Below are 54,447 nucleotides of genomic sequence, written 5' to 3' on the forward strand. Positions count from 1 at the left end.
GGCCCGCCTAAGCCGTCGGCCCGCCTAAGCCGCGCGGGCACGCCTGAGCCCAGCGAGCTCAGGCGGCAGCCGAGGCAGGTGCGGGCAGTCGGTGCAGGGCGTCGACCAGCGGCGCCAGTTCGGGCAGGCGCTCGGCGTCGGCCAGCGTGCCCGCGAGCACATCGTCATGCGTGGGCCGGGCCTGGTCCAGCAGTTTCGACCCCTGTGGGGTCAGTTCGGTGTAGATGCCCCGGCGGTCGTCCTGGCACAGCACCCGGGTCAGCAGGCCTCGTTCCTCCAGTCGGTTCACCAGCCGCGTCGTGGCGCTGCTCGACAGCGCGGCCGCCCGGGACAGCTGCTGCATCCGCATGTGCCAGCCGTCCTGGCGCGACAGCGCGTCCAGCACGGTGAACTCGACCACCGACAGGTTGTGCCGGGTCTGCAGCGCCCGTTCCAGGGCCGTGTCGATGAGCCCGTGCAGTGCGGCGAGCGTACGCCAGCCCTGTGCGCGGATCTCGACGGCGTCATCGGCGATGCCCATGCCTCCGATGGTACCAGTGAGCAGGAGCACGCTTGCGCCGATATACGGCGCGTGCAACTATCTGCTTCATGCGCAAGATGCCTCTCGGCCTGCTCGCTCTCGCCATCGGCGGGTTCGGCATCGGCCTGACCGAGTTCGTGATCATGGGACTGCTGCCGGAGGTGGCCGCCGACTTCCAGGTGACCGAGTCGGTCGCGGGCTGGCTCATCTCCGGGTACGCCCTGGCGGTGGCGGTCGGGGCGATCGGGCTCACCGCCGCGGTCACCCGGCTCGGCCGCAAACAGGTCTTGATCGGCCTGATGGTGCTGTTCATCGCGGGCAACCTCACCTCGGCGCTGGCCGGGACGTACGAGGTGATGATGGCGGGCCGGGTGCTGGCCGCGCTCAGCCACGGCGCGTTCTTCGGCATCGGCTCGGTCGTCGCGGCGAGCCTGGTCGAGCCGGCCCGCCGGGCGGGCGCGATCGCGATGATGTTCACCGGGCTGACCGCCGCGAACGTCCTCGGCGTCCCGTTCGGCACGTTCCTCGGCCAGCAGCTCGGCTGGCGCGCCACCTTCTGGGCGATCACCGTCATCGGCGTCGCCGCCCTGATCGGCGTGGCGACCCTCGTCCCCGCGCAAGCCTCGACCGGCCCGTCCGCCGGCCTGCGGCACGAGCTGCGCGCCTTCACCGAACCGCAGGTGTGGTTCTCGCTGCTGATGACGATCCTCGGCTTCGGCGGCATGTTCGGCGCCTTCACCTACATCGCGTACACGCTGACGGCGGTCAGCGGTTTCGCCGCCGGCACGGTGCCGTGGCTGCTGGTGCTGTTCGGCGCCGGGCTGTTCGTCGGTAACACGCTGGGCGGTCGCGGCGCCGACCGGTCGATTCCGCGTACGCTCGCCGTCGTCCTGACCGGACTGACCGCGGTGATGGCCGTCTTCGCGTTGACGGCGTCGAGCCAGGTGCCGACCGTCATCGCCCTGTTCCTGATGGGGGCGTTCGGCTTCGCGACCGCGCCCGGCCTGCAGATGCGGATCATGAAGTACGCCGGCCAGGCCCCGACGCTCGCGTCCGGCTCCAACATCGCCGCCTTCAACGTCGGCAACGCGCTCGGGGCGTGGCTGGGCGGCGTGACGATCACCGCCGGCCTCGGGTACGCCTCGACGCTGTGGGCCGGCGCGGCGATGAGCTTCTCGGCGCTGCTCGTACTGGCCGCCGCCACCGCGCTGACCCGCCGCCGTCCGTCCACCTTCGACATCACCCGGCCCGACCCGGCTCAGCCGGCCGAGTACGCCGAGCCGGTTCCTGCCGGATCAGGGTTCCGGGTCGAATCTTGACCTAAGATCCGACCCGGAACCCTGATCCAGCGCATCAGCAAGGGCGCTAGGACGGCGGCAGCAGGGATTGATCGGCGGCACTACGATCGGCGTCCACAGTCACCTTTCGGAGGCCGCCGTGGACATCCCCACCCTCTCGACCCGTGTCGTGGAGACGCTCGCCCAGGAGAGGACTCGGCTCCAGTCCCGGGTGTCGGCCAAGCGGAAGGCGATCGCCCTGGCGACGCTGCATCGCGTGGTGGCCGACCGGCTACGGCGGTCACCGGCCGGCGCGGAGGCGGTCGCCCGGTTCGAGACCGAGTGGACGGATCCCGACGTCCGGCGGGCGGTGGCCGAGGGGCTGGCCGCCGAGGCCGCCCGGGACCCCCAGTACACGGTGGAGCTGCTGAACCGCTGGAAGGCGGCCACCAGCTCGCCCGGGTTGGGCTGGATCGTCGCCCTCGTCGTGGTGGGCGCGCCGGCGTTGTGCTGCTGCGGTTTCGCCGTCCTGCAACCCGATCGGGCCGCCGACACCGTCAAGGAGACGATGAACGCCGTCATGGACATCGTCAGCGGCATCGGCGACTTCATCGGCGGCCTGCTGTAAGACGCAGTTGATCACCCATAGGATGCGGTGGTGGACGGGCGGGAGATCATCGCGCGGCGACTGCGCAACCAACGGCTGACCGGCGAGCCGCTGCCGGACCCGGTCGCGGTCGTCCGGTGGCTCGGCGCCGTCCAGGCTCAGGAGTACGCCGTCGCCAAGTGGTCGGTGGCGCAGCGGAGTTCCGGTGTGGACGAAGCCGCGATGCAGGACGCCGTGGACTCCGGCCGCATCGTTCGAGTGCACGCGCTGCGCCCGACGTGGCACTTCGTCGCGGCCGAGGACCTGGTGTGGCTGCAAGCGGTGACCGCGCCACGGGTGCATCAGCTGAACGCGTACTACTATCGCCGGCTCGGCGTGGACGAGGCGACCACTGAAAAGACCCGGCCGCTGCTGCGGGACATCCTCGGCGGCGGCAACCACCTCACCCGCCCGGAGCTGGGCCGGGCGCTGGCCGCCGCGGGGATCCCCGATCCCACGGGCAACCGGCTGGCGTACCTGGTGATGGACGCGGAACTCGAAAGCCTCGTCTGCAACGGCCCGATGCGCGGCCGACAGCACACGTACGCGCTCGTCAGCGAACGCGTACGGGAGACGGCCGGGCGGTCTCCCGACGACGGGCTGACCGAGCTGACCCGGCGGTACTTCACCAGCCACGGCCCGGCGACCGCCAAGGACTTCGCCTGGTGGTCGAGCCTTCCGACGGCGCAGATCCGGCGTGGCATCGCGCTGGCCGGGGACGCCCTCACGACCGTCTCCCGCAACGGAACCACCTTCTGGTACGCGCCGGCCGACCCGCCCGAGCCCGTCCCCTCCCCCGACGCCCACGTCTTGCAGGGCTACGACGAGTACATCGTGGGGTACACAGAGAGCCGGACGCTGGCCAACCTGGACGGCGTCGATCTCGGCGTCACCAGCTTGAACCTGCTGATCCATCCGCTGATCATCGACGGGCAGCTGATCGGCTCCTGGCGGCGGACGAGCACCGCGAAACAGATCACGGCGTCGCTGTCCCTGGCGGTACGCCTCACCGCCGCGCAGCGCGACGCGGTCGACGCCGCCTTCGACCGGTACGCCGCCTACGCGGGAGTGCCGGTCGTCGTCGAGTGAGCTATCGTTGCTGACGGCGTTCGCGGTCCAGCGACGCCCCGGACGAGAGCCCGCCGTACCCGGCCCAGCGAAGACGGCGCGCAGACGCCATGACTCTTCTTGATTTCATCGAAATCGCCGGATCCCTCATGATCCTGGCCGCCTTCGCCGCCGCCCAATTGGGTCGGCTGGACCTCCGCTCGCGGACCTACCTCATCCTCAACCTCGCCGGTTCCGCCGTGCTCGCCGTGATCGCCCTCGACCAGCGGTCCTGGGGGTTCCTCCTGCTGGAGGGCACCTGGGCCATCGTCTCCGGGCTGTCGTTGCTCCGCGGATCACCAGCGGCCGAGCACTAACGGCTGTCGCGCTTGGCCTGCCGCCGTGCGCCCATCGCCCGGCTCGACGCGTGCTGCTTGCGGAGCACCGGCTGATCGGGCGAGGGCCGGCTGCGCTGGCTCGACGTGCCTCGCTTGGCCGGCGGCCGCCGCGTCCCGGGCGCGGCCGTGGACCTCGGGGAACGCGCCGCCCGCGCCATCGCGAGCCGTTCGGCCCGCAGCACGTTCGCACTGGCCCGCGCGGCGGCGGCGAGCGCCCGGCTGACCCGGGCCAGCGCGTCCTCGAACACCTCGGCCGTCTCGCGACTCCGGGTGTTCTTGGCGTGCGCTTTGCCCCGGCCACCGACGGTGGCGACCTTCGACGCCGCCTCCCGCCGATACAGGCCGACGTGCTTGTCCCGGGCGCGCCGGATCCGGGTGTGCAGCTCGACCAGGCCGTCCTCGTCGAGCAGCGCGAGGTTGTCGCGATCGGTCTCGCGCAGCAGATCCTGTTGCGCGCGGGTCAGCGAGTTCACCAAAGCCTTGGCTGCCATGCCTCCCACGCTATGACACCGATGACGCCGTTCGGGCCGGATTGCCCAGGGCCGCCTCGACGTTCGCCGCCATCGTCGCCAGCGACCGCACGGTCTGGTGGTATTGCTCGGGCGTCAGGTCGCCCAGCAGCGCGGCCCGCGCCCGCTCCACTCGCGCTGCCAGCTCCGCGTGCAGCTCGCGGCCGGTCTCGCTCAGGCCGATCGCGTCGCCGTCGACCCGCGTCCAGCCGCGGTCCGCGAGGTCGGCGAGCACCGCCTGGGGGTCCTCGGCCGCGCCGGACCAGAACGGTGCGAGCGCCTCGGCCAATTCCCCACTTGTACGCGAGCCGCGGCTGAGCGTGTTGAGCAGCTGCCACTGCCGGCGGCTGACCGACAGCCCGGAGAGGGTGCGCTCGAACTGCTCCTCGATGAGATTGTGAAGATGCATGAGCCAGTAGCCGATCGGCTTGGGTGTGTCCACGAGTCCTCCAAATACATGTACTATGACAAGTAGTTGTCTTCGAGTATGCATCGGAGAGCGCATGGCTGACAAGGTCACCCCAGACAAGATCACCCCGGACGAGCAGGTGGCGGCGATCGAGGGGGCGATGGTGGCGCTCCGCCGGACGCAGCGGCGCCGGGCACTGGCCCGGTTGTCCGAGCGCGCCGGGGAACGCGACAGTCCGACCGGGCAACTGCCGGACTCCGTGTTCGAGCTGCTCGACGCGGTCGCGGCGGCAGCCGGCCGCGGCGAGACGCTCACCGTGAGCGAGGCGGCCACGCTCCTGGACGTCGACCAGCCCCGGGCGAGCCGGCTGACCGCCCTCGCGCTGGAGGCGGCGCTCCTGCGGCGGCGCGCCGATCAGCGCGACGGACGCCGTTCTCTGCTCGTGCTGACGGAGGACGGCGAAGCGGCCCTGCGCGGCATCCAGCAGTTCCGCCGGGGAGTCGTCGCCACGGCCACCCGGGACTGGCCGGCGGCGGATCGGGCGGCGCTGGCGCGGCTGCTCCCCCGGCTCGTGGCGGACTTCGCGGCGGTCGCCGACGCCGGGCGGGACGAGGAATGACCCGTGGCCGCGCGGCCACGGGTCATTATCGATCGAGGTCGGGTCCGGTCCAGGTCAGGCGCTGACGAACTTGAGCACCTCGTAGACGAGGAACGCGGGCCACACGAGGGCCTTGAGCACGCCGACCACGCCCTCCCAGAAGCCGTCGGACTGCTGGATGTAGTAGATCGCCGCGCCGATGAAGCCGAGGAAGTATCCGCCGCCCGTGCCGCAGCCCCCGCCGCCGCCGCGCCAGCGGCGTCCCTGCCGATCGCTGTCGCCCATGCCGGTTCCCCTTTCGCCTACGATCCGGATCTGGCTGAAGCGCTTGCACTGTCCAGTATCGATGGCGTACGCAACGGGCGGGTCACATTCAGCGTCGCCGCCGCGCCCGGGACTCGGCGACGAACCGGTTGACCGCGTCGCGGGTGTCCTGGATCGCCGGTTGCGAGGTCTCGAAGGTGCGCTGGGCGACGCCCACGAAGATGCAGTCGACCACCAGCAGCTGGCTGATCCGGCTGGCCAGCGCGGCCGGGCGGAACGCCGTCTCCCGGCCCGCGGAGACCAGGGTCAGCGCGGCCGCGGCGGCCAGAGTGGAGCGCGGGTTGTTCGTGATGGCCACCGTGTACGCCCCGGCCGCGGCCGCCCGCCGGATCGGTTCGAGGACGTCCGGGGTCTCGCCGGAGGTGGACACCCCGACCGCCACGTCCCCGGTACGCAGCAGCGCGGAACTGGTCAACGCGAGATGGGCGTCGGAGAACGCATGGCTGAGGATGCCTATGCGCAGCAATTTCTGCGCCATGTCCGCCGCGACCAGGCCGGACGCGGCCACACCGTAGACGTCGACCCGGCGGGCCCGCGCGATCGCGTCGACGACCGGGGCCAGTTGCTCGGGCGTGAGCTGCCGGCCGGTGTCGGCCAGCGCCTCGGTCTCCGCCCGGGTCACCTTCGTGATCACGTCGGACAACGGATCGTCCGGCCCGAGATCGCCGGGGACGAGCCGATCGCCGTCCTCAGTGGTGGCCGCCGCGGCCGCCAGCGCCAATCGCAGCGGCGGATATCCGGCGAAGCCCAGCGATCGCGCCGTACGCACGATCGTCGCTTCGCTGACCCCCGAGACGGCGCTCAACTCCGTTATCGTGTGCGCGGCGACCATGGCCGGGTCGTGCAGGATCAGCTCCGCGATCCGGCGGCCCGACGGCGTCAGCGACGGCAGCACCGCGCGTACCGCGGCGACCAGATTCTCCGGCCGAACCGGTGTCGTCGTCACCGCGCCACCTCCCGTAACCGTGACTTCGTAACTGGTTAATGACGATTTCCTTCACCCACATTGACGGGGGCGGAGGTTTCTGCCAGCGTAGCGGTCCAGCACCGTTCAGTCATCTCCGTACATCCAAGCGGCACATCCACGCAGTACATCCAAGCAGCACATCCGTCAGTGCATCCGGCAACCGCCACCTGTCCAGGGAGGATGGAATGCAGAGAAGGATCATCGCAGCGGCGGTGGCGGCAGCCACATTGTTGGCCGCCGCGGCCTGTGGCAGCAAGGAGGACTCCGGCAGCGGGAAGGACGCCAAGGGCGACCTGACCGTCTGGCTCCAGGTCGACGCGCAGACCCTGTGGCCGAAGGCCGTCGAGACCGCCACCGCCGAGTTCAACAAGGAATACCCGAACGTCAAGGTGACCGTGGCCTACCAGGCCTGGGCGGACCACCTCACCAAGTTCGACGCCGCGGCGCAGGGTGGCACCTCGCCCGACGTGATCGAGCTGGGCACCACCGAGATGGGCCTGTACATGGGCAACGGCGCGTTCGCCGACCTGACCGCCGACAAGGCCGAGTTCGCCAACTCCGGCACCTGGGTCAAGGCGCTCCAGGACTCCGCGACGTACCAGGACAAGCTGTACGGCGTGCCCTACTACGGCGGTCTCCGCGCGGTGATCTACCGCAAGGACATCCTGGCCGACGCGGGCATCACCACCCCGCCGACCACCTGGGCCGAGCTGCAGACGGCCGTGCAGAAGCTGTCGGACAAGCACAAGGCCGACCCGACCTTCTCGGCGTTCTTCCTGCCCGGCCAGCACCAGTACGGCGCGATGCCGTTCATCTACGACGCCGGCGGCCAGGTCGCCAAGCAGGGCGCGGACGGCAAGTGGGACGCCACCTTCTCCTCCCCCGAGTCGGTGGCCGGTCTGAAGACCTGGAAGGCGCTGATGGACGCCGGTTACCACGGTGACCGCACCATCAACGACCTCACCGCGTTCAGCACCATGGTCGCGGGCAAGGCCGCCATGTTCTACGACACGAGCGGCCAGATGAAGAAGGTCTTCGGCAAGGACGGCGACGCGAAGCTCAAGGACCAGATCGGTTCGTTCGTCATGCCGAGCGCGACCAAGGCGGGCAGCCCGATGCCGGCCTTCATGGGCGGCTCCGACCTGGCGATCCCGGCCAAGGGCAAGCACAAGGACTGGTCGAAGGCCTGGATCAAGGCGTACACCTCGCCGGCCAGCCAGCAGATGTTCGTCGACGGCGGCTTCATGTCCAACACGACGACCATCGTGACCAGCGACCCGCTGATGAAGGGGTACGTCGACACCCTCTCCACCACCTGGACGCTGCCCGCCGCCAAGAACTGGGCCCAGGTCGAGAAGAACAAGACGGTACTGAACATGTTCGTGGACATCGCGACGAACAAGGGCACCATCGAGGACATCACGGCCGCCGCGGACAAGGCGATCGAGACTACCCTCAACGCCAGCTGACTCAGCTGAGCCCGACGGTCCGGGTGGGCGGAGTGCCGCCGTCCACCCGGATCGCCGTACGCACCGCCGCCGCTCGCCAGGAGGAGCCGTGTCCACACTCGACGAACCGGCCGTCGCGCGGCCGCTTCCGGCGCCGAGACCGAGCGCGGCCCGCGCCCGCCGGTCCCGCCCACGCCTGCCGTACCTGCTCATCCTGCCCGCGCTGGCGGTCTCGCTGGCGGTGATCGGCTACCCGCTGATCCGGGTGATCGTGCTGTCGTTCCAGCAGTGGGGCGTCGCCCAGATCTTCAGCGACGCCGGGCCGCCGTTCGTCGGGCTGCGGAACTACTCGCGCATCCTCGGCGATCCGGTGTTCTGGACCGTCGTCGTCCGGACCCTCGTGCTGACCGCCGTCATGGTCGGCCTGTCGATGGGCGTCGGGGTCGGCCTGGCCCTGCTCATGGAACGCGTGCACGCCTGGGTCCGCGGGGTGATGACGTTCTCGCTGATCATGGCGTGGGCGGTGCCCACCTTCGTGTCGACCCAGATCTTCGCCTGGATGACCGAGCAGAACTTCGGCGTCCTCAACTACGTCCTCGGGCTGGGCCAGCACAACTGGTACACCGACGCCAAACAGGGCCTGGCGGTCGCCACGCTCATCGTCGTCTGGGGCGCGGTCCCGTTCATCACGGTCACGACCTACGCCGCGCTCACCCAGGTGCCCGCGGAACTGGTCGAGGCGGCCCGGCTCGACGGCGCGGGCGGCCGGCAGGTGTTCTTCGGCATCACCCTTCCCTCGATCAAGCCGGTGCTCGTCATCGTCACCGCGCTGTCGATCATCTGGGACTTCAGCGTGTTCAACCAGATCTACATCCTGCGCAACGGCGCGCCCTCGCCGGACTATCAGACGCTGGCGATCTACGCGTACATGCAGGCCTATCAGGGTCACGAGTACGGGTACGCCTCGGCGGTGGCCGTGGTGACGGTGCTGCTGCTGCTCGTGGTGAGCGTCTTCTACATCCGCCAGCTGATCAAGACGGGAGAAGCCGAATGAGACGAGCGGTCCGCATCGGGTACTCCGCGGCCGGCTTGCTGATCGCAGTCGTCTGGGCGTTCCCGATCTACTGGATGGTGTCCACGGCGTTCAAGTCCGGCAAGGACATGTACTCCGCGACCCCGCAGTTCGTGCCGTTGCACCCGACCGGGGACAACTTCGCGGACGTCTTCGGCGACAGCACGTTCTGGCAGGCCGCCGCCAACAGCCTGATCGCCACCGTGCTCACCGTCGTGCTGGCGATGGCGGTCGCCTTCGCCGCCGCCGTGGCGGTCGCCCGGTTCCGGTTCTTCGGGCGGCGTACCTTCCTCATGTCGATCCTCATCATGAAGATGGTCCCGTCGATCGCCCTGGTCATCCCGATCTTCCTGACCCTCACGGAGATCCAGGACGCCTCGCTCGGCGCGCTGCAGCTCACCGACGCCGTGCCCGGCCTCGTCATCGCGTACCTGGCGTTCGCGCTGCCGTTCGCGGTCTGGGCGCTGCGCGGCTTCGTGCTCGGGGTGCCGTCGGAGCTGGAGGAGGCCGCGATGATCGACGGCTGCTCCCAGGTGCAGGCGTTCCGGCGGGTCACCCTGCCGCTCATCGTGCCCGGCCTGGTCGCGACGTCGATCTTCACGATGATCCTGGCCTGGAACGAGTACCTGCTGACCTACTTCCTCATCAGCAGCCCGGAGAAGTACACGCTGCCGCTGTGGCTGAGCCACTTCGTCACCACCGAGGGCACCTCGTTCGGGCCGCTGATGGCGGGGGCGACGATCATCGCGCTGCCGGTCGCGGTCTTCTTCATGTTCGTCCAGCGCAACCTCGCCCGCGGCCTCACCGCGGGAGCCGTACGCGGATGAGGGTCCTCGGGCTCAGCTCGGGGACCTCGTACGACGGGATCGACGCGGCCCTGGTCGAGTTCGAGCCCGACGGTGCGGTGCTGCGCGCACGGCTGCTCCGCACCGGCACGTTCCCCTACTCCGACCGTACGCGCGACGCCATCCGCGCCGCGCTGCCGCCGAACCAGGTCGACCTGGGCGCGGTGTGCCGGCTGGACACCTGGATCGGCCAGGAGTTCGCCGAGGCCGCTGCGTCCTATCAGGACGCCGAGCCGGAGCTGGTCTGCTCCCACGGACAGACCCTGTTCCACTGGGTGGAGGGCGGCGCCGCGCTCGGCACGCTCCAACTCGGCCAGCCCGCCTGGATCGCCGAACGCACCGGGCTGCCCGTCGTGGCCGACGTCCGGGCGCGTGACGTCGCAGCCGGCGGGCAGGGCGCTCCGCTGGCCGCCATCCTCGACACCCTGCTCCTGGCGGACCGCCCGGCGGCGGGCGCGCTCAACATCGGCGGCATCGCCAATCTCAGCGTCCCGAGCCGGCAGCTGGCGTACGACACGGGTCCGGGCAACGCCCTGATCGACGCGGCCATGCTCCGGCTCACCGGGCGCGCCTACGACGAGGACGGCGAGCTGGCCCGCAGCGGCCGGATCCTGCCCGGACTGCTGGGCGACCTGCTCCAGGACCCGTACTACGCCCGGCAGCCGCCCAAGTCGACCGGCAAGGAGCTGTTCCACGCTGGTTACCTGCCCACCGCCGACGCCGGCCCGGCCGACCTGCTCGCCACGCTGACCGAGCTGACCGCCGTCACGATCGCCACCGAGGTCGCCGAACACGGGCTCGCCTCGCTCGTCGTCTCCGGCGGCGGCGTACGCAACGCCTATCTGATGGAACGCCTCACCGAGCTGGTGGGACCGACCGTGGTGACGACGTCGGATGCGCTGGGCGTACCCGTTGATGCGAAGGAAGCGCTGCTGTTCGCGCTGATCGGCTGGCTGACCGCCCACGGGCTCGCGGCCACCCTGCCGGCGTGCACCGGGGCGCGGACCGCGAGCGTCCTGGGGTCGGTCACCGGGCCGCTGCCGCCGCGGACCGCGACCACCCCGGTACGCCTAGTCGTCGAGCCGTAGGACGACGAACCGCAGGTCCCCCTCGACCTCCAGGCCGACCCGCTCGAAGCCGCACTTCTCGGCCATGTGCAGCGACCCGGCGTTGCCCTCGTCGGTCTCGATGTACAGGGGACGGGACTGGTCGACGTCGGCGAGGAACTGCCGCAGGGCCGTGGTGCCGACGCCCTTGCCCCAGAAGTCCCGCCCGAGCCAGTAGCCGACGCAACGGCGCTCACGGAACGGGAAGGACACGATATTGCCCGCCAGTACGCCGTCGGCGGTGATCGCGCGGAGCAGCCCTTCCGGGTTGGGCAGCACCTTGGTCCGCCAATGGGTCCGGAACTCCTCCCACTCGCGCCCGGGGATCTTGGAGAGCCGGACCGCCTCCGGATCACGCTGCCACTCGAAGAACACCGGCAGATCCGCCTCGGTCACGGCCCGCAGCCGCACGTCGATCATCCGGCGAGTCTGCCACGCGTTCGGTACGCTCGTCTCGATGGACAGCGCACCGGCGAACTCAGCACGCCACGTCGTCGTGATGGGCGTTTCCGGCTGCGGCAAGTCGACCGTCGCCCGGCGCATCGCCGAGCGCACCGGTTTCCTCTTCGCCGACGCCGACGACTACCACTCCGAGGAGAACGTCGACCGCATGCGGCGCGGCGTGCCCCTCAACGACGCCGACCGCGTGCCCTGGTTGAACCGCCTGGCCTGGTGGCTCGCGCATCAGGACCGCCTCGGCGTCTCGACCGTGCTCGCCTGCTCCGCGCTGCGCCGCAGCTACCGCGACATCCTCCGCAGCGGCGCCCCGACGCTCGACTTCGTCCACCTGGCCGGGCCGATGCAGGTCATCCAGCTGCGGCTGGCCCACCGCGCCGGCCACTACATGCCGTCGAGCCTGCTGGAGTCCCAGTACGCCGCCCTCGAACCCCTCCAGGACGACGAGAACGGGATCGTCCTCGACCTCGCGGAGACCCCTGACGAACTGACGACCGACGCGATCGAGCGGCTCAAACTGCCCACCATCGCGGGCTGACCTGCCGTCACTCGTCCGGGCGGGCCGACGACTCGGGCGTATCCGGGCGTTCTTCGCGGGGCTATCTCCCGCGCCGGTTTCACGCCATACTTTCCCAGGCCGTTCCGCGCCCAGGAAACTTCGGCCGTACCATGATCCAGTTGTCACCGATCCAGTTTTCGCCGTCCGACGAGAGGGGCACCGATGACCGAGAACCGGCTGAAGGGTCGCGTCAAGGGTCTGTTCGCGCCCCCGCCGGCCGCCGACGAGCTGCCGCCGATCCCGGCCGGCCCGGCCGCCGCGGTGCCCGGTGGTACGCCGGCCGGTGCGCCGAGCGCCATGCCCCCCGCGGCCGAGGTCGACCTGGCCGCCCACGACTCCGACGCCGAAAGGCAGGCCCTCCAGGTGCTCGTCCTCGCCCGCCGCACCGCCGACGAACACCTCGCCAACGCCCAGCGGGAGGCCGACCGCATCCGGGCCGAGGCGCACGCCCAGGCCGAGGACATCCTCGGCGAGGCCCGAGCGGGAGCCAACGTGCTGCACCGGGACGCCGAGAAGGCGCTCGGCGACGCCCGCGGCGAGGCCGAGCGCATCGGGCGCGACGCCCGTTCGCACGCCGACGCGCTCCAGCGGGAGTCCGACAAGACGCTGTCCGACGCCCGGCTGGCCGCCGAGGAGATGGTCAACAGCGCCCAGGCGCAGGCCGACGACCTCGTCCGCGACGGGCAGCAGCGCTACGAGGAGATCGTGGGCAGCCTCGAAGCCAAGAGCACGGCGCTGCAGCAGGAGATCGACGGCCTGAAGCAGTTCGAGCGCAACTACCGCGACCGCCTGGTCACCTTCATGCAGGGACAGCTGCGCGTCCTCGGCGTCGGGGCGGACGCGCTGCCACCGTCGTCGCAGGCAGCCGGTGCCAAGCAGCCCCGGGGCAAGCAGTCGCCGACCGGCGCGCACCCCGTCGTGCCCGCCCAGGCCACCCCAGCCCAGGCCACCCCGGCCCAGGTCGGACGGGCCGCCGAGCCGGTGCCGGTCGCCCCGCGTACGCCGGACGGCCTGCTCGGACTGAACGACCTGGACTAGGTCAGACGACCCCGGCGTCGATCTCCGCGTTCGCCCGCGCCACTCGTTCGGCCACTGCCGCCGCCGCCGCCCCGAGCACCACCAGGTACGCGCCATGCAGCAACGGCGTGGGCAGCGACGGCAGCAGAACCAGCCCGCCCGACCGCCCGGCCAGCCACCCGATCAGCAGGTTGATCGCGGCGTTGAACACCGTGCCGAGCACCGGGATCAGAAACCACTGCCGCAGCCGCAGCGACGGAGCCGCGATCGCGGCGGCCAGGAACGCGGCGAGGAAAAGCGACAGCGTACGGGCGAAGTCGCTCATGCTCCCCGGAAGGAGCAGGTCGGCACCGCCCGCGGCGGCGAACGCGACCAAGCCGACCAACGCGCCCTTACCCATGACCCTGACCATGTCTGTCCCCCGTTGATCAAGCCGACGGCGGATCATTCTGGCCCGAGTTCCCGCTGTCCGGCAAGACCCGCGCGCTGCCTTCGGCGACGGCCGGTCAGCGCGGCGGGGCGGCCTCCGGAGACGGCTGGCCGCGTTCGGCCTCGGCCTGAATCTCGAAGCGCACGTGATGGGCGGTCGGCCGATAGATCTCGTCGACCGGGCCGAGCACGCCCCCGCCGAGTCCCCGGCGGCGCACGTACGCGGCGAACCAAACGAACCCGGCGAGGGTCACGCCGAACCCGCCGACGAGGATCGCCAGCGTCCCGATCTCACCCATGCGACGAGAGTAAGCCGCAGAGGCGCGTCTGGGTATGGGGTCTGGTCAGGGTGCGGCTTGGCGGGTGAGCCAGGCGTCGATGCGACGCAGGTGCGCGGGCGTCAGGCCGCTGGACGCGGGCGGGGAGATCACCAGGGCCCGGTCGCCCCAATGCTCGGTGTCCGCCTTCCGCAACTGGTACCGCGCGTCGTCGTCGGTCCACAGCAGCGACCCGTCGCGTTCCAGGATTCGCATCGCGGCGGGCAGTTTCCACCAGTGGCTGACTCGGCGCGTCAGCGGCACGGCGATGGCCGCCCTGCTCAGGGCGTACTCGGGGCAGGGTTCCACCGGCCAGTCCGGGAGGCCGAGGGCCGCGCCGACGTTGACCGCGTTGTGCTGCCAGGCGCTGTGCCAGCGGATGTCGGCGCGCCCCTGCTCGGTCACCTTGCGCAGGAAGTCCAGCACCGGGGCCGCCGCGATCAGCGGCCAGTCGAGATCCAGCGCGCTCGTCGCGCTCGTGCGGACCCATTGGTCGGCCGGCCACGTCCCGGTGGGCGGCGGGTCGTCCAGGGCGTTGACGACCCCGTCGATGTCGAGCAGCCAGACCGGCATGTTCACGAAGGGTACGCCGGAAGCGAAGGATGGGTGAACAGCCGGCCAAGTACTCGGGCGGGGTGCTGGCCGCGTTCTGAACCGCACTCCGGTGCTTTCGTGTGCGCCCTCGTGATGCGCTTTCGTGATCAGGGTCATTTCCATGTCGCTATGGCAGCGTGGAAATGACCCTGATCATGATCGCCCGCCACGTAACCCCGAAGGCGCCCGCTAGCCTGGACGGCGTGAGCACGCAACCGCGCCAGATCGGGGACGCCGCCGCCATCGTGGCGAACACGGATACAGCGGGCGCCATCTGGCGGGTCACGGACGAACCCCGCCAGCTCGACGCGAACATCATCCACCTGCCGGCCGGCGACCGCATCGCGTCCCATCAAGGTCCCGACCTCGACGTGCTCATCCACGTCCTCGCCGGCGGCGGCCACCTCGACAGCGGCGGCCAGTCGCTGGAACTCGCGCCCGGCGCGCTGATCTGGCTCCCCCGCGGGTCGCAGCGCGCCGTCGTCGCCGGGCCGGCCGGGCTCACCTACTTCAGCGTCCACCCGAAACGCCCGCCGCTCGGCATCACCGCGCCGTCCTGACGCCTTGGAGTGATCAGCGGAAGATTCGCGGTGTCATAGCCCCACCAGAACTCCGCTGATCATGAAGCGACCGAGGATTCGGTCAGTCCGGCACCGCGTGCACGTGCGTGAGATCCCGTCGCAGCGCCGCAGCCCCATGCAGGTAGACGTGGGTGATCTGGTCACGCGGCAGTTCGGTGTCGACGTGCGCCATCAGCCGGATCACCAGCGGCATCGCCCCGGCGATGTCGAGTTCCTGAGCGCAGATCAGCGGCACGTCCGACATGCCCATCAGGCGGGCGGCGTACGCCGGGAACTCGGAGTGGATGTCCGGGGTGGCCGTGAAGATCGCGCTGATCAGGTCCTCGGTGTTCAGCTCGTTGCTGTGCAGGACTTCCTTGACCAGTTCGGCGACCCGGTCCAGCAGATGCTCCCGCTCGTCGACGTCCAGCTGGGTCGCCCCGCGTACTGCCCGAATCGGCACTGTGCCTCCAAGTCAGCCGAGCACCGGATAAGACCGGCACAGGGCTCACTCTAGCGAGGTGATCGAGGCGGTGAGCAGCGCGTCGACGTCCGCTCCGGTGAGCGCGTCGGCCCAGAGCCGGTCGAGCGTGCGGGCGTACAGCGCGGTCGCGCCGTTGGAGAAGAAGATCTCGCCGCTGAACGTCTCGACCACGGTCACGGCGTCGTAGATCTGGAACCCGTTCTGCGGGGTGGTCGCGATCGGCCGATCCAGCGGGAGCACGCCGAACCGGACGTTGGGCAGGGCGAGGATCTGCCGGAGCGCCGTCAGCTGTTCCCGCAGCACGTCCTGCGGGCAGGTACGCCACCGCAGCACCGGCTCGGCGAGCAGGAACTCGAACCGTTTCGCCGGGTTGTACAGCTGCCGTCCCCGGGCCAGCCGCGTCTGGACGGCGGCCTCCTCGTCGTGGACTTCGAGCCGGTGCAGTTCGACCTGTTCACGGAACACCTGCCGGGCGTACGCGGCCGTCTGCACCAGTCCGGGAACCCAGGCGATCTCGAAGTGGCGTACGGTCGCCGACCGTTCGACGAGTTGGTTGTAGTCGGCCTGGACCGAGCTCTGCCCTTGCCGCATCCGCCGTCGCCAGTCCCGATGCTCGGCCTCGACCCGGCGGAGCAGTCCGGCCAGCTCGGCCGACTCGGACCGGCTCACCTGGCACAGGGCCGACCAGGCGTGCAGGTCGGAGGCGGTGGGGATCTGGCGGCCGTGCTCGATCCGGCTGACCCGGGAGGCGTGCCACCCGAGCTGGGCGGCGAAGTCCTTTCCGGACAACCCGGTGCGCTGGCGGAGGGCTCGCAGCGCCTCCGCCAGCATTCCGGTTTCCCGCTGCCGCTCGGTGAGGGTGGTCATCGTCTACTTCGTCAGCTCGGCGGACAAGGCACGAGAGAGCCGCCCCCCGCGCGCCGCCCCCTTGCGAATCACGACCCCTGAGGTGCCGCAGATTCACGGTAGGCAACAAAGTCTGGCCGATGCCCGCGTAGCGGTAAAGGCACCGTTTCGGGTTACGCCGTGTAGTCAGGCAACTTCACGGAGTCGATCAAGAACGTCGGCCGGAACGTACACCGCGTCTTCGTCGGCGGCCAGGTCGCGCAGGGCGGCGCGGGTGGCGTCGTCGAGCTTGACCCCTTGCACGACGTAGCCGCCGTCGGTGCGGTACAGGGCCGGGCAGCCGCCGCCGCCGGACCACACGGTCTTCCAGAGGTACTCGATCTTCATGGCAACTCCCAGGCTGTAGTGGGGTTAGTTGATTGTGGAGACACACTGACGTGGCGTCAGTCGGCCGTATGGAGCCGTTTGCGCGGTGTCGTGATCGGACACTCGCCACGTGGACGATGTCTCATCGGGGTCACCGTAGTCGCGAATCACCACAAAACCGCGCAACTTCCACGAATAGAACGGCCGCGTTTCGGTGCACGGCCGAAACGTTCGTCCGTAAGAGGGACGGTCCGTACGGTTCACCGCCATGACCTACGCGATCCAGCCGCTGAACCCGCCGATCCTCCCGGCGGCTACCGGCTCCTACACCCACGGCGCCCTCGTCACCGGCGTACGCCGGGCCGTCTTCGTCAGCGGCCAGGTGCCGTGGGACCGCGACGAGCCGATCCCGCCGGACTTCGCCGACCAATGCCGGTTGACCTGGCGCAACGTCCTCGCCGTGCTGGCCGAGGCGGACATGGGCGTCCGCAATCTCGCCAGCGTGCGGATCTTCCTCGCCGACCGGGCGTACCGAACAATCAACGGCCGTATTCGCGAAGAGGTATTGGGCGATCACCGTCCGGCGATCACGATCGTCATCGCGACCATCTATGCCGAGGAATGGCTGCTGGAGATCGAGGCCGTCGCGGTCGATTGATCATCCGATGTAGACGTCCAACAAGGACCAAGCCAGCGCGGTCGGCCGGTGCGACGCGTCGCGTCCCGATCTGGTCGTCATCACCAGCCCGGCACGACGCAACCCGGCGAGGTGCTCCGACGCGGTCGACGGCGCCACGCCCAGCTCGGCGGCCAGTTCGCCGGTACCGAGCGGCCGCTCGGCCAGCAGCCGCAGGATGCGCGCCCGTGGCTCCCCCACCGGCCCGGCCAGCCGCCCGTCCGCGACCCGCCCGTCGCGCCAGAACTCGGCGGCAGTCCGGGCGGGATAGAAGAGCATCGGCTGCTGCCGGTCGTTGAGCTGCCGATGTACGGCGTCGGTCAGGAACATGCTCGGCACCAGCACCAAGCCCCGACCGGCCAGCCGGTAATCGGGCGAGGGCGGGCCGGCGTACTCCAGGTGGGGGTGCGACCAGCGCACCAATCCCGGTGCCAGGCCGGCCAGCATCGCCTCGACGCCATGCCGGGCCGCTGTCCGCGCCCGGCCCGCGACGTCCGCGGCCAGCTGCGCGTGCAACCGTGGCCAGTCCGCCGCCAGCACCGCGCGGTGCAATGCGGTGAACGAGGCCGCGAGCGCTCGCCGTCCGCGGTCGGGCGCGGCCAGCAGGTCCTCCACCACTTTCGAAGGGGTACGCAGAACGGAGCGGAACGACAGCGTGTCGTCCTCGACGGGGAGCCCGGGGTCGGCCAGGGCGGCCGCCAGTTCGTCGTCGAAGGTGAGCGGGCCGGCGGGCGGCTGCGGCGTCAGGAAGTCCGGCAGATGCCGCGAGTGCGCGCCGCACAACGCGAGCGCGGGGCGGGCCGCGGCGGGCAGCCTCGGCAGGGTGGCCTGCCGCCAGCCGGCCAGTCCGGCCGGGGTGGTCGGCAGGGCGAGTCCCCGGGCGGCCTTGAGCGTCTCCTGGAACGGCATGATCGCGAAGCGGACCCGGCCGAGATCCGGCCCGCTGAACTCCAGTCGGGGCACGGCGACCACCCTAACGCCGTACCCCGGCGAAGTGGGCCGGCCGGGAACGGCATCGTGACCGCGCCGGGTCGCGTGCCATCATGAGGAATCGTCACGACCACTCCCACCCCCGTACCGGCGGCCCCCGCCCGGACCGCGCGCCTGCTTCTCATCGAGGACGACGACGGCGTCGCGCGGCTGATCGCGCGTGCCCTGAGCCGGGACGGCTACGTGGTCGAGCGGGCCGGCACCGGCGAGGAGGGCCTCCGGTACGCCACCGACGAGGAGTTCGATCTGGTCCTGCTGGACCTGATGCTCCCTGGGCTCCACGGGTCGGCGGTCCTCGCCGAACTGATGCGCCAGCGCCCGCATCAACGGGTCATCGTGTTGTCGGCGGTGCCCGAGGTCGGCACCCGGGTCGCCTGCCTGGAGGCGGGCGCGGCCGACTTCGTCAGCAAGCCGTTCGCCCTGGCCGAACTGCTCGCCCGAGTACGCGCCCGGCTGCGGGACCGGGCTCCAGGCCCGGCCGCCGACTCCGTGGTGATCGGCCCGATCTGCCTGGACCTGGCGCTGCACCGGGTGGCGGTGGACGGCCGCTGGACCGCGCTCAGCTATCGCGAATTCCTGCTGCTGCGGCATCTGATGGAGGCGGCGGGCCGGGCCTGCGGCCGGTCGGAGCTGCTGCACGCCGTCTGGGGGATGACCTTCGACCCCGGCAGCAACGTCGTCGACGTGACCGTTCGCCGGTTGCGCGCCAAACTGGACCACCCCGACCGGATCGAGACCGTACGCCATGTCGGCTACCGCTTCGCCACCCCTTGACCGGCTCGCCAAGAACAGGCTGCCGAAGAGCCGGCTGCCCGACTCGTTCCGGCTGGGCTGGTCGCTGCGCGTCGTCTGGCTCGTCGGCGCGGCGATCTGCGCGACCGCGATGTGGCTGCTTCCCGGCACCGCGACGATCCCATTCCACCTGATGTGGATCGGCCTGTCGCTGCTGTACGGGTTCACCCGGTGGCGCCCGGTCGAGCTCGCCGTCATGGTCGGCGTGACCGCCGCCGCGACCGGTGCGATCTTGGTGAGCCACGCGGCGGGCGGCCGGATCGAGTGGCTGGAGACCTTGGAGGTCCCGCTCAGCGTGGCCCTGATCGCGGTGACCGCCGCCCTCGTCCGCCGCCGCCATCTGGCCTTGCTGGCGCTGGCCGACGCCGCAGACCGGGACCGGCAGGTCGCCGAGGCCCGCCAGCACCTGATGCGGCAGGTCGCCCACGAGCTGCGTACGCCGATCACCGTCGCGCGCGGCTTCACCGAGCTGGTCGCCGACCGGCACGCCGACGCGGAGACCCGCGAGGACTCCGACACGGTGCTCGCCGAGCTGGACAAGCTCTCCCGCATCACGCAGCGCCTGGTGACCCTGATCGACGCCGACGGCGCGTACGTGCCGGAGGCGCTGGACCTGCCGGCCGAGGTGACCCGCATCGTCCGGCGGTGGACGCCGGCCGCCGACCGGGCCTGGTCCTGGAAGTGCGCCAGCGGCACCGTGATCGCCAACCGCGACCGGCTGGAGGCGGTGCTGGACTGCCTGCTCGACAACGCGGTGAAGTTCACCGGCCCCGGCGATCGCATCGCCGTCGAGGGCCGGGCCGACGACTTGGCCTGGACGATCACGGTCACCGACAGCGGACCGGGGCCGACACCGGGCGGTCCGGGCACCGGCACCAGTCTGGGACTCGTGATGGCCCGGACCGTGGTGGCCGGATGGGGTGGCGAGGTACGCCTGTCCCATGAGCCCGCGACGGGCACCACCGTCACGCTTCACGTGCCCGCGCAGCGGCCGGACGGCAGATGACAGTCCTGTCACGCGGCTGATCTTCGGCCGATCGCGCTCCTAGGCTGGGACCTGCGTCGGTGCGGGTAGGTGCGCTGGACGCGGTCGGTCCGTCTGTCCTCCCCGACAGGCTCCATCGAGCGCCCGCTATCTGCTGCAAACAGGCGGGTCGCGGACCCAGTGTGACCGGGGCGTGGGACAAACCGGCTTCCTCCCGCCCCGGTCACACTCTCCTTGATCTCACTGGCCTTACGCGACGATCGCGCTGTCACACCGCGACGACTCCGCCGGGCGTCACAGCGCGATCTCGCTGGGCGCTACAGCGCTACCAAGGACGGCGGAGCCAGCAGCGGCGACGAGATGATGTAGTCCGCACTGGCCCGGTTGTAGGCCATCGGGATGTTCGCCAGCGTCGCCAGCCGCTGAAGCGGGCGTACGTCGGGTTCGTGTGGCTGGGCCGTCAGCGGATCCCAGAAGAAGATCAGCAGATCGACGTCGCCGTCGACGATCTGCGCCCCGAGCTGGTGGTCGCCGCCGTGCGGGCCGCTGCGCAGGCAGGTGACGGGCAGGTCGGCGTGCCGGATCAGCAGCCGTCCCGTCGTGCCGGTGGAATACAGCCGATGACCGCGCAGGACCTCCCGATGATGCTGGGCGAACTCGATGAGGTCTTGCTTGTGGCGGTCGTGGGCGACGAGCGCGATGCCCCGTGTCATGAGACGAGCTTACGGATGCCCGTTTCACCCCAGTTTCCGAACTATGACCGGGTCAAGAATGCCAGGTGAACGGTACTGTTGCTCACCGTATGCCCATCGGGCGAGCAGCGAATGGTGTGATGGTGGCGTGACTGTGTGGCATAGGTATGTGGCGATCGGCGACAGCACCAGCGAGGGGCTGGACGACCCGGACGGCCGGGGCGGCTACCGTGGCTGGGCCGACCGGTTCGCCCACCACGTCGCGGCGGCCCAACCCGGCTTGGAGTACGCCAACCTCGCCGTCCGCGGCAAGCTGACCGCCGAGATCCAGACCGAGCAGCTGCCGGTGGCCCTCGAGCTGCGGCCCGACCTGGCCACCGTCGTCGCCGGAGTCAACGACATGCTCCGGCCGCGCTTCGACGCCGACGACGTCGCCGGGCGGATCGGCGAGATGCAGGCCGCCCTGATCGCGACCGGCGCGACCGTGCTCACCTTCACCATGCCGGACCCCGGCCGGGTCATGCCGATGGCGCGTCCGCTGCGTGGCCGGTTCGCGGCGTACAACGACAAGCTCCGTCAGGTCAGCGCCCGGACCGGGGCGATCCTGCTCGACCTCGGCGCGCACGAGGTCGCCGGAGACCCCCGGCTGTGGAGCACCGACCGGCTGCACGCCAACAGCGCCGGGCACGAACGGATCGGGTACGCCTTGGCCTGGGCAGCCGGACTGCCCGGCTTCGACGAGACGTGGTCGCAGTCGCTGCCGCTCGAACCGATCCGCACCTGGCGTCAGCGCGCCGCCGCCGAGGTCGCCTGGATTCGGCAGCACCTGCTGCCCTGGGTCGTACGCCACGCGCGCGGCCAGTCGTCCGGCGACGGGATCACTGCCAAGCGTCCGCTGCCGTCGCCGGTCGAAGCCTGAGCCGGGGCTTGGGGCGGACGGCGTACAGGAGGACGGCGAGCTGACCCAGGGCGGCCACGCCCATCGCCGCCCACACGCCGGTGAGCCCGAACGCCGAGGACAGCAACCAGGCCAGCCCGAGCTGGCCCGCGACGCCGCCGACGGTCACCCCGAACATCAGCGTTCCCCGGCCTGCCCCCATGAGCAGCCCGCCGAAGGCCACCACGCCGGACAGCCCGACGAGGTAGGGCCCGACGCAGCGCAGGAACGCGCTGCCCGCGTCGACCACGGCGGGATCACCGGTGAACGCCCGCAGGATCCAGCCGGACCCGGCGGCGAAGACGACCGCGGCCACGACTCCGGCGATCAGCGCGACGCGCAGGGTGGCCCGCCGGATCTCGGCCTCGACGGTCTCCTTCTCCCCCGCGTTCGCGGCATCGATGGCGGCCAGGGTTCGTGGTGTGTGGATGGTGGCGGCGTTGCGAATCGCGTAGAACCCCATCGTCGCCACGTAGAGCGCCTTCATGCCGATGCCGTATCCGGCCACCGCGACGACCCCGAACCGGCCGACCACGGCGACCAGCCCCAACGCGCCCGCCATTCGGACCAGGAAGTCACCGGAGACCGGACCGCCCACGCGCAGGATCGCCCGGACGTCACCGCGCACCGACTCGATCACCCGACCCCGAGTGAACCGCCGCGCCAGGATCAGCCCCACCACGAAGGCGACCAATCGGCCGCCCGCCGTCGCCAAGGCCGCACCCGCGACCCCGAGCTTCGGGAACCCGGCCAGCCCGTAGATGAGCACCGGGTCGGCGACGAGCACGATGCCGTTGGCCAGCAGGGCTAGGCGCATCGGCGTACGCGTGTCGCCGTGGCCGGCGAAGAGCCCGTCGAGCAGCCACTGCCCGTAGAAGACGACGACGGCGGGCAGCGAGATCGCCAGGTACGCCACGGCGAGCCGGACCGCGCCGGGATCGTCGAGGAACAGCCGTGCGATCGGCGTACGCAACAGAAAGCCCGCGCCCGCGACGATCGGGGTGATCGCGGCGAACAGCAGCCAGCCCGCCCGGACGGCGCGCCGCGCCCCGGCCGCGTCGCCCGAGCCCACCCGGCCCGACACCACGATGGTCAGCCCGCCGGAGACCGCCAGGATCACGCCGAGCAGCAGGTTCTCGATGTTGGTGGCGACGGCCACCGCGGCGGCCGCGCCCGCACCCAGTCGGGCCACCCAGGCGACGTCGATGATGCCGGTCACCACGCCAGACATGAGGCCGGCGTAGTTCGGGCCGGCGAGGCGCAGCAGCGCCCGGCGGTGAGTGGTCTTGTCGGGCAGGTGCATGAGGGGTCCTCGTTCCGTCTCGCAGTACCTCGAATCGAGGTACCTCGGAACGATATACGATCGACGAGTGCTGACGCTAGCGATCCTGGGCTTCCTCTACGAGGAGCCGCTGCACGGCTACGAGTTGAAGGAACGCATCCAGAGCCTGACCGGGCACGTCAAAGCGGTCAGCGACGGCGCGCTGTATCCCGCGCTGACCCGGTTGGAGACGGCGGGCCTGCTCACCAAGCAGACCGAGCCGGGCGCGTCCGGAGCACCCCGGCAGACGCTCTCGCTGACCGGCGCCGGGCGAGCCGAGCTGCTGCGGCGACTGCGCGAACCGGCCCCAGGCGAGATCAGCGACCGAAACAAGTACTTCACGCTGCTGGCGTTCCTGCGGCACCTGCCGGACCAGGCCGAGCGGGACGCCGTGCTGCAGCGGCGGCTGGACTTCCTCGACGCGCCCGCCCGCTTCTTCTCCGCCGGCGGCAAGACGATGCGGTCGAGCGACCTCGCGGACCCCTACCGGCGCGGGATGATCGAGATCGCGAAGGCGACCCGGGACGCCGAACGGGCGTGGCTGCGGAGCGAGCTGGGATCTTGAGCGTTCTCCCAGGTCGCACCGGTAAGGTTAGCCTTACTAAGCACACGGAGGTTCACGCATGCCCACTTCGATCGCCAACGTCGCGACCGACGCCGCTCCTCGCTACGCCAAGCAACTCGCCTCACACCTGGGCCGCCGCTCGGCGATCGAGGAGTTGGCCGACGGCGGCTACCGGATCACCCTGACCGCCGGCGCCGGCGTCCTCGAACCACAAGCGGACAAGCTCGTGATGCGGGCGAGCGCGCCCGACGACGAGAGCCTGGCCGTCGTGCAGGACGTGCTCGGCCGGCATCTGGAGCGCTTCGGCCAGCGCCGCGAACTCGTCGTGACCTGGGAATCCGCCGACTGACCCGCCACCACCCGGCAGTCCGCCGCCTGACTCGACGGAAGCGGACGCCGGTGCGTGGCGTCCGCCTCACTTCCATCGTCCTCCCACCCGCCGCGACCCGGGCTCGGATGATCGGCGGATGCCGTGCGTCCGATTCCCGCGACCAGCCGACGCCGGCTCCAGCCGGCGGCTTGCAGCCCCGCCAGGTCGCGACGCACGCTTCGTTGCCCTCGGGAGCACCGCGCATAGGATGGGCACGTGTCGATCGGCGGGACAAGCGGCTACACCGACCTGACGGCCCTGCCGGAGTTGGTCGCGCAGGCAGTACGCCTCGGGGCGGAACTCGGGTTCGACAAGTCGTGCCGTCCTGAGCAGGGTCGCCTGCTGCACGCATTGGCCGCCGGAGCGACGCAGAGCATCGGTGAGACCGGCACCGGCTGCGGAGTCGGGCTCGCCTGGCTCGTCAGCGCCCGCCGGCCGGGCGTACGCGTCGTCTCCGTCGAGCGGGACGGCCGCCTCGTCGAGCACGTGCGACGGCTGTTCGACGGCGTACCGGACGTGGCGATCGTCCACGGCGACTGGACCGATGCGTACGCCCACGGCCCGTTCGACCTGCTGGTCCTCGACGGCGGTGGCAACGCCAAGGGCAGCGGTGCGGCCGACCCCGCGCGCCTGGTCCGGCCGGGTGGCGTCCTCGTGGTCGACGACTTCACTCCGGCGACCGAATGGCCGCCCACGCACGCCGGGCAGCCGGATGACGCGCGCCTGCACTGGCTGCGCCATCCGGAGTTGGCCGCGATCGAGGTACGCCTCGCCCCCGACCTGTCCAGCGTCGTCGCCACCCGCCGCCTCAGTCGGGCGGCTGAGACGCCGTGACCGGCTAGGAGACTGCTTTGCGCGCCCGATAGCGGGCCGTCTTCACGCGGTTGCCGCACGACGACATCGAGCACCAGCGCCCGGCCCCGTTGCGGGAGTCGTCGTAGAACACCCAGCGGCATTCCGGTGCGGCGCAGGCGCGCAGCCGTCGCCAGGTTCCGGCGACGGTGGCGCGTACGCCGATCGCGACGAGTCCGGCGAGCGCACCCTCCACTCCGGACGCCGCCGGGACGAGGCGTACCTCGCCGGTCGAGTCGACTGACGCGCGCAGCGAGAACGAAGCGAGAACGCCGTCGTCCAGTACGCCGCCCGGCGTGACCGCGGCACGCAGAGCCGACCGAAGTTCGAGCGCCCGGGTGAGGTCGGCTGAGGAGACCCGGGCGGCCGCCGGGAGCAGGTCCCGTTCGGCGAGCCATCGGCCGAGGGCGGCCGCTGTCGGCAGTTCCTCGCCGCCGGTGAATCCGATGCCACGCCGCCGGAACGCCCGCTGGTCCAGCGTGTTGAGGAAGTCCCGGAGCAGGAGAAGGTCGGCCGGAGTGTCCACGACACCAACTATAGCCGACACCGGTGTTACAGTTGACCGGTGTTGAGTATCGAACCCTTCGAGATCTCCGTCGATCCGCAGGTCCTCGACGACCTGCGTGACCGCATCACGCGTACGCGGTGGCCGGCCGACGCGCCGGAGCCGGGCTGGGACGCCGGGACGGAACCCGCGTACCTGCGGCGACTGCTGGCCGCCTGGCACGACTTCGACTGGGCCGCGTTCGAGCGGCGACTCAACCAACTTCCCCACTACCGCACCCGAATCGACGACCAATGGGTCCACTTCATCCACGTACGCAGTCCACATGCGACGCATGAGCCGCTGCCCATCGTGCTGACCCATGGCTGGCCCGGCAGCGTCCTCGAACACCTGGACCTCATCCCGCTGCTGTCCGATCCGGCGGATCCGGCCGACGCGTTCGACGTCGTCATCCCGTCGTTGCCCGGCTTCGGCTTCTCCGACCGCCCCACTCGGCCCGGCGTCATCAACGCGATCGTGGCCGATCGGTGGCAGCGACTCATGACCGAAGGGCTCGGCTACGAGCGGTTCGGCGCGCACGGCAGCGACATCGGCGCCGGAGTCACCGCCCATCTCGGGGCTCGCCATCCCGGCAACCTCGTCGGCATCCACCTCAGCGCGACCGCGATGCCCCGGCCGCCGGAACCGTGGACCGAGGCCGAACGGGCATACTTCGCCACCGTGGATGACTGGCAGGCCGCCGAGGGCGCGTACGCCCACCAGCACGCCACGAAGCCGCAGACGCTGAGCTACGGGCTCACCGACTCCCCCGCCGGGCTGGCCGGATGGATCGCCGAGAAGTACCGCGACTGGTCGGACAGCCACGGCGACCCCGACGGCCGGATCGGGCTCGACCGGCTGCTGGCGACGCTCACCCTGTACTGGGCGACCGGCACGATCGGCTCCTCGACCCGCATGTACTACGAGCACCGGCGGCACGGCGTACCGCTCGACGCGTCGCGGCCCATCCGCGTCCCGGCCGGATTCGCGTTGTTCCCGAACGAGTTCCAGCCGGTCCCGAACCCGCCCCGGGAGCTCGCCGAGCGGTTCTACCAGGTCGAGCGCTGGCGCGAACTGCCCAGCGGCGGCCACTTCCCGGCCGTCGAGGAACCGAGGTTGCTCGCGGAGGAGATCCGGGCGTTCTTCCGGCCGCTCCGACCCTCTTCCCTTTAGTTTAGTCGTCAGCCAAACTATGCCGCATGACCCTCACCAGAAGACACCTGTTGACGGCGGCCGGCGTGGCGGCGTCGGCCGCGTTGGTCCCCGGCGTCGCCCATGCCGCGGGCGCCCCCGGCCGGCCGAGCGCACAGTCCGTGGTGGACGCCATGCAGCCCGGCTGGAACCTCGGCAACACCTTCGACTCGACCGGCGCCGACGAGACCTCGTGGGGCAATCCCCGGGTGACCCGTGAGCTGATCCGGGCGGTCAAAGCCAACGGCTTCAACAGCATCCGCATCCCGGTCACCTGGGTCCAGCACCTGGACTCGGCGAACGTCATCGACCCCGCGTACCTTGCCCGCGTCCAGGAGGTCGTCGGCTGGGCGCTGGCCGAGCGGCTCTACGTCCTGATCAACGTGCACCACGACTCGTGGCAGTGGGTCATGACCATGCCCACCGACCACGACGCCGTCCTGGCCCGGTTCACCGCGATCTGGACGCAGGTCGCGGAGGCCTTCCGCGACTCCTCTCCGCGCCTGCTCTTCGAGAGCGTCAACGAGCCGTTCTTCAACGGCAGCTCCGGCGACGCGCAGAACGCCACGCTCATGAACGAGCTGAACAACACCTTCCACCAAGTCGTACGCGCATCAGGCGGGCCGAACGCGACCCGGTTGCTGGTGCTGCCGACCTTGCACACCTCGCCGGATCAGCCGCGGGTCGACGAGCTGACCGCCACGCTGACCGCGCTCGGCGATCCGAACCTCGTGGCGACCGTCCACTTCTACGGGTTCTGGCCGTTCAGCGTGAACATCGCCGGCTTCACCAGGTTCGACGCGACGGTCCAGAAGGATCTGACCGACATCTTCGACCGGGTGCACAACGCGTACGTGGCCAACGGGATCCCGGTCATCATCGGCGAGTACGGACTGCTCGGCTTCGACCGGAGCCTCAACGTCATCGAGCAGGGCGAGAAGCTGAAGTTCTTCGAGTTCCTCGGCTACTACGCCCGGCAGCAGCGGATCACCACGATGTGGTGGGACAACGGCCAGCACCTCAACCGGACGACGTTCCAGTGGAGCGACCCCGACCTGACCGCGCAGATCAAGTCCAGCTGGTGCGTACGCTCGGCGACGGCCGCCACCGATCTCGTCTTCGTCGGCAAGTCCGCCCCGGCGGCGGATCAGACGGTGACGCTGAACCTCAACGGCGCCAAGCTCACCGGTATCTTCGACGACCGCAAGCGCCTCGTCCCGGGCAGGGACTACGTCCTGTCCGGCGATCAGCTCACCTTCCCGGCCACAGCGCTGGCCCGGCTGACCGGCGACCAGGCGTACGGGGTGAACGCGGTGCTGTCGGCCCGCTTCGATCGGGGCGTGCCATGGAAGTTCCGGGTGATCACGAACGACCTCCCGGTCCTCCAGAGCGCGACCGGGACGACGAGCGCGTTCAAGCTCCCGGCGGCGTTCAACGGTGACCTCGTGGCGACGATGGAGGCCAAGTACGCCGACGGCTCCTACGCCGGCCCGCAGAACTGGACCTCCTACAAGGAGTTCGCGATCACCTTCTCGCCCGACTACACGGCGAACACGATCGCGTTGACGGAGACCTTCTTCGCCGAGGTCGCCGACGGCGCTCCGGTGACGCTGACCTTCCACTTCTGGAGCGGTGCGACCGTCCAGTACACAGTGGCCCGGTCCGGCAGCACGGTCACCGGCACCGCGTGACCGCAACGGGCGGGGCGGCGAGACGCGTACCGGCATGGTGTCGGTCGGCCCCGCTCCGCCCGCGCACCTTGCGACCAGCGCGGTCCTGCCGCCGGGACTGAGCGGCTATTCCGGCAGCGCGGCGATCTGCGCGGCGACGCCGTCGAACAGCCGGTTCAGGCCGCGGTCGAACCGCTCATCGGCTGAGTACGCGCGGCCGAAGCTTGCCAGGGCCGCCCACCGGTCACCCGCGCCAAGCAGCTCGGCGACGTGCGGATAGTCGCCCGAAGCCACGAGCGCGTCGAGGTATGCCGCGACATGCGGCCCGGCCTCGTCCGGCACGGACTCCAGGCCCGGTTCGAGGTCGGTCTTGAGCACGAACCCCGCGACGTACTCGTCGACGGCCGAGATGAGGTCCATCCGGTCACTCGGCGGCAGCCCGGTCGAGGCGACGGCGGCGAGCGACTGCTCGAAGTGGAGCAACGCGTGCGGGCCCCCGGCGCCCGCACCGGCGCCGGCGGTGTCACCGGCCGCCTGAGCCAGCCCGCTCAGCGCCCACGGATGACGGCGGAACATCGCCCGCGTGCGGTACGCCAGCGCGGTGAGCGCGGCCCGCCAGTCCCCAGTGGGCAGTTCCCCGGCAGGCACCAGCTGCTCGGCCATGATCGCGTCGAGCATGAGCGCCCGCAGCTCGGCCTTCGAGCGTACGTAGTGGTAGAGGGTCATCGTCCCGGCGCCCAGCTCGCTCGCGATGCGGCGCATCGTCGCGGCCTCGAAGCCCTCCGCGTCGGCGATCGCCAACGCCGTGGCGGCGAGCTGCTCCCGCGTCACCTTGGGCCGCCGCGACGGGCGGGACCAGAGCAGCTGGGCGGACTCGTCCTGGGCCATTCGCACAGCGTACCGGCGGCCGGTTGCCAGGCTGATTCGTACGGAGTACGGTTTTGTCGTACGACGTACGAGAGGAGTGAAAGTGATCGAAGTATCCGGGCTCGTCAAACGCTACGGCGACACCGTCGCCCTGGACGGGTTCGACCTCGTCACACCGGCCGGATCGGTCTGCGGTCTGCTCGGGCCGAACGGCGCCGGGAAGACCACCGCCGTACGCATCCTGGCGACCCTGGTGCGGCCCGACGCGGGTTCGGCTCGGGTCGGCGGGTTCGACGTCGTCCGGCAGCCGGACCGCGTACGGGAGCTGATCGGGCTGACCGGCCAGTTCGCCGCGGTCGACGACGCCCTCACCGGGGCCGAGAACCTCCGCCTGATCGCCCGGCTGCTGGAGCTGCCCCGGCCGCGCGCCCGCGCTCGGGTCGCCGAGGTGCTCGACCGGTTCGGGCTGGCCGACGCCGCCGGGCGGCTGGTCCGCACCTACTCCGGCGGCATGCGCCGTCGCCTCGACGTGGCGGCCAGCCTGCTCGGCACGCCGCGGGTGCTGTTCCTCGACGAACCCACGACAGGACTCGACCCACGAGCCCGCGCCGACGTCTGGGAGCTGGTCCGCACGCTCGTCGCCGACGGGACGACCGTGCTGTTGACGACGCAGTACCTGGAGGAGGCCGACCAGCTCGCCGACGCGGTGTGCGTGATCGATCACGGACGCGTCCTGCGGACTGGTACTCCGGCGCAGCTCAAGGCGCAGGTGGGTGGCCAGACCCTGACCGTACGCGCGGCCGACCAGGCACGCGTACCAGATGTCCTCGCCGTCCTGGGCACCGCTGTCCTGGGTGACGCTGTCCTGGGTGACGCCGTCGCGACCCCCGACGGACTGGTCTCGGCACCACTGACCCCTGGCACGGACGCGGCCGCGGTCCTCGCCGAGGCCGCCGCGGGCCTACATCGGGCCGGGGTGACCGTCGACGAGATCGGCATCCGCCTGGCCAGCCTCGACGAGGTCTTCCTCGACCTCACGGAGAAGGAGACGGTCGCATGACCCCGGTCCGCACGCTGCGGCACGGCACCGCACTGGCCTGGCGCAACCTGGTGAAGTTCCGGCACACGCCCGATCAGCTGCTCGACATCACGCTGATGCCGATCACGTTCGTGCTCATGTTCGTCTTCCTCTTCGGCAACGCCGTCTCCGGCGACTGGCACGCGTACCTGCAGTTCGTCATTCCCGGCATCGCCGTGCAGGCGTTGATGTTCGCCACCCTCGGCAGCGCGATCTCGCTGAACACCGACATCCGCACCGGCGTCTACGACCGGCTCCGCAGCCTGCCCATCGCCCGCTCGGCACCATTGATCGGGCACATCCTCGGCGACACCGTGAAGTACGCCCTCGCCGTGCTGCTCGTCTTCGGCGTCGGGGCCGCGCTCGGCTTCCGCGTACACAATGGACTGGCCGGAGTGGGCGCGGCGGCCGCGCTGATGCTGGTGTTCGCGCTGGCCGTCTGCTGGATCGCGACGCTGATCGGGGTCGTCGCCCGGGCGGCCGAGACCGTGCAGGCGCTCAGCCTGGTGCTGATCTTCCCGCTCACCTTCGGCAGCAACGTGTTCGTGCCGACCGGGAAGCTGCCCGGCTGGCTGCAGGCCTGGGTGAAGATCAATCCCGTGACGCAGGTGTCGGACGCCCTGCGAGGGCTGCTGCTCGGTACGCCCACCGGCCCGGCCGTCACCCGGTCGCTGCTCTGGAGCGCCGCGATCATGGTCCTCTTCGCACCGCTGGCGGTCCTGGCATATCGACGAGAGCCTCGCTGAGGGTCTCGCTGAGGTAGCGATCCAGCAGCCCCAGCGCGTCCTCGTACGCCACCGCGCCGGCCAGCACGTGCAGGCGCAGTCCGTCGAGGAGCGCGATGAACCGGCGTACGCCGTCGGGGGCGGGCCGGCCGGTCAACGGCTCCCCCACCCCCGGCGCGCCGCCGCTCAGGATGCGGCCGACGACGTCGAGCAGCCCCGCGTGCGCTGGACGCAGCGCTTCGGCGATCGCCGGTTCGTCGGCGGCCCGCCCGATGAAGGCCAGCGCGACCTTCGCGTTCGCCCGGCTCTCCTCGTCATGCGGCAGGTACGCCGCCGCCACCGCGTGCAGCACGACGGCGGGATCGGACACGTCCGCACCGGCGAGCCGGGCCTGCACCGCCCGGGTGAAGCGCTGGTGCACCGTGAACGACAGCCAGTGCCGCATGGCGTACCGGAGCATCTCGTCCTTGGACGCGAAGTAGTGCTGCACCGCACCCATCGAGACGCCCGCCTCCGCCGCCACCTCCCGCAGAGAGACGGCCTCCAGCCCGCGCTCCCCGGCTATCCGCAGCAGCGCCTCGACGATGTGTGACCTTCGTTGCTCGTGGTCGACCTTCTTCGGCATCGCGGCCCAGTATACAATGCGAGTGCATTGTAAAAACGTCGGGAGGGCCGAGATGACGGTCGAATACACCCACAACGGGTCCGCGAAGATCGCGTACGAGACCTTCGGCGACCCGTCCGGCGAGCCCCTGCTGCTGATCATGGGCCTGGACTTCCAGATGGTGTACTGGCCGGACGACTTCTGCCGGATGCTGGTCGACCGTGGCTTCTTCGTCGCACGGTTCGACAATCGCGACGCCGGGCTGTCCGAGCACTTCACCTCGGCCCAGCAGCGGCACCCGATCGCCGCCCTGTTCCGCCGCGACCGGACGCCCGCCTACACCGGGCAGGACATGGTCGGCGACGGGCTGGCCGTCATGGACGCGCTCGGCTGGAAGTCCGCCCACGTCGCCGGGGCCTCGCTCGGCAGCTTCCTCGCCGTCGCCACCGCGCTGGGCCACCCCGATCGCGTCCGCAGCCTGGCCCTGCTGCTGGCGACGCCGTCCGGCATCTCGGCGTCGTTGCGCTACATCCAGTTCGGCTTCGTCGCCAAGATGGGCAAGATCAAGCACCCGGACACCGACGAGGGCGCGATCCAGACGCTGGTCGACATCTCCCGAGCACAGTCGTCGCCCGGCAACCCGGTCGACCTGACCTGGGCGCGGGAGGTCGCCGAGGTCGCGCACAGCCGAGCCCCTCGCGACCAGTCCGGTACGCAGCGCCAGCTGGCCGCCGTCCGGTCGTACCCGGGTCTGGCGGCCCGCCGCCTCGCGATCTCGGCGCCGACGATCATCGTCAACGGCGCGGACGACCCGCTGCTGCGCGGCCCGGCCGCCGCGCGGGCGCTCGCGAAGGCGATCCCGGGCGCGACGGCGAAGATCATGCCGGACATGGGCCACGATCTGCCCGCCGCGCTATGGCCCCAGCTCGCCGAGGACATTGCATCCAATGCGGGTGTGAGTCACTCTTCGTGATTCCGCGCCCGGGCTTTCGTGACTCGTAAGGCGGGTTTTTATTCCGCGACCGTTTCGGTGTCAGAATGTGTTGGTGACCACGGACGAATCGGCTGGTGAGCGGGCCTACCCTGAGCGCGGAAGGGAGCGCCCGTTGCTCACATTGGACCTCACGCCGGCCGAATGGACGGTGGAGGACATCGAGAAGCTTCCTCACGACGGCAATCGTTACGAGCTGCACGAGGGAAGCCTGGTCATCATGTCCCCCGCCATCCTTTGGCACAATCGCGTCGCCTACCGGATAGCGGCCCTCTTCGACCGGGCCGATCGCCTCGCCGCCCACGAAGTCGGGATCAGGTTCGGCGACCGCAGCACCCGCATCGCCGACGTCGCCGTGTTCTCGGGTCAGCCAGACATGCGGCGGGCCCATCACCCGCCGGCGGCGATCGCGATCGCGGTGGAGATCGTGTCGCCGGAGTCGGAGGAGCGCGACGTCGGCTCGAAGCCCGCGAAGTACGCCGCCGCCGGAATCCCCGAGTACTGGCTGGTCCGGTTCCCGGCCGACGACGACGTCAAGGACGCCGACATCACCCGGTTCACGCTGGACGACGGCCGCTATCTCCAGGTCGCCCAGTACCGGCTGTCCGACCTGGAGAAGACCGGACTTCCCGCGGACTAGTACCGCTCGACGAGGTGCTCGCGACCGGCGGGCGGCTCATAGGGATCCGGCCAGTAGTCGGTGACCTTCGTGATCGTCCCGTCGGCCCCGATCTCCAGCCAGACACAGGCGTCCATGCGGTCCTCGGCGACCCGGACGTCGAGCCACAGTGCGGCGTACCGCCCGTCTGCCACGACTCGGCGGACGGCGAGATGCCAGTCGCCGGGGTATTCCACGTTGAACCGGACGAACCCGTCCCGCCCGTGGACGCGTTCGCGAGTCTGCGGCATCTCGTACACGACGTCGTCGGCCAGCAACGCCGACCAGCGCGGCCAGTCCCGCTGCTCCAGGCTGTCCACATAGTCCAGGGCGGTACGCCGGGTCTCCTCGGTGGTGTCCACCCGGCCATCCTCGCCCGCCGGTCTGACATTTCAGTTGACATCAGCCCGGCGCGCCTCGAAGATCGCCGTCATGGTGTGAACCGCAGCCGCTTTTCGTGAGATCGCCCGCCGCGCCGACTGAGCGCACCACGCGGGCGTACGCCTTGCGCGCCGTTCCCTGGAACGCGTGAGGGCGTGGGTGCCATGCGCCCACCACCGGCTGTTCCTCCTGCACCCCACTGCTGCCGACCCTGGCGTGATCATGTCCGGCCTGGCCGGATCACGCCTAGGGCGGATCAAGGGAGTTCACACCGTGAGTACCATCGGGCTGGCCGCCCAGATCGAGGCCACCGCCACGATGCGCGATCGCATCGAGATGCTCAGGAAACTCAAGGCCGCCGGCGTCGGACTGCTGGCCGCGCTGGCCGCGTTGACCGTGCTGGAAGGCCTCATCCCCGCGACCACCGCGGTCGCGTTCGCCACGCTGGTGTCCCGGCTGGACGCCGTCGTCTCCGGCGACGCCGCCGTGGCCGTCACCCCACTGCTGCTGTATCTGATCGTCGTGCTCGCCGGGTACGCCCTCGGCGTGCTCCGCGAACCTCTGCGCTACCTCGCCCAAACCCGGATCGACGGGGAACATCGGGCTCGGGTCGCCCAGCTCACCAGCACCAGCGACACCGTCGGAGCGTTGGAGCGTCCCGAGGTGCAGGCGCTGATCTGGCAGACCCGGGCCGATCCGGAGAGCTTCATCGAGGGGACGCCCGGCCCGGGAGTGCTCGTCCAGCTCGAACTGCTCGGGCGGCTGCTGGCGATGGTCAGCGCGGGCGTCGTCCTCGCGGCGTACGCGTGGTGGCTGGTCCCGGTGTTGGTCGTCGCCGGGCTGGCGGCCGAGCGGCTGTATTCGCGGGAGGCCAAGCGGCGGCGGCTGGTCTGGCGGCGGTCGATCGCGCCCGGCATGCACGCCGACGTGTGGGCGAACGCGATCGTCTCGCCCAGTGAGGGCAAGGAGGTCCGGGTCTTCGGGCTCGGCGACTGGGCCGTCGGGCGGATCCAGCATCACCTGCGGCTGGCGTTCAATCCGATGTGGACGCATGGGCGGCGTACGCTGGCGAGCCTCTGGCAGCCCGCGCTGATCCTCACGGTTCCCCTGCTCGCGGCGTACGCCGGAGTGGCGCTGGCGGCCGTGCGGGGTGAGGCCACGGTCGCCGTCGCGGCCGCCGTGTTCGCCGCGTCGACGGCCGTCTACCAGGCGCTCACCGAGAATCCGCACTTCACCGTCAACACCGTGCACTGCATGCGGGCGTACGAGCAGCTGAAGGTGGAGCTGGCGACCCCGGCCCCGGCGGAGCGCGTCGCCGAGCTGCCGGAGCGGCCGGTGATCCGCTTCGAGAACGTCGGCTTCCAGTACGCCGGAACCACCCGGCCCGTGCTCGACCGGCTCGACCTGGAGATCCGGCCGGGCGAGTTGCTCGGCGTCGTCGGGCTGAACGGCGCGGGCAAGTCGACGCTGATCAAGCTGCTGGCGCGGCTGTACGAGCCGACCGCCGGGCGGATCACCGCCGACGGCCTCGATCTGGCCGGCGTGCCGGCCGAGGTCTGGCGTCGCCGCTTGTCCGTCGTCTTCCAGGACTTCGTGCGCTATCCGTTGTCGGTGGCCGACAACGTCGCGCTGGGCAACGGCGGTGTGCCCCGGGACGAGGCGGCGTTGACGGCCGCCGCGGCGGACGCCGGGCTCACCGGTGTCCTCGACCGGCTGCCGCTGGGCTGGGACACTCCCCTGTCCCGCTCGCGGACCGACGGCGTCGACCTGTCCGGCGGGCAATGGCAGCAGGTCGTGCTGGCCCGCGCCCTGTACGCCGTGCGTACCGGGGCGGAGGTCCTCGTGCTGGACGAGCCGACGGCGCATCTGGACGTGCGTACCGAGTTCGAGGTGTTCGACCGGCTCGCGGCGCACAAGGGAGACGCCACCGTCGTGCTCATCTCGCACCGGCTGTCGACCGTACGCCAGGCCGACCGCATCGTGCTGCTCGGCGACGGCCGGATCACCGAGTCCGGCCGCCACGACGAGCTGATCGCCCACGGCGGCGCGTACGCCGAGATGTTCGCCCTGCAGGCCGAGCGATTCCGGCGGGGCTTCGACGATCGCCTGGAGGAAGGTGACGTGCGGTGAATCGGAGTTATCTGCGGCTGCTCGGCGACGTGCTTCGGCTGTCGTGGCGGCACTATCCCGGGGCCACGGCCGCGCTGCTCGCCGTCAAGGCGGCCTCGGCGGGAACGACGCCCGCGCTCGCACTGGCCCTCGGCGCGGCGATCGACGGGATCATCCGCGGTGACCGGACCTCCGCCGTGGCCGGTGCGACCGTGGCGGCGCTCGTCTTCGGCGTCACCGTCTACCTGAAGGATCTGAGCCGGAATCTCGACGCGATGCTGGTCGACCGGCTGGGCGCGCTGCATCTGCGACGCGACGTCGAGACCCGGTTGGCCGGGCTCGCCGGGCTGGGCCATCTGGAACGCACCGACCTGCTCGACCGGGTGACCCTGCTGCGGGGGTTCGGCTGGCGGATGAGCGCGTCGCTGTGGACCGCTGTGATCGCCGTCTTCGTCGGCCTCCGGTTGATCCTGCTGCTGGCCGTGCTCGGCACGGCGGTCACTCCGTGGCTGCTGCCGCTGGTGGTGTTCGCCGCCGCGCCGATCTACTTCGAACAACGCGGCCAGCGGACCACCTTCCAGGCCGAACTGGACACTGCTGAGGCGTACCGGCTCCAAAGGGAGCTGTTCAACCTCGCCACCGGACCGGCCGGCGGCAAGGAGATCCGCGTGTGCGGGGCCGGCGACCAGCTCGCCGAGCGGCAGCGCGCGGCGTGGGCGGAGGCCTTGGCCACTCGCTATCGCGCGCGGGCCAAGGCCGCCGCCGGCAACCTGGCCGGGTGGGCGCTGTTCACCTTCGGGCTCGGCGCCGGGCTCGCGCTGGTCGTGTACCGGGCCGCACGCGGCGAAGGCACCATCGGCGACCTCGTCCTGGCGGTCACGGTCGCCGCGACGCTGCGCGACGCGTTGCAGGACGCGCTGTCCGGGGTCTCCGAGGCGATGGCCGGTCGTACGCTCGCCGACCCGTATCAGTGGCTCCAGGAGTACGCGCAGACCGCCGACCGCCCCGGTACGCTGCCCGCCCCGGCCACGCTGCGGGAGGGCATCGTCCTCGACCGGATCTCGTTCGCCTATCCGGGTTCGGACCGCCGAGCCTTGGACGAGGTCAGCTGCCGGATGCCCGCCGGCTCAGTCGTGGCCGTCGTCGGCGAGTACGGCTCCGGCAAGTCCACCCTCGTCAAGCTGCTGACCAAGTTCTACCAGCCGGACGAGGGCCGGATCGAGGTGGACGGGACGGATCTGGCCGATGTGGACACCGCGCGGTGGCGGGCCGGGTCGAGTGCGGCGTTCCAGGACTTCGGCCGGTTCCACGTACGCTTCCGCGACGCGATCGGACTCGGCGACCTGCCCCGGCTGCACGATGACGCCCGAGTGGCGGCCGCCGTCCAGGCCGCCGACGCCGACGGGTTCGCCGAGCGGCTGCCGGACGGGCTGGACACTCAGCTCGGCCGGGCGTACGGGGGCGTGGAGTTGTCCGAGGGCCAATGGCAGAAGACCGCGCTGGCCCGTGCTTCGATGCGTACCGAACCGGTGCTGTTCGTGCTCGACGAGCCGACGGCATCGCTCGACGCGCCCAGCGAACACGCCATCTTCGAGCGCTACCTCGCCCGTGCACGGCGGCTGGCCGGGCGTACCGGGGCGATCACGGTGGTGGTCTCGCACCGGTTCTCCACCGTCGCCGGGGCCGACCACATCCTGGTGCTCGACCAGGGCCGCCTGGTGGAGCAGGGCACCCACGCCGACCTGCTGGCCGCCGGCGGCCGGTACGCCCGCCTCTACGGGATCCAGGCGGACGCGTACGCCGAGGCCTGATACCGCCGGGGGCGTGTCACATCGGCCCGCCCCCGGCCCCCTGCGCGGGGAGGTCGCTCTTGTGCGCCTTGACCACGACCGCCATGACCACGGTCGCGACGCCGAGGATGATGCCGGCCCAGAGGAACGCGATGGTGTAGCCGTGCACCGCCGCCTCGGCCTGGGTCTGCTGCGGCCGCAGCACGACACCCGCCGCGTGATCGGTCAGGTACGCCGTCACCGCCGACACGAACAAGGTGTTCAGCAATGCGGTGCCCAGGGACGCGCCGACCTGCTGGGTGGCGTTGAGCGTGGCACTGGCCGCCCCGGCGTCGTGATCGGCGACCCCGATCAGGGCGAGGCTGGACAGCGGCACGAAGATCGAGCCGAGCCCGAGGCCGAGCAGGATCTGGGCGGGCAGCACGTGCGACACGTACGCCGTGTCGACGCCGATCTGGGTCAGCCACAACAGCGCGACCGTGGCGAAGACCCCACCGGTCACCATGAACGCCTTCGGGCCGACCTTCGGGACGAACTGGCTGGCCACCGCGGCCGCGACGAAGACGCCGGCGCTGACCGGCAGCGCCGCCAGACCCGCCTTCATCGGCGAGTACCCCAGGGTGCGCTGGAAGTAGAACGTCATGAACAGGAACGAGCCGAACAGGCCGGCCCCGACGAACAGGCTGCCCAGGTACGCCCCGCCCCGGTTACGGTCGAGCAGGATGCGCAGCGGCAACAGCGGATTGCGTACGCGCATCTGCAGGAACACGAAGACCGCGACGAGCAGCACCCCGCCGACGAGGAAGCCCAGCGTCACCGGCGCGTCCCAGCCGTCGGTGGCGGCCTTCGTGAAGCCGTAGACGATCGAGGCCAGCCCGACCGTCACCACCACCGCCCCGGGCACGTCCAGCGTGGTATTGCCGTGTGCCCGGCTCTCCGGGACGACGGCGAGCGCGGCCAGCATCGCCAGCAGCGCGATCGGGATGTTGACCAGCAGGCACCAGCGCCAGTTGGCGTACTCGGTGAGGACGCCGCCGAGCAGCAGGCCGACGGCCGCGCCACCGGCCGCGATGGCGCCGTACACGGCGAACGCCTTCGACCGCTCGTGCACCTCCGTGAACAGGACGGTCAGCAGCGCGAGGCTCGCCGGGGCGAGCAGCGCCCCGAACGCGCCCTGCAACGCGCGGGCGGCGAACAGCGTGGCACCGTGCTGCGCCAGGCCGCCGAGGCCGGAGGCCAAGGCGAAGCCGACCGCTCCGGCGATGAATGTCCGTTTCCGGCCCCAGTAGTCGGCGATGCGCCCGCCGAGCAGCAGGAAGCCCCCGAACGTCAGCGTGTACGCGGTCACCACCCACTGCCGGTCGGGGTCGCTGATCCCGAGGTCGGCCTGCGCCTGCGGCAGTGCGATGTTGACGATGGTGGCGTCCAGAACCACCATCAGCTGAGCTACGGCGATGACCGCGAGCGCGAGCCAGCGCCGCGGATACTCCGAGATCGGTGCGCCCGACCGGGTCGCCTGCACAGTGTCCACGGTGAATCCCCCTCGCCGTGTCGGGCAGAACCCCAATCCTTCTCGGGTCGGTCCGGCTCCGGGGCGAGACGGGAATTCCTACCGTCGTTTCCGGTTTCACCGCCGCAGATGCGGGAGTTTCGCGCCGTCGATCACGGTGCCGCGCTGACCGAGGACGCCCCTGAGCCGCTCACGCCGCGTTCACAATGCTCAGGTCTATGCGTATGTCCTGGTCAGCCGATCGGCTCGACCTCGTCCGGCGCGACGGTGATCAGGGCGAGTGTGCGGCCGTCGGCGTCGGTGAACTCCACCTCGTAGGCCGCGGCCGGCTCGGTGTACACGTCGACGACCGCGCCGACCGCGCCCGCGCTCAGACCGTCCTGCGGGCGGTCGGCGCGTAGCCGGACCGAGGTGAACAGTTCCATGCCGCCTCCGTGGCAGTCCGCTGTAGCAGTCGTCGGTAGCAGTACAGATCAGGGGAAGGAGATGGTGACCAGGCGAGGCACCGTCGCGCCCGGATCCACGATCCACGCCGTACGCACGGTGATTGTGCCATCCGGGCCGGTCAGCGGGACGTCGGCGTTCCAGCGCTGGCCGAACTGGTCGGCCCGGCCGACGATGTGCTCGGCGTCCTGTACTCCGGTGCGGATCTGCTGCTCGACCGAGGCCGCGTCCTCCGGCCCGAGCCCCGTACGCGAATTGATGACCCGGAACTTGTTGCCGCCGACGGGGTGTTCGGGGTTCATCGCGTAGTCGGTGATCTTCCGGCTGTCGATCTCGACGTTGTCGAAGTTCGGCTCCTGCGGACGTCCCTCGCCCCCGCCGTCACCTCCACTGTCGCCGCTACCGTCGCCGCTTCCGCCGTCACCGCCGCCGGAGCCCGAAGCGGTCGACAGCAGCCAGCCCGACAACGCGCCCATCCCGGCGATCGCCGCCCAGCCCTCGGCCGAGATCGCCAGGCCGCTGCCGAGCGCGCCGCCGCCGGCCAGTGCCAGCCCGAGCCCGCCCGGCGGGAACATCGTGATCAGCGCGGCCAGCCCGAGCACGAACAGGACGGCCAGGATCGCACCGGCCAGCGCGTCGAGGACGTGGAAGTTCTGGACGGGCGACCGATCCAGGTCGGTGCCGGTGATCGCCAGGAACAGCGCGTACGCCCCGCCGACGAGCGCGCCGACCCCGGATATGAGCCGCAGTTGCGCCCGGGCGGCGACCTCGCCGCTGGGGTTGCGGCGGGCCTGCGGCAGGGCGCGTACGCCGACGGAGAGCTGCCAGCCGAGCCAGGTCAGTCCCACCGCGAGGAGCCCGATCAGCAGCCATGATCCGACGGTCGAGGTGAGCACGTCCTGCACGAACGAGGTGAGCTTGAAGTCGCCGAGGAAGAAGAACAGCGCCACCGGGACGAGCAGCAGCAGCCACAGCAGGACGAGGGGCCAGCGGGGTTTCAGCCGGAGTGCGCGCAGCACCTCCCCGGGCGGTGGGACGCGTCGCCAGGCGTCCGGGGTGCTGGCCGTCCCGATCTGCGCCCGGACCTTGGCCAGGACGCCCAGGAACTCGTCATCCGCCGGTCCGGCGGCGGCCGAATAGGCCAGCGATCGGCGTACGCGGGTGAAGCGCAGCGCGATCGGAGCAGTCCACACCGGACTGAGGAAGGCGAACTTCGCCAGCGTCGCGCTGTCGCCCCGGGCGAAGACCGCCGGCAGCCGATCGGCCGCGCGGGCGAGATCACGGCGGTCGAAGAAGGCCGCGACGCCGAGCGCGATCAGCGGTAGCACTCCGAGGATGTGACCGACCAGGAGAAACGGGGTGGCCGCCAGGTCGCCGAGCGTACTGCGGCCCGTCACGATCAGGTCGTAGTTCGACGCGGCGTGCAACCCGCCGACGCCGAGCATGGGCAGCACGCCGAGCAGCCGGAACACGCCTCGACCTCGCAGCAGCAGGCCGACACCGAGGCCGCCGACCGCGCTCCAGACCAGATGCTGGTAGGTCTCCGCGTCGGTGGCGAACGACAGGAAGTCCGAGGTCGCCGGGGCGGGCAGCCAGGACAGCAGGGTGGTCTGCGGCCCCGGGATGAACGTCGCCGACAGCCCACTGGGAATCAGCCAGCCGCCGCCGACGCCCGCCGCGCCGCCGGGTTTGTGGCTGAACCGCAGGACCGCCTCCAGCAGGCCGAATCCCGCGCCGAGGGCCGCGCCCAGCACGACGTGGTCGGTCAGGCCCCACTGACGGCGTACGCGGACGGCGAGGAGGCCGAGCAGCAGCAGCGGGGCGAGTTTGACGACCTCCTCGATGAACGGGTCGACGGTGTACCCGGCGACGTCGACCACGGTGGACAGCGACCGGCCGGTGACCGCCGCGACGGCCCGGGTGTACGCGAGCTGCAGGACGAGCGCCACCACCCCGCAGCCGTAGAGCCCGACGGCGAGCGCGGCGAGCAGCGTGCCGAGCCGGACCGACCGGCCGCCGAACCAGCCGAACACCGCCAGCTGCAGTACGCCCCAAGCCGCGGCGAGCGCCATGAACGCGGTCATCGAAGAGCCCCCCAGGTCGGCGTCGATGAGCAGCCCTCATGTTAACGGCGGCACACCAGCCTGTCCCGAGTGTCCACTAAGGCCGGTCCTCAGGGCTCGAGGAGGAAGGCCCGGATCAGTTCGGCGGTCTCGTCGGGACGCTCCTCCGGAATGGCGTGCCCGCAGTCGAGGTGGGTCACCGTGAGGCTGCCGCACTCGGCGCGCCACCCGGCGACGTACTCGAATTCCGCGGCGCGGTCGCGCATGGCGAGCACCAGCAGCGTCGGCACACCGGGCGGCGGGATCACGGCGGGCCGGGCCAGCTCCGACCACAAGGTCACGGTCGCCGGATGCCGTTCGGCCGCCGCCCGGGCCAGGGCGATGCGCGGCGGCACTCCGATGCCCGGGTCGAGCAACACCAGCCGGCGTACGCGATCCGGCGCGTACCGGGCGAGGTGCACCGCGATCGAGCCGCCGAGCGAGTGGCCGACGACGTCGGCCCGGTCGACCCCGGCGGCGTCGAGCGTCGCGAGCAGGTCGGCGACCTGGTAGTCCAGCGTCCACGGCGGCTCCTGCGGCGAGCGGCCGAATCCCCGCAGGTCGGGGGCGAGCACCCGGAAGCCGTCGAGCCGCTTGGCGATCTCCGCCCATCGGCCGCCGTTGCCGGTCATGTTGTGCAGCGCGACGATCGGACGACCGGCTGCCGGGCCGAATTCGTGCAGATACAGCGCCATGCCCAGCAGGGTAGCCGCCGACGCGACACCGGTCTGCCCGCTGACGACCCGGCCAACTCACTGGGATCGCGTACCAAGGCTGAAGATCCCGGATCTTGAACACCCTGAGCCGCGCCACAGCTGAGATCGCTACCCTCCGCCCATGTGGACGCGCAGCTTCCTGATCATGCACGGCGTCGAGAACCGCCGCCCGGCCGAGCACTGGCAGCACGATCTCGCGTACCAGCTCCGCCAACGAGGTGAGCAGGTCTTCTACCCGCAGCTGCCCGACCCCGACCGGCCGTCGCTGGATGCGTGGCTGGACCTGATCGACGCGGAGCTGGCCATGACCGAGGGCGAGCGCGTCGTCGTCGCCCACAGCCTCGGCGCGATCGCCTGGCTGCACGCCGCCGCCCGCGGCGCGGTCGCCGACCGGGTCCTGCTGGTGAGCCCGCCCGGCCCGTCGGCGTTCGCCTGGGACGTCATCGCGCCGTTCGACCCGGCCGCCCTCGACCAGCCCGTCACCGCCCGGCTGGCCTGCTCGGACAACGACCCCTACTGCCCGGAGGGGGCCGCCGAGGCGTACGGCCGGCTCCTGGGTGGCGACGTGGACGTGCTGCCCGGCGCTGGGCACATCACGATCGCCGACGGCTACGGCCCGTGGCCGTCCGCGTTGGCGTGGTGCGCCGATCCGGCGACCCGGCTGACGGCTCGCTGAACCCTGCTGTGATGATCCACATCCCGAAACGTGTCGCCGACGGAGCGGATTCCGACGCGTTCCGGGATGTGGATCATCTCGTGTCCGGTGTGGAGCCAGCTGCTCGCGCTAGGCCAGCAGTTCGATGACGGTGCCGCCCGCGACCGTGCGGCCGCCTTCGCGTACGGCGAAGCCGAGGCCGGCCTCCATCGCGATCGGCGCGCCGAGGTCGACCGTCAGCTCGACGGTGTCGCCGGGGCGTACCTCGACGACGTCGCCCAGCTCCACCGATCCGGGCACGTCGGTGGTCCGGAAGTAGAACTGCGGCCGGTAGTTCGCGTAGAACGGCGTACGCCGCCCGCCTTCGGCGGTGGTCAGCGCGTACAGCCGCGCCCGGAACCGCGAGTACGGGCGGACGCTGCCGGCCGCCGCGACGACCTGCCCCCGGCGTACCTGGTCGCGCTTGACGCCCCGGAGCAGGACGGCGGCGTTGTCGCCCGCCTCGGCGCGGTCCAGCGCCTTGCCGAACGTCTCCAGCCCGGTCGCGACCGCGGTGAAGGTCGGGTCGAGGCCGACGACCTCGACCGTCTCGCCGACGGACAGCGTGCCGCGCTCGACCGCCCCGGTCACGACGGTGCCCCGGCCGGAGATCGTCAGCACGTTCTCGATCGGCATCAGGAACGGCTGCGTCAGTTCGCGCTGCGGCACCGGCACGTACGTGTCCACCGCGTCCAGCAGGTCCACGATGGACTGCGTCCAGCGCGGGTCGCCTTCCAGCGCCTTGAGCGCCGAAACGCGTACCACTGGGATCTCCTGGCCGGGGAACCCGTTGGCCGTCAGCAGCTCGCGGACCTCGAGCTCGACGAGGTCGAGCAGTTCGGGGTCGCTCACCGCGTCCGCCTTGTTCATCGCGACCACCAGATGCGGCACGCCGACCCGCCGCGCGAGCAGCACGTGCTCGCGGGTCTGCGGCATCGCGCCGTCGAGGGCGGACACGACGAGGATCGCGCCGTCCACCTGAGCCGCACCGGTGATCATGTTCTTCACGTAGTCGGCGTGGCCGGGCATGTCGACGTGGGCGTAGTGACGCGTGGCCGTCTCGTACTCGACGTGCGCGATGGTGATCGTGATCCCGCGGGCGATCTCCTCCGGCGCACGGTCGATGCCGTCGAACGCGACGAAGCGGTTCGCCGACGGGTCCCGTTCGGCGAGAACCTTGGTGATGGCGGCGGTCAGCGTCGTCTTGCCGTGGTCGACGTGCCCCATCGTCCCGATGTTGAGATGCGGCTTGGCGCGGACGAACGTGGTCTTGGACATGACGATTCCTTCGAAGTCAGCAGAAGAGGATTGCTCAGGACGGCGTGCGGCACTCTCCTCCGTGTCCTGGGGCCCAGGCCGGCACCGGCGCCGAAGCGCTGGGCGGTTTTGGGTGGAGGAGAGTCAGCTATCCAGTCGGGCCGACTTCGCGCGCACGGCGACGGCGCCCGGCAGGCGAAGGCCTGCGAGCGCGCCGAATCGAGCCGTGGCGAACATGACCCGGGACGTTATCGTCACGCCCGCCACGGCCGCAACCGGGTTTCTGGCTTCCCCGGTCAGGCTTCCTTCTTGCCCCGGATCATCCGCTGGATCATCGACAAGGCCTGCTCGTTACTCCAGGCGACGCCGCCGCCCTGCTGCGAGGGCAGGTCCACGGTGACCGTCAGGCTGTTGCCGTTGACGATCCCGAGCGAGAACTCGTGCTGGGCGGACAGCCGCACGAGGGTCTCCGCCGGGATCTGCTGCCGCAGGTTCGGCGCGATGTTCAGCGGAACCGTGCGGCTGTGGACGCCGGCGATGTCGCTGTAGCGGTGCTCCTGCGTGGCGTCGAGGAGCAGATGTCCCGTCCGGGTGTCGAGCAGCGCCTGGTACGCGCTGACGATCTTGTCGGTCATGAACAGGATGAGCACGTCGTAGTAGGACGCCCGGACGCGCCGGTCCGAGCCCAGGAAGATCGCGTAGTGCAGGAGCGTCCGGGTGACGTCGAAGACCCGCAGCGGCGACGCGACCCCGACGACGATCTGCGCCGGCACGATCAGGTCACCGCCCTCGTGTGCCGGCCGGCCGTCGATGCGCAGCTGCGCGAGCGCCCGGGGCATCACGGTGTTCTGCACGTCGCTCGTGAGCCAGTCGTCCATCTGGCGATCGCTGGGCTTCGGATAGGCCAGGAAGTACCGGATGGTCTTGACCAGCGCGGTGATCACGAGAATGCCACAGAGGACGGTCATGCAGCCGAGCGTTCCGGCGTCGCCCGCGGCGAGGCCGAACAGCAGCAGGAGGACGCCGAATCCGCCGACGACGGCCCACACGATCTCCCGGGCGCCGACCGGCTTCGTGAAGTAGTTCGTGACGGCCTTGGGCCGCCCCTGTGCGGTCGGGCTGGGCCGGGGCGCGGCCACCGCGGGCGGCGGCGTGTAGCCGGACCGCTTGCGCAGATCGGCGAAGGTCTGCCCCCGCGCGCCGGTGAGGTGGGTGAGCAGGAAAGCGGCCTGGTCGCTGGAGACGTGTTCCAGCGACGGCCGCAGCTCCTCCGGCGCGGGCGGGCGGATGAACATGCCGTCGCTGGCGCTGTCCTCCTTGACGATCGCCCACAACACGCTCGCCTGGTGGAACGTGTCCGCCTCGGCCATGCTCGACCGGGCCTGCTCCAGATGGTTCTCCACCTGTGCGATCACCTGCGGTGACTTGTTACCCACCGCCGCGCCGCCGAGGAGGGACACCGCGGCGAGGAAGTGCGCCTGCGTCTGCCGATGGCCCAGCTCGCGGGCGGTCGTGGCGTCGAGGGCCGGGCCCTGGCTCTGTGTGACGGTCGTGAGGAAGTCGGTGAACCGGGCCACGGCCTGCGGATACAGCTTCCGCTCCAGCGCCTGGACGCCGCCGGCGAAGTGGTCCGCCGCCGCCATCAGGAAGGTCATCTGCTCCGCGGTGTACGCGTTGCCGCTCTGGCTGGTGGCGAGGAATTGGTAGACGGTGCGCTCAGCGCCCGAGTCGGTCGTCGTCATCGATGTGGTCCCTGCTCGTTGAAGGTCATGGTCTCCGCGCTGTACGCGTTGCCGCTGTTGGACGACGCGGTGAAGGACTTCCCCGTCGGCTGCTGGGGCACCACCGGCGACGGCGTCACCCAGTGCGCGACGGCGTCGACGAGGTCCCGCAGATCGCTTTCGGCGTGCCGCTGCCGCAGCCGGGCGAACTGCCGCCCGGCGAGTTCGCGTACGGACTCCGGCAGTTGGCCGGGCGTCGGCAGGTCCGCCTCGTTGAGCAGCACCGGCAGGACGGCCAGGCCGCACCGCAGCGCCTCGGCGATCTCCTGGGCGACGAAGTCGTCCGCGCGATCGATCCGCCGGTTCCCGCGCTCGTCGGTGAGCCCGAGCCAGCGGGCGCCGATGAGGACGAGGCAGACCCGGCTCGACCGGAGCCGGGCCCACAGTTCGGGTTCGAAGTCCACTCCGGGATGCAGCGCGCGGGCGTCCCGGAACACCCGCTCCGGCCCGAACGCCTGGGTCATGCGCTCGTCGATGAGCGCTGCCGCGAACGGATCGTCGTCCGATCGGTAGTTGATGAAGATGTCCGTCATTGCCCACCCGTTTCCGCCGTAGGCCGGCTGGCCGCAGATCCCGATCGCCGCGGACCTGGTCACGAGGGACCAGGCGGCGGCCTTCACCGAGATCGGGGGAAGCGTCGCAGCGGATTTCGGGCGGCGGCAATGGTGTTGTCTTCACCGATCGGCGTGGACAACGGACAACCGCCGGAGTGGGTTCGCCACGGCAGCCGATCGGCGGGCGCGGGGCGGCTCAGCGTGCCCCCGGTCACCGTCCGGCGACGGCCGCGCTCACCACGACGACGAGTCACCTGGCCGGAACGGCCACGACGGGCGGGCGTAGTCGCGAGGGCGTCTCCCGTTCGGGCGTCTCCCTTTCGTGGACGTGCGTTGGTCCATCGACACGAGCTTTCGTGCTCACGCCGGCCGCCCGACCGGCCGCCGGCACGCGGGCGCGGTCCGCCGCCGATGCCGGGAGTGTCATGGTCGCGAGCCGATCGGCGGATCTGTCCACTGACGACGGGTATTAGGCTTTCGGCAGGTCAGCCGGCTACGTCCGAGCGGAGATCAGCCATCATGGACGACAACGATCCACTTCCCCCGACATTCGGCCCGCGGCTGCGGCTGCTGCGTACGCGGGCCGGGCTCAGCCTGGGCCGCCTGGCGAAGCTGGCGAACTACAGCAAGGGCCACCTGAGCAACATCGAGGCGGGCGCGAAGCAGCCCAGTGTGGATCTCGCACGCCGGCTCGAAGCCGCGCTCGGGCTGCACGGCGTACTCAGCGAACTGGTGCCCACAGTGGCCCGCGACGCCCCTCCCGGCGCAGCGCACGGACCGTCGCTCACCGACGAGTGGTCCCTGCGTCTGCCGCCGGACGGTCAGCTCGTCTTCCGCTCGCACGATCCCGCCGATCCCGACGCCGACGCGGCCACCTGGTCGATCGCGGCCCCCCGGAACGCGTCGCTGCCGGCCAGCCTCCCGGTGCTGACCCACCTGCTGGCCGACGTCCGGCGCATGGGTCAGGTGCTGCCGCCGTCGGCCATGCTCCAGATCGTGATCCCCTCGGCCAACTCGCTGCGGACCATGGCGATGGCCGCGTCCGGCCGGGCCCGCGACGAGGCGTTCCGGCTGGCGGCCCGGTTCGTCGAGTACGCCGGCTGGATGGCGCAGGAGGCGGGCGACGAACGGGCCGCGACCTGGTGGACGGATCAGGCCGGGCTGCTGGCCGAGTTCGGCGGCGACCAGGACATGGCCGACTACGCCCTGGTCCGCAAGGCCGAGATCGCGTTGTATCGGGACAACTTCACCGACGCGATCCAGCTCGCCCGGCGTGCGCAGGCCGCCCGGAGCAGCCGCGTCCGGGAACTGGGCGCGCAACGCGAGGCGCAGGGATACGCGCTGCAAGGCGACGAGTACGCGACCCTGACGGCCCTCGATCGGGCCTCCCGGCTGGCGGGCACCCCGACCGGCGACGGTCCCCCGCTGGGCAGCACTACGCCGGGGTCGCTGTCGTTCGTCCGCGCCTGGTCGTTCCACGAACTGGGCCGCTCCCTGGAAGCGGCGACGATCCTGACCGGCGAGTACGCCCGGCTGGCCCCGGAGTCGCAGCGGCTGCGGGCCCGCTACGGAGCCCGGCTGGCGCTGAGTTTCGCCGGAGCCGACCACCTGGACCAGGCCTGCGAGGTCGCCGAACCGGCGATCACGACGACCGCCGCGATCGACTCGGCGACCGCCCGATCCGACCTGCGTCACCTGTATCGGACGCTGCTGCGCAAGCGGAACCTGCCGTGCGTACGGCGGATCATGCCGGCCTTCGGGGAGACGTTGCGCGACAACCGGCCGCACGATCCCGTCCGGCCGCGATCCGGTCGCCGCGCTTGACCGATCCCGAGTTCCTCGGCGGCTCATCGGCGGCTCAGCCGCGATCGTCGCCTAGCCGCCGACCGACCAGGCTCGGGCGCGACTAGACCGCAGCGGCCGCCTTCGTCAGGATCGTGCGCAGCAGCTCGTGCGGGAACCCGTCCGCTCCGGGCTCGGGGCGAGCGCCGCGGATCGAGTAGAAGTCACGACCGGCGCCCTCCGCCTGCTCACCCCACCGGTTGCCGGACTCGTCGCTGTGCCACGTCACGCGCTGGCCGCGGAAGTCAGATCGCTCCAGCCAGTCCGCGCCCCGCGGCCAGTAGCCCGTCCACCCGGCCGGGCGCAGCGACGCGTACGCCGTCTCGACCGCGGCCACCGCCGAGTCGACGTCGTCGTCCTCGAATACCGCCACGAACCGGCACAGCAGCGCCAACGCCGGACCCGGCTGCGGCAGCTCGCCGTCCTTCGCCGCCAGCGCCCGGCAGATCAGCTCCAGCTCGGACCAGCGCAGGGCGTACGGGTGCCAGTGGGCCAGATCGTCCCAGCCGAGTTCGGCCTCCGGCCGCCCTGGGCCGTACGCGGCCAGGTTGTAGGAGTCCAGCGAGACGTCGAAGTCGAGGAGCAGTCCGTACCCGTCGCCGACCTCGAACCGCAGCTGGTACTGGAACTCGCCGACCTCGTCCTCGTCGTCGTCTTCATCCTCGAGGTCGTCGTCGAGGTCGTCTTCCTCAAGGTCATCGTCGTCGAGATCGTCGTCGTCGAGGTCGTCGTCGTCCTCGGACTCGTACGCGTCCGCCACCTCGTCGGCGAGGTCGCCGAGCCGATCGGCGCCGGGTCCGTCCGCGTGGGCGTAGAAGTAGCGCGCCCAGAACAGCGGGTCGGCAAGCAGCGGGCGGACCTGATCGAGTACGGCCATCGTCAGATCATGCCCGATCACCCATCGCGACTCGCCGGCCAGGTGCGGCCGACGTTTCGGCGTACCGCGAGTCAGGTGTTCAGTGGACGCCGGGCCACCAGCAGCACATGCGTCACGGGCCAGTCCAGCTGCCTGCCATCGAGGTCGGCGAGCGAGGCCACCGGCGCGATCCGGTTGTCGACGACCCAGTCGTTGCGCAGCGTACGCGACGCCGAGTCGACCTCGAACCCGACGTCGGCGAGCAGGCTCTTCCAGTCGGCGTACTCGAGTCCGCAGAACTGCTCCTGCGTCTCCGATAGCCAGTTGGTGGTGTAGTCCTTGCGGGTCAGGTAGTCCATCGCGTCGCCGAACGACAGCCGGAGGGCGTCTCCGTCGACTTTGTACTCCACCGGGAAGCGGTAGTCGACGGCGAACTGGTCGAAGCGGGCCCGGGTCGACAGCCCCGCCACGTACGCCGCCACCTCGGCCGGCGGACGTTCGGCCAGGTCGCGCCGCGGTTCGACGGGGTTCTCGCCGTCGGTGCGGTCGAGCCGCAGCACCACCGGCCGGCCGCGATCGTCGGGACCGCAGACGTCGCTGTTGATCCACACGCCGCCGGGCGCGGTGTGGTCGTAGATCGCCTGCACGAACGCGCGCAGCGACGCGGCCTGCTCGCCGTACGACCAGATCTCGTGGGTCAGCGCGAAGGTCAGCGTGGTGTCGACCGAGCGCGCCGGGAAGACCGCTCCGCCGAGGACGTTGCGGCGATAGAAGAACACGTTCGGGTTGGCGAACACGCCCTGGGCCTTCTTGTGGACGCACTCGTCGAACAGATGCCGGGCGACCTCGACGCCGACCAGATCGCTCTCCCGCAGGGCGGGCTCGCGGTCGGCCAGTTCCAGGACCGCGCCCGCGCCACAGCCGATGTCCACGATGCGACCAGGGCGGACGTACTCGCGCACCGCGGACCACTTGCGCGCCGCGCTGTCGGCGAACGACTCGGCGTAACTGCGGTAGTCCCGCGTCGCGGTCAGGCCACCCTCGTCGCCCACGACCGGATCGTTCACGACGGTACGCACAGCGTCGGCCAACTGGTACCGGTCGAAGACGTCCACCGTGGCCGGGTGGGCCAGCTCGCGCCAAGCCTCGTCCCCGTTCGCCAGCCGGATCAGCACATCCCACGGACGCTCGGCGCCCGTCTCCTGCTCGACGGTGGCGATCTCGAACCCGAGCCGCGCGTAGAGCGCCGCCACCTCCGGCGTGGAACAGGCAACCACGGTGTTCGCCGGAGTCAGTCCGATCCCGGTCTCCGTCGCGATGTTCTTGATCGTCACCTCGGCGAACCGATCCGTCGGCGCGGTGTCGAACACGGGCACGACCAGCGACCGCAGCCCGGTCATCACGCTGAACCGCTCGATGGCCGCCTCCCGCCGGTGGTACGCCACCGGGTTACGCCGGGTGTTCGCATGGTTCGCCGACGTCACCGCCCAGACGACCGTCGCGCCGTCGCTTTTCGGCAGGTTGCGTAGATAGTCCGCTTGGAAGCGAGTCAGCAGGTGGTGGCGGCCGGGGAACAGGACGTACTGCATCCGCCCTTCTTACCGGACGGCAGCCACCCGCGACCGCGCGGCTCCTTGCCGGTGGCCCGGCGCGGGTGGACACTCGGGCTGCTCTCACCACCCCTCATCCACCAGTGGTCCCGACCGCAGGAGGCGGCATGGACGAGTCACGAGCACTTCGGCGCGCGGGATGGGCGGGTGCCGCTTCGGTCGTGCTGCTCGCGCTCGGGGTGACGCTGACCGCGTTGGCCGGCGTCGACGATCCGGGCGTGTCCGACGCCGAGATCCTCGCGAGGATCGACGACGGCGCGCGGCAGACCGCCGCCGGCATCGGGTTGCCGGTGATCGCCGTCGGGGTCGCGCTGCTGCTCTGGTTCGCCACCGGGCTGCGCCGGGTGCTGGACCGGCTGTCCGGTGGCGACCCGCTCGCACACGCGGCCGTGCCGGCGGCGGCGCTGTTCGGCGGAGTGATGATCACTGCGGTCGGGCTCGACGTGTCGAGCGCGGTCACAGCGTTGACCGATGAGTTCACCCCCGACCCGAATACCGTCCGCGTGCTCGGTACGGCCGGAGCCGTCATCGGGCTCACCGGGCTGATCGGCGGCGCGGTGCTGGTCGCCGTCACGACACGGATCGCCCAGCAGGCGCACGCCCTGCCGACGTGGGCCGTCTGGCTGTCCTACGCCGTCGCCGTCCTGTGCCTGTCCGGCTTCTGGACCGCGGGCATGGGGTCAGCGGCCTTCTCACTGTGGCTCATCGGCGCCGTCATCGGAGTGCTACGCACGGCCCAGCGGACACCGCCCGCGCCGGAAGCCACCTCCGACTGACGCCGGCGCTTCGCCGCCGTCGCTGACCCGTATCGGCCGACACGAAATCCAGCCCGAGCGCCGACGAGGGGGTCATCCTCACCGGTCGGCGAGCGCCATGATGGACCGATGGGCGACGAGCCGATCAGCGAACCGATCACCGAGCTGATTCCGCGCTGGGCCGAGGCGGCCAATCGAGGCGACGCCGAGGCGGCGTACCGGATCGCCGAGTGCGCTTTGACGCGCGAAGGCATGCGTGACGCGAACGCGGCCGAAGCGTGGCTGCGTCGCGCCGCACAGTTGGGAGACGTGCCGATGCAGTGGCGGCTCGCGCAGCTCGCCACGAGGCATTCGGCCCGGGTCGCCATCGAACGCCAGCGCGCCGCGATCGAGGCCGAGTGGGGCAGGGTCGAGGATGTCGTGGTCGATCCCGGCAGCTTCCCGCTCGTCGCCGTGAACGGTGACGAATACTTTCCCACGCAGGCCTTCCGGGTCCACGTCGCCGGCGAGCCGGACGAGGCCGTCACCGCCGCACTGGCCAACGCCCAGCACCGGATGTTCCTCGTCGGCGACGACGGCACCGAGTACGCCGACATCGACGAGGTGCTCGACGCCGACTACTCCCCCAACTACGTCTCGGACCCCGAACCACAGCCGGACGGCGGCTGGTCGATCTGGCTGGACTGCAAAGGCGAGGCGTACCCGCTCATGGCCGGGACGCTTCTGCGCATCCTGGTCGGCGAGCTGCGCTCCGCCGGAGTCACCGCCGCCCGGATCCGCGGCGAAAGGCGGAAGCGTGACGCGCACTAGCGACGACTGCCTCATCTGCGCGAAGCATTGAGGCGGCGGACCTCCACAATGATCAGCCGAACAGGAGCACTCCGGCGGCGACGGCCACGTTGAGCGAGTCGGCCCGGCCGCGCATCGGGATCGAGATCGGCTCGTGCGGCACCGATCGCCATTGCGGGGACACGCCCCGGCCCTCGGAGCCGACGACGATCGCGATCGGGCCGGACGGGTCGCCGGTGGGCGTACGGAAGCTGCCGGGCGCGCCCGGCAACGCGAGCCGGATCGTGAACCCCGCCCGCAGCAGCCAGTCCGCCGCCGACGACGGTTCGCCGAAGTCGACGACCGGCGTGGTCAGCACCGTGCCCCGGCTGGCGGTGAACACGTCGGGATGTTCCAGACGCGCTTGACGATTCGTGAGCAGCAGCGCCCCGGTGCCGCTGGCGTCGACGATGCGGATCAGCGCGCCGAGGTTGGTGGCGTACTCGATCCCGTCGGCGACGAGCACTCGGGTGGCGGCGTCGATCGGCCGGTCGCCGATCCTGCCCGGGCTGACCGGCCAGCGCGGCAGGCGTACCAGGGAGGCCAGGCCGGACGGCTTCGTGCGGCGGCTGATGCGGGCGAAGGTCTTGGCGGACACCTCGACGGCGGTACGCGCCCGCGCGGTCAGGTCGTGGGCGAGCCGACCGGCGGACGGTTCCATCAGGTCGGGGCAGATCACGAGGACGTCGAGGTCGGCGTCGGCCTGGAGCAGGCACTGGTGTGCCCAGAGTCCTTCGGCCAGGACGGATCCGGACGGGGTCCGGGTGGACAGGAACGCGCTGATGCGCGGATCGCGTGCGCTGACGGGCACGGCGGCCATGGCGGTCTCCGGATGGAGGGTACGGCGAAGGCAGGCGCGTCGTCTGTGGACTTACCTGCGTCAGGGCATGTGTGCGCCGGAAAGCGGCGCCCCGGTGTACGCGCGGTCTACCGGGTGCCCTGGCCGAACACGGCCATGGTCATGCGCCGCAGGGTAGTCCCTGCGGCGCATGGGCGTAACTGAATTACGTAGCTGAACGACTAGTAGCCGCGGATCTGCGGCCAGGCCAGCTCGAAGCCGTCCGCGACCAGTTCGTTCTGGAAGCGTTCGAGCAGCTCCGGGCTCTCGTGCACCTGGGCCGGCTCCAGCCCGTTCGCCAGGCAGTGCGCGGCCAGCGCCCCGGCTGCCTCACCGGCGTTCCACTCGACCGGGTGCAGGCGGTAGCAGCCGTTGGTGATGTGCGTGGTGCCCATGTTCTTGCCCGCTGCGAGCAGGTTGCGGACGCGTACCGGCAGCAGGGCGCCGAGCGGGATCTGGAACGGGCTGCTGCCGACGTCGATGTAGTTGTCGCCGCCGGTCGACGGGTGCAGGTCGATGCGGTACATGCCGACGCCGACACTGTCCGGATAGGACACAGCGCCGTGCTCTCCGCGTACGGCCAGCGACAGGTCCTGCTCGACCACGGTCCGGCGGGCCCGGATGCGCCGCGACTCCCGGATGTAGGGCGTCTTGGCCAGCCCGTCGGCGGTGCCCATCACGTCGGGCCGCAGGCGCAGTCCGCGCCAGCCCGTGCCGCCGTCCGGGCGCGGAGCCTCGGTCTGCAGCCAGTAGAACATGCTCAGGGCCAGCTGCCGGGAGCCGTCGAGGTGCTTGTCGCGTTCCTCGTCGGACACTCCGATCAGCGGTCCCGGCAGGTAGTCGATCATCGGCCAATTGACGATGGTGACGTCACTGGTCAGGAACCCGGGCTGGAACTGCTCCCGGGCCAGGATGCGCCGGAAGATCCACAAGTCCTTGTCGCCGGGATCCCGGCTCTGATCGGCCACGACCGGGCCGGAGGCGGCGTTCGGGACGAACGTGCGGGCGACCGGCTCCAGCGTACGCGGATCGGGGGCGACCAGGCTCAGCAGGCGGTCCGGCCAGAACGGCGGCTGGT

Annotated in this window: 61 protein-coding genes and 1 riboswitch (1 of these 62 only partly in view); of the genes, 31 read left to right on the forward strand and 30 right to left on the reverse strand. The window is 70.9% G+C overall.

The window, feature by feature from the left end:
• Positions 1-58: 58 nt before the first annotated feature.
• On the reverse strand, positions 59-520 hold the full coding sequence (locus AB0M47_RS09510; RefSeq protein WP_363411072.1) for a MarR family transcriptional regulator: 462 nt from the start codon (positions 518-520) through the stop codon (positions 59-61).
• Between the two features lie 68 nt (positions 521-588).
• Here AB0M47_RS09510 and AB0M47_RS09515 point away from each other — a divergent pair, with 68 nt between their 5' ends.
• The 4 genes from AB0M47_RS09515 to AB0M47_RS09530 all read left to right on the forward strand — a co-directional run bounded on the left by AB0M47_RS09515 (position 589) and on the right by AB0M47_RS09530 (position 3,867).
• A complete protein-coding gene (locus tag AB0M47_RS09515; RefSeq protein ID WP_363411074.1) occupies positions 589-1,839 on the forward strand; it encodes an MFS transporter in 1,251 nt (416 codons plus the stop codon).
• 118 nt (positions 1,840-1,957) lie between these two features.
• Positions 1,958-2,425: a hypothetical protein gene (locus AB0M47_RS09520; RefSeq protein ID WP_363411077.1), complete on the forward strand. Its 468-nt coding sequence runs from the start codon at positions 1,958-1,960 to the stop codon at positions 2,423-2,425.
• Between the two features lie 30 nt (positions 2,426-2,455).
• Entirely contained in the window at positions 2,456-3,532 is a 1,077-nt protein-coding gene (locus AB0M47_RS09525) for a winged helix DNA-binding domain-containing protein (RefSeq protein WP_363411080.1), read from the forward strand.
• Between the two features lie 15 nt (positions 3,533-3,547).
• Positions 3,548-3,615, forward strand: a riboswitch (guanidine-III (ykkC-III) riboswitch).
• 6 nt (positions 3,616-3,621) lie between these two features.
• Positions 3,622-3,867 (forward strand): hypothetical protein, encoded by a 246-nt coding sequence (locus AB0M47_RS09530; RefSeq protein WP_363411083.1) that lies wholly within the window; start codon positions 3,622-3,624, stop codon positions 3,865-3,867.
• Here AB0M47_RS09530 and AB0M47_RS09535 read toward each other — a convergent pair.
• Together AB0M47_RS09535 and AB0M47_RS09540 are read right to left on the reverse strand one after the other, a co-directional pair.
• The gene (locus AB0M47_RS09535; RefSeq protein WP_363411085.1) at positions 3,864-4,379 is read right to left on the reverse strand and encodes a hypothetical protein; all 516 of its coding nucleotides are present in this window, start codon (positions 4,377-4,379) and stop codon (positions 3,864-3,866) included. The two genes, AB0M47_RS09530 and AB0M47_RS09535, sit on opposite strands and share 4 nt — an antisense overlap.
• Before the next feature lie 10 nt (positions 4,380-4,389).
• Positions 4,390-4,839: a MarR family winged helix-turn-helix transcriptional regulator gene (locus AB0M47_RS09540; protein WP_363411088.1), complete on the reverse strand. Its 450-nt coding sequence runs from the start codon at positions 4,837-4,839 to the stop codon at positions 4,390-4,392.
• A gap of 61 nt (positions 4,840-4,900) precedes the next feature.
• Between AB0M47_RS09540 and AB0M47_RS09545 the strand changes: the two genes are divergently transcribed.
• Positions 4,901-5,425, forward strand: a complete 525-nt coding sequence (locus AB0M47_RS09545; RefSeq protein ID WP_363411091.1) for a MarR family transcriptional regulator — start codon at positions 4,901-4,903, stop codon at positions 5,423-5,425.
• 54 nt (positions 5,426-5,479) lie between these two features.
• On the opposite strand, the gene AB0M47_RS09550 is transcribed toward AB0M47_RS09545, so the two are convergent.
• Complete coding sequence (locus AB0M47_RS09550; protein ID WP_363411094.1) at positions 5,480-5,689, reverse strand: hypothetical protein; 210 nt, start codon at positions 5,687-5,689, stop codon at positions 5,480-5,482.
• Positions 5,690-5,777: 88 nt separating this feature from the next.
• The gene (locus AB0M47_RS09555) at positions 5,778-6,674 is read right to left on the reverse strand and encodes a MurR/RpiR family transcriptional regulator (protein WP_253750288.1); all 897 of its coding nucleotides are present in this window, start codon (positions 6,672-6,674) and stop codon (positions 5,778-5,780) included.
• Positions 6,675-6,880: 206 nt separating this feature from the next.
• Here AB0M47_RS09555 and AB0M47_RS09560 point away from each other — a divergent pair, with 206 nt between their 5' ends.
• The 4 genes from AB0M47_RS09560 to AB0M47_RS09575 all read left to right on the forward strand — a co-directional run bounded on the left by AB0M47_RS09560 (position 6,881) and on the right by AB0M47_RS09575 (position 11,148).
• Entirely contained in the window at positions 6,881-8,164 is a 1,284-nt protein-coding gene (locus AB0M47_RS09560) for an extracellular solute-binding protein (RefSeq protein ID WP_363411097.1), read from the forward strand.
• An 88-nt stretch (positions 8,165-8,252) separates the two neighbouring features.
• Positions 8,253-9,197 (forward strand): sugar ABC transporter permease, encoded by a 945-nt coding sequence (locus AB0M47_RS09565; protein ID WP_253750284.1) that lies wholly within the window; start codon positions 8,253-8,255, stop codon positions 9,195-9,197.
• On the forward strand, positions 9,194-10,042 hold the full coding sequence (locus AB0M47_RS09570) for a carbohydrate ABC transporter permease (protein ID WP_363411100.1): 849 nt from the start codon (positions 9,194-9,196) through the stop codon (positions 10,040-10,042). The genes AB0M47_RS09565 and AB0M47_RS09570 overlap by 4 nt, the downstream gene beginning before the upstream one ends.
• Entirely contained in the window at positions 10,039-11,148 is a 1,110-nt protein-coding gene (locus AB0M47_RS09575) for an anhydro-N-acetylmuramic acid kinase (RefSeq protein WP_363411103.1), read from the forward strand. The genes AB0M47_RS09570 and AB0M47_RS09575 overlap by 4 nt, the downstream gene beginning before the upstream one ends.
• Here AB0M47_RS09575 and AB0M47_RS09580 read toward each other — a convergent pair.
• The gene (locus AB0M47_RS09580; RefSeq protein WP_363411106.1) at positions 11,131-11,586 is read right to left on the reverse strand and encodes a GNAT family N-acetyltransferase; all 456 of its coding nucleotides are present in this window, start codon (positions 11,584-11,586) and stop codon (positions 11,131-11,133) included. The two genes, AB0M47_RS09575 and AB0M47_RS09580, sit on opposite strands and share 18 nt — an antisense overlap.
• Positions 11,587-11,623: 37 nt before the next feature.
• On the opposite strand from AB0M47_RS09580, the gene AB0M47_RS09585 reads away from it, so the two are divergent.
• Entirely contained in the window at positions 11,624-12,160 is a 537-nt protein-coding gene (locus tag AB0M47_RS09585) for a gluconokinase (RefSeq protein WP_363411109.1), read from the forward strand.
• 183 nt (positions 12,161-12,343) lie between these two features.
• Entirely contained in the window at positions 12,344-13,219 is an 876-nt protein-coding gene (locus tag AB0M47_RS09590) for a hypothetical protein (RefSeq protein WP_363411112.1), read from the forward strand.
• A 1-nt stretch (position 13,220) separates the two neighbouring features.
• On the opposite strand, the gene AB0M47_RS09595 is transcribed toward AB0M47_RS09590, so the two are convergent.
• The 3 genes from AB0M47_RS09595 to AB0M47_RS09605 form a co-directional block, all read right to left on the reverse strand.
• On the reverse strand, positions 13,221-13,598 hold the full coding sequence (locus AB0M47_RS09595) for a hypothetical protein (protein WP_363411115.1): 378 nt from the start codon (positions 13,596-13,598) through the stop codon (positions 13,221-13,223).
• A gap of 106 nt (positions 13,599-13,704) precedes the next feature.
• The gene (locus AB0M47_RS09600) at positions 13,705-13,926 is read right to left on the reverse strand and encodes a hypothetical protein (RefSeq protein WP_363411118.1); all 222 of its coding nucleotides are present in this window, start codon (positions 13,924-13,926) and stop codon (positions 13,705-13,707) included.
• Positions 13,927-13,971: 45 nt separating this feature from the next.
• Complete coding sequence (locus AB0M47_RS09605) at positions 13,972-14,517, reverse strand: hypothetical protein (RefSeq protein ID WP_363411121.1); 546 nt, start codon at positions 14,515-14,517, stop codon at positions 13,972-13,974.
• Positions 14,518-14,741: 224 nt separating this feature from the next.
• On the opposite strand from AB0M47_RS09605, the gene AB0M47_RS09610 reads away from it, so the two are divergent.
• Positions 14,742-15,098: a hypothetical protein gene (locus AB0M47_RS09610; protein WP_363411124.1), complete on the forward strand. Its 357-nt coding sequence runs from the start codon at positions 14,742-14,744 to the stop codon at positions 15,096-15,098.
• Positions 15,099-15,180: 82 nt separating this feature from the next.
• Here the strand turns inward: AB0M47_RS09610 and aroH are convergent, their stop codons facing one another.
• The 3 genes from aroH to AB0M47_RS09625 form a co-directional block, all read right to left on the reverse strand.
• On the reverse strand, positions 15,181-15,561 hold the full coding sequence (gene aroH, locus AB0M47_RS09615) for a chorismate mutase (protein WP_363411126.1): 381 nt from the start codon (positions 15,559-15,561) through the stop codon (positions 15,181-15,183).
• 45 nt (positions 15,562-15,606) lie between these two features.
• Positions 15,607-16,449, reverse strand: a complete 843-nt coding sequence (locus AB0M47_RS09620; protein WP_363411129.1) for a Scr1 family TA system antitoxin-like transcriptional regulator — start codon at positions 16,447-16,449, stop codon at positions 15,607-15,609.
• A gap of 165 nt (positions 16,450-16,614) precedes the next feature.
• Positions 16,615-16,815: a lipid A biosynthesis lauroyl acyltransferase gene (locus AB0M47_RS09625; RefSeq protein ID WP_359998670.1), complete on the reverse strand. Its 201-nt coding sequence runs from the start codon at positions 16,813-16,815 to the stop codon at positions 16,615-16,617.
• Between the two features lie 247 nt (positions 16,816-17,062).
• Here AB0M47_RS09625 and AB0M47_RS09630 point away from each other — a divergent pair, with 247 nt between their 5' ends.
• Complete coding sequence (locus AB0M47_RS09630; protein ID WP_363411132.1) at positions 17,063-17,452, forward strand: RidA family protein; 390 nt, start codon at positions 17,063-17,065, stop codon at positions 17,450-17,452.
• Here AB0M47_RS09630 and AB0M47_RS09635 read toward each other — a convergent pair whose 3' ends face one another.
• The gene (locus AB0M47_RS09635) at positions 17,453-18,433 is read right to left on the reverse strand and encodes a DUF5937 family protein (RefSeq protein WP_363411135.1); all 981 of its coding nucleotides are present in this window, start codon (positions 18,431-18,433) and stop codon (positions 17,453-17,455) included.
• 150 nt (positions 18,434-18,583) lie between these two features.
• Between AB0M47_RS09635 and AB0M47_RS09640 the strand changes: the two genes are divergently transcribed.
• Together AB0M47_RS09640 and AB0M47_RS09645 are read left to right on the forward strand one after the other, a co-directional pair.
• Positions 18,584-19,234, forward strand: a complete 651-nt coding sequence (locus AB0M47_RS09640; RefSeq protein ID WP_363411323.1) for a response regulator transcription factor — start codon at positions 18,584-18,586, stop codon at positions 19,232-19,234.
• On the forward strand, positions 19,206-20,258 hold the full coding sequence (locus AB0M47_RS09645; protein ID WP_363411138.1) for a HAMP domain-containing sensor histidine kinase: 1,053 nt from the start codon (positions 19,206-19,208) through the stop codon (positions 20,256-20,258). Before AB0M47_RS09640 ends, AB0M47_RS09645 begins: the two co-directional genes overlap by 29 nt.
• A 296-nt stretch (positions 20,259-20,554) precedes the next feature.
• Here AB0M47_RS09645 and AB0M47_RS09650 read toward each other — a convergent pair whose 3' ends face one another.
• Complete coding sequence (locus AB0M47_RS09650) at positions 20,555-20,950, reverse strand: methylglyoxal synthase (RefSeq protein WP_253750239.1); 396 nt, start codon at positions 20,948-20,950, stop codon at positions 20,555-20,557.
• A gap of 127 nt (positions 20,951-21,077) precedes the next feature.
• On the opposite strand from AB0M47_RS09650, the gene AB0M47_RS09655 reads away from it, so the two are divergent.
• Positions 21,078-21,848, forward strand: coding sequence for an SGNH/GDSL hydrolase family protein (locus tag AB0M47_RS09655; protein ID WP_363411142.1), 771 nt, complete (start codon positions 21,078-21,080; stop codon positions 21,846-21,848).
• Here AB0M47_RS09655 and AB0M47_RS09660 read toward each other — a convergent pair.
• Positions 21,808-23,169 carry an MATE family efflux transporter gene (locus AB0M47_RS09660; RefSeq protein WP_363411145.1) on the reverse strand — a complete coding sequence of 454 codons (1,362 nt, stop codon included), beginning with the start codon at positions 23,167-23,169 and terminating at the stop codon, positions 21,808-21,810. The genes AB0M47_RS09655 and AB0M47_RS09660 overlap by 41 nt on opposite strands.
• 67 nt (positions 23,170-23,236) lie before the next feature.
• Here AB0M47_RS09660 and AB0M47_RS09665 point away from each other — a divergent pair, with 67 nt between their 5' ends.
• The 3 genes from AB0M47_RS09665 to AB0M47_RS09675 all read left to right on the forward strand — a co-directional run bounded on the left by AB0M47_RS09665 (position 23,237) and on the right by AB0M47_RS09675 (position 24,956).
• Positions 23,237-23,752, forward strand: a complete 516-nt coding sequence (locus AB0M47_RS09665; protein ID WP_363411148.1) for a PadR family transcriptional regulator — start codon at positions 23,237-23,239, stop codon at positions 23,750-23,752.
• 58 nt (positions 23,753-23,810) lie between these two features.
• Complete coding sequence (locus tag AB0M47_RS09670) at positions 23,811-24,101, forward strand: DUF2218 domain-containing protein (protein WP_363411151.1); 291 nt, start codon at positions 23,811-23,813, stop codon at positions 24,099-24,101.
• Between the two features lie 237 nt (positions 24,102-24,338).
• Positions 24,339-24,956, forward strand: a complete 618-nt coding sequence (locus tag AB0M47_RS09675; RefSeq protein ID WP_363411154.1) for a class I SAM-dependent methyltransferase — start codon at positions 24,339-24,341, stop codon at positions 24,954-24,956.
• Positions 24,957-24,960: 4 nt separating this feature from the next.
• Here the strand turns inward: AB0M47_RS09675 and AB0M47_RS09680 are convergent, their stop codons facing one another.
• Complete coding sequence (locus AB0M47_RS09680; RefSeq protein WP_363411157.1) at positions 24,961-25,500, reverse strand: CGNR zinc finger domain-containing protein; 540 nt, start codon at positions 25,498-25,500, stop codon at positions 24,961-24,963.
• 39 nt (positions 25,501-25,539) lie between these two features.
• Between AB0M47_RS09680 and AB0M47_RS09685 the strand changes: the two genes are divergently transcribed.
• Both AB0M47_RS09685 and AB0M47_RS09690 read left to right on the forward strand, forming a co-directional pair.
• Complete coding sequence (locus AB0M47_RS09685; RefSeq protein ID WP_363411160.1) at positions 25,540-26,691, forward strand: epoxide hydrolase; 1,152 nt, start codon at positions 25,540-25,542, stop codon at positions 26,689-26,691.
• 26 nt (positions 26,692-26,717) lie between these two features.
• Positions 26,718-28,400, forward strand: coding sequence for a cellulase family glycosylhydrolase (locus AB0M47_RS09690; protein ID WP_363411163.1), 1,683 nt, complete (start codon positions 26,718-26,720; stop codon positions 28,398-28,400).
• Positions 28,401-28,505: 105 nt separating this feature from the next.
• Here the strand turns inward: AB0M47_RS09690 and AB0M47_RS09695 are convergent, their stop codons facing one another.
• Positions 28,506-29,267, reverse strand: a complete 762-nt coding sequence (locus AB0M47_RS09695; RefSeq protein ID WP_363411166.1) for a TetR/AcrR family transcriptional regulator — start codon at positions 29,265-29,267, stop codon at positions 28,506-28,508.
• Positions 29,268-29,349: 82 nt separating this feature from the next.
• Here AB0M47_RS09695 and AB0M47_RS09700 point away from each other — a divergent pair, with 82 nt between their 5' ends.
• Positions 29,350-30,306, forward strand: coding sequence for an ATP-binding cassette domain-containing protein (locus tag AB0M47_RS09700; protein WP_363411169.1), 957 nt, complete (start codon positions 29,350-29,352; stop codon positions 30,304-30,306).
• Entirely contained in the window at positions 30,303-31,070 is a 768-nt protein-coding gene (locus tag AB0M47_RS09705; protein ID WP_363411172.1) for an ABC transporter permease, read from the forward strand. The genes AB0M47_RS09700 and AB0M47_RS09705 overlap by 4 nt, the downstream gene beginning before the upstream one ends.
• Here the strand turns inward: AB0M47_RS09705 and AB0M47_RS09710 are convergent.
• Positions 31,015-31,674, reverse strand: a complete 660-nt coding sequence (locus AB0M47_RS09710) for a TetR family transcriptional regulator C-terminal domain-containing protein (protein ID WP_363411175.1) — start codon at positions 31,672-31,674, stop codon at positions 31,015-31,017. The genes AB0M47_RS09705 and AB0M47_RS09710 overlap by 56 nt on opposite strands.
• Positions 31,675-31,726: 52 nt before the next feature.
• On the opposite strand from AB0M47_RS09710, the gene AB0M47_RS09715 reads away from it, so the two are divergent.
• Positions 31,727-32,626, forward strand: coding sequence for an alpha/beta hydrolase (locus tag AB0M47_RS09715; RefSeq protein ID WP_363411178.1), 900 nt, complete (start codon positions 31,727-31,729; stop codon positions 32,624-32,626).
• Positions 32,627-32,759: 133 nt separating this feature from the next.
• Positions 32,760-33,284, forward strand: a complete 525-nt coding sequence (locus tag AB0M47_RS09720; protein WP_363411181.1) for a Uma2 family endonuclease — start codon at positions 32,760-32,762, stop codon at positions 33,282-33,284.
• On the opposite strand, the gene AB0M47_RS09725 is transcribed toward AB0M47_RS09720, so the two are convergent.
• Entirely contained in the window at positions 33,281-33,664 is a 384-nt protein-coding gene (locus tag AB0M47_RS09725; RefSeq protein ID WP_363411184.1) for a nuclear transport factor 2 family protein, read from the reverse strand. The two genes, AB0M47_RS09720 and AB0M47_RS09725, sit on opposite strands and share 4 nt — an antisense overlap.
• A gap of 292 nt (positions 33,665-33,956) precedes the next feature.
• On the opposite strand from AB0M47_RS09725, the gene AB0M47_RS09730 reads away from it, so the two are divergent.
• A complete protein-coding gene (locus AB0M47_RS09730; protein ID WP_363411187.1) occupies positions 33,957-35,813 on the forward strand; it encodes an ABC transporter ATP-binding protein in 1,857 nt (618 codons plus the stop codon).
• The gene (locus tag AB0M47_RS09735; RefSeq protein ID WP_363411190.1) at positions 35,810-37,603 is read left to right on the forward strand and encodes an ABC transporter ATP-binding protein; all 1,794 of its coding nucleotides are present in this window, start codon (positions 35,810-35,812) and stop codon (positions 37,601-37,603) included. The genes AB0M47_RS09730 and AB0M47_RS09735 overlap by 4 nt, the downstream gene beginning before the upstream one ends.
• 16 nt (positions 37,604-37,619) lie before the next feature.
• On the opposite strand, the gene AB0M47_RS09740 is transcribed toward AB0M47_RS09735, so the two are convergent.
• From AB0M47_RS09740 to AB0M47_RS09755, 4 genes are all read right to left on the reverse strand, one after another.
• A complete protein-coding gene (locus tag AB0M47_RS09740) occupies positions 37,620-39,113 on the reverse strand; it encodes an MFS transporter (protein ID WP_363411193.1) in 1,494 nt (497 codons plus the stop codon).
• A gap of 212 nt (positions 39,114-39,325) precedes the next feature.
• The gene (locus AB0M47_RS09745) at positions 39,326-39,517 is read right to left on the reverse strand and encodes a DUF4926 domain-containing protein (protein WP_363411196.1); all 192 of its coding nucleotides are present in this window, start codon (positions 39,515-39,517) and stop codon (positions 39,326-39,328) included.
• 48 nt (positions 39,518-39,565) lie between these two features.
• Complete coding sequence (locus AB0M47_RS09750; RefSeq protein ID WP_363411199.1) at positions 39,566-41,620, reverse strand: DUF6883 domain-containing protein; 2,055 nt, start codon at positions 41,618-41,620, stop codon at positions 39,566-39,568.
• 89 nt (positions 41,621-41,709) lie between these two features.
• Positions 41,710-42,333, reverse strand: coding sequence for an alpha/beta fold hydrolase (locus tag AB0M47_RS09755; RefSeq protein WP_363411201.1), 624 nt, complete (start codon positions 42,331-42,333; stop codon positions 41,710-41,712).
• 142 nt (positions 42,334-42,475) lie between these two features.
• Between AB0M47_RS09755 and AB0M47_RS09760 the strand changes: the two genes are divergently transcribed.
• The gene (locus AB0M47_RS09760) at positions 42,476-43,030 is read left to right on the forward strand and encodes an alpha/beta fold hydrolase (RefSeq protein WP_363411204.1); all 555 of its coding nucleotides are present in this window, start codon (positions 42,476-42,478) and stop codon (positions 43,028-43,030) included.
• 108 nt (positions 43,031-43,138) lie between these two features.
• On the opposite strand, the gene tuf is transcribed toward AB0M47_RS09760, so the two are convergent.
• From tuf to AB0M47_RS09775, 3 genes are all read right to left on the reverse strand, one after another.
• Positions 43,139-44,326: an elongation factor Tu gene (gene tuf / locus AB0M47_RS09765; protein ID WP_363411207.1), complete on the reverse strand. Its 1,188-nt coding sequence runs from the start codon at positions 44,324-44,326 to the stop codon at positions 43,139-43,141.
• Positions 44,327-44,601: 275 nt separating this feature from the next.
• Positions 44,602-46,047, reverse strand: a complete 1,446-nt coding sequence (locus AB0M47_RS09770) for a hypothetical protein (RefSeq protein ID WP_363411210.1) — start codon at positions 46,045-46,047, stop codon at positions 44,602-44,604.
• On the reverse strand, positions 46,044-46,619 hold the full coding sequence (locus AB0M47_RS09775; RefSeq protein ID WP_363411213.1) for a toll/interleukin-1 receptor domain-containing protein: 576 nt from the start codon (positions 46,617-46,619) through the stop codon (positions 46,044-46,046). The genes AB0M47_RS09770 and AB0M47_RS09775 overlap by 4 nt, the downstream gene beginning before the upstream one ends.
• 540 nt (positions 46,620-47,159) lie before the next feature.
• On the opposite strand from AB0M47_RS09775, the gene AB0M47_RS09780 reads away from it, so the two are divergent.
• Complete coding sequence (locus AB0M47_RS09780) at positions 47,160-48,464, forward strand: helix-turn-helix transcriptional regulator (RefSeq protein ID WP_363411216.1); 1,305 nt, start codon at positions 47,160-47,162, stop codon at positions 48,462-48,464.
• Positions 48,465-48,546: 82 nt separating this feature from the next.
• Here the strand turns inward: AB0M47_RS09780 and AB0M47_RS09785 are convergent, their stop codons facing one another.
• Positions 48,547-49,359, reverse strand: a complete 813-nt coding sequence (locus tag AB0M47_RS09785) for a hypothetical protein (RefSeq protein WP_363411219.1) — start codon at positions 49,357-49,359, stop codon at positions 48,547-48,549.
• Between the two features lie 71 nt (positions 49,360-49,430).
• Entirely contained in the window at positions 49,431-50,927 is a 1,497-nt protein-coding gene (locus AB0M47_RS09790) for a class I SAM-dependent methyltransferase (protein WP_363411222.1), read from the reverse strand.
• Between the two features lie 128 nt (positions 50,928-51,055).
• Here AB0M47_RS09790 and AB0M47_RS09795 point away from each other — a divergent pair, with 128 nt between their 5' ends.
• Positions 51,056-51,724: a hypothetical protein gene (locus AB0M47_RS09795; RefSeq protein ID WP_363411225.1), complete on the forward strand. Its 669-nt coding sequence runs from the start codon at positions 51,056-51,058 to the stop codon at positions 51,722-51,724.
• A gap of 108 nt (positions 51,725-51,832) precedes the next feature.
• Positions 51,833-52,513 carry a hypothetical protein gene (locus AB0M47_RS09800; RefSeq protein ID WP_363411228.1) on the forward strand — a complete coding sequence of 227 codons (681 nt, stop codon included), beginning with the start codon at positions 51,833-51,835 and terminating at the stop codon, positions 52,511-52,513.
• 52 nt (positions 52,514-52,565) lie between these two features.
• Here AB0M47_RS09800 and AB0M47_RS09805 read toward each other — a convergent pair whose 3' ends face one another.
• Together AB0M47_RS09805 and AB0M47_RS09810 are read right to left on the reverse strand one after the other, a co-directional pair.
• Positions 52,566-53,351, reverse strand: coding sequence for a TrmH family RNA methyltransferase (locus AB0M47_RS09805; RefSeq protein WP_363411231.1), 786 nt, complete (start codon positions 53,349-53,351; stop codon positions 52,566-52,568).
• 200 nt (positions 53,352-53,551) lie between these two features.
• Positions 53,552-54,447, reverse strand: the 3' portion of a protein-coding gene (locus tag AB0M47_RS09810) for an FAD-dependent oxidoreductase (protein WP_363411234.1). It continues 727 nt past the right edge of the window; the window shows 896 of its 1,623 coding nt (coding positions 728-1,623); its start codon lies beyond the right edge, outside the window; its stop codon occupies positions 53,552-53,554.

This window comes from Hamadaea sp. NPDC051192, from assembly GCF_040682475.1.
Taxonomy (GTDB): Bacteria; Actinomycetota; Actinomycetes; order Mycobacteriales; family Micromonosporaceae; genus Hamadaea; species Hamadaea flava.

Excerpts from the sequence above, each read along its gene's own strand:
- AB0M47_RS09710 (WP_363411175.1), bottom strand. The coding sequence starts at position 31,674 with ATGCCGAAGAAGGTCGACCACGAGCAACGAAGGTCACACATCGTCGAG.
- AB0M47_RS09790 (WP_363411222.1), bottom strand. The coding sequence starts at position 50,927 with ATGCAGTACGTCCTGTTCCCCGGCCGCCACCACCTGCTGACTCGCTTC.
- AB0M47_RS09570 (WP_363411100.1), top strand. The coding sequence starts at position 9,194 with ATGAGACGAGCGGTCCGCATCGGGTACTCCGCGGCCGGCTTGCTGATC.
- AB0M47_RS09795 (WP_363411225.1), top strand. The coding sequence starts at position 51,056 with ATGGACGAGTCACGAGCACTTCGGCGCGCGGGATGGGCGGGTGCCGCT.
- AB0M47_RS09600 (WP_363411118.1), bottom strand. The coding sequence starts at position 13,926 with ATGGGTGAGATCGGGACGCTGGCGATCCTCGTCGGCGGGTTCGGCGTG.
- AB0M47_RS09770 (WP_363411210.1), bottom strand. The coding sequence starts at position 46,047 with ATGACGACGACCGACTCGGGCGCTGAGCGCACCGTCTACCAATTCCTC.
- AB0M47_RS09575 (WP_363411103.1), top strand. The coding sequence starts at position 10,039 with ATGAGGGTCCTCGGGCTCAGCTCGGGGACCTCGTACGACGGGATCGAC.
- AB0M47_RS09550 (WP_363411094.1), bottom strand. The coding sequence starts at position 5,689 with ATGGGCGACAGCGATCGGCAGGGACGCCGCTGGCGCGGCGGCGGCGGG.
- AB0M47_RS09650 (WP_253750239.1), bottom strand. The coding sequence starts at position 20,950 with ATGACACGGGGCATCGCGCTCGTCGCCCACGACCGCCACAAGCAAGAC.
- AB0M47_RS09800 (WP_363411228.1), top strand. The coding sequence starts at position 51,833 with ATGGGCGACGAGCCGATCAGCGAACCGATCACCGAGCTGATTCCGCGC.
- AB0M47_RS09775 (WP_363411213.1), bottom strand. The coding sequence starts at position 46,619 with ATGACGGACATCTTCATCAACTACCGATCGGACGACGATCCGTTCGCG.
- AB0M47_RS09620 (WP_363411129.1), bottom strand. The coding sequence starts at position 16,449 with ATGACCACCCTCACCGAGCGGCAGCGGGAAACCGGAATGCTGGCGGAG.
- AB0M47_RS09715 (WP_363411178.1), top strand. The coding sequence starts at position 31,727 with ATGACGGTCGAATACACCCACAACGGGTCCGCGAAGATCGCGTACGAG.
- AB0M47_RS09760 (WP_363411204.1), top strand. The coding sequence starts at position 42,476 with ATGTGGACGCGCAGCTTCCTGATCATGCACGGCGTCGAGAACCGCCGC.
- AB0M47_RS09805 (WP_363411231.1), bottom strand. The coding sequence starts at position 53,351 with ATGGCCGCCGTGCCCGTCAGCGCACGCGATCCGCGCATCAGCGCGTTC.
- AB0M47_RS09670 (WP_363411151.1), top strand. The coding sequence starts at position 23,811 with ATGCCCACTTCGATCGCCAACGTCGCGACCGACGCCGCTCCTCGCTAC.
- AB0M47_RS09515 (WP_363411074.1), top strand. The coding sequence starts at position 589 with ATGCGCAAGATGCCTCTCGGCCTGCTCGCTCTCGCCATCGGCGGGTTC.
- AB0M47_RS09560 (WP_363411097.1), top strand. The coding sequence starts at position 6,881 with ATGCAGAGAAGGATCATCGCAGCGGCGGTGGCGGCAGCCACATTGTTG.
- AB0M47_RS09590 (WP_363411112.1), top strand. The coding sequence starts at position 12,344 with ATGACCGAGAACCGGCTGAAGGGTCGCGTCAAGGGTCTGTTCGCGCCC.
- AB0M47_RS09645 (WP_363411138.1), top strand. The coding sequence starts at position 19,206 with ATGTCGGCTACCGCTTCGCCACCCCTTGACCGGCTCGCCAAGAACAGG.
- AB0M47_RS09660 (WP_363411145.1), bottom strand. The coding sequence starts at position 23,169 with ATGCACCTGCCCGACAAGACCACTCACCGCCGGGCGCTGCTGCGCCTC.
- AB0M47_RS09530 (WP_363411083.1), top strand. The coding sequence starts at position 3,622 with ATGACTCTTCTTGATTTCATCGAAATCGCCGGATCCCTCATGATCCTG.
- AB0M47_RS09780 (WP_363411216.1), top strand. The coding sequence starts at position 47,160 with ATGGACGACAACGATCCACTTCCCCCGACATTCGGCCCGCGGCTGCGG.
- AB0M47_RS09580 (WP_363411106.1), bottom strand. The coding sequence starts at position 11,586 with ATGATCGACGTGCGGCTGCGGGCCGTGACCGAGGCGGATCTGCCGGTG.
- AB0M47_RS09605 (WP_363411121.1), bottom strand. The coding sequence starts at position 14,517 with ATGCCGGTCTGGCTGCTCGACATCGACGGGGTCGTCAACGCCCTGGAC.
- AB0M47_RS09545 (WP_363411091.1), top strand. The coding sequence starts at position 4,901 with ATGGCTGACAAGGTCACCCCAGACAAGATCACCCCGGACGAGCAGGTG.
- AB0M47_RS09750 (WP_363411199.1), bottom strand. The coding sequence starts at position 41,620 with ATGACCGCGTTCATGGCGCTCGCCGCGGCTTGGGGCGTACTGCAGCTG.
- AB0M47_RS09630 (WP_363411132.1), top strand. The coding sequence starts at position 17,063 with ATGACCTACGCGATCCAGCCGCTGAACCCGCCGATCCTCCCGGCGGCT.
- AB0M47_RS09755 (WP_363411201.1), bottom strand. The coding sequence starts at position 42,333 with ATGGCGCTGTATCTGCACGAATTCGGCCCGGCAGCCGGTCGTCCGATC.
- AB0M47_RS09510 (WP_363411072.1), bottom strand. The coding sequence starts at position 520 with ATGGGCATCGCCGATGACGCCGTCGAGATCCGCGCACAGGGCTGGCGT.
- AB0M47_RS09690 (WP_363411163.1), top strand. The coding sequence starts at position 26,718 with ATGACCCTCACCAGAAGACACCTGTTGACGGCGGCCGGCGTGGCGGCG.
- AB0M47_RS09785 (WP_363411219.1), bottom strand. The coding sequence starts at position 49,359 with ATGGCCGTACTCGATCAGGTCCGCCCGCTGCTTGCCGACCCGCTGTTC.
- AB0M47_RS09745 (WP_363411196.1), bottom strand. The coding sequence starts at position 39,517 with ATGGAACTGTTCACCTCGGTCCGGCTACGCGCCGACCGCCCGCAGGAC.
- AB0M47_RS09705 (WP_363411172.1), top strand. The coding sequence starts at position 30,303 with ATGACCCCGGTCCGCACGCTGCGGCACGGCACCGCACTGGCCTGGCGC.
- tuf (WP_363411207.1), bottom strand. The coding sequence starts at position 44,326 with ATGTCCAAGACCACGTTCGTCCGCGCCAAGCCGCATCTCAACATCGGG.
- AB0M47_RS09695 (WP_363411166.1), bottom strand. The coding sequence starts at position 29,267 with ATGGCCCAGGACGAGTCCGCCCAGCTGCTCTGGTCCCGCCCGTCGCGG.
- AB0M47_RS09585 (WP_363411109.1), top strand. The coding sequence starts at position 11,624 with ATGGACAGCGCACCGGCGAACTCAGCACGCCACGTCGTCGTGATGGGC.
- AB0M47_RS09535 (WP_363411085.1), bottom strand. The coding sequence starts at position 4,379 with ATGGCAGCCAAGGCTTTGGTGAACTCGCTGACCCGCGCGCAACAGGAT.
- AB0M47_RS09625 (WP_359998670.1), bottom strand. The coding sequence starts at position 16,815 with ATGAAGATCGAGTACCTCTGGAAGACCGTGTGGTCCGGCGGCGGCGGC.
- AB0M47_RS09595 (WP_363411115.1), bottom strand. The coding sequence starts at position 13,598 with ATGGGTAAGGGCGCGTTGGTCGGCTTGGTCGCGTTCGCCGCCGCGGGC.